Here is a 50,421-nt window from a genome sequence, read left to right on the forward strand (position 1 = left end):
GGTCGGGCGCGCAGGTGGAATAGGTCGAACCGATCAGGCTGCCCTTGGCGCCATCGAGGTCGATGCGGTCGGCGCCGCCGTTGCCGCGGCGCTGGGTCAGCTGGTACTGGACGTCCTCGATGCGGTGCTTGTCGGCGGTCTGGTCGCCCTCGGCTCGCGCGGCGGTGACCCGCATGCCCGAGTCCTGGTAGCGGACGTGGCCAATCGCGCTGTACTTGCCGGTTTCCTCGTTGTAGCTGAGCTTGTCGGTACCGAGGAACTGGTCGCCGCGATTGAGCTTGACGTTGTCCTGGACGACGATGTCCTGCTCGTTGGCCGAGCGCTCGAGCTGGCCACCGTCGATGTCGGTCGGTTCCTGGCCACGCGTGGCCATGTTTCCCATCGGCGCGGGCGCGTCATCGAAGGACGGCACCGCGTCCACGATCGGGCACAGGCCCCAATCCTCCTCGTCGCCGTCGCCGTCGGCGGCGTGCGCGGGCAGGGCCAGCGCGATGCACAGCGACAACGGAAGCAGGCGTAGGGATTGGCGCACTCGGGAACCGTCGCTTGGCGTGGGGAAACGGGTCGCTAGCTTGCCGTATCCACTGCAAGCGGGCAACGCGAGCGGCATCTTGCCCACAACCTTGTTCATTTCCGCGTCAAGACAGGTGGCAGGCGCCTGCGTCCCGGCGATTGTGGACGTAGGAGCGAGCTTGCTCGCGACCAGACGTTCCCGCCGCGGAAAGGCCTGATCGCGAGCAAGCTCGCTCCTACAGTTGGCCGTCGAGCAGCGCGCCCACGTGCGCCACGCTGCATTCGCGCAACGCCGACAGGTCGTAGCCGCCTTCGAGCATCGACACGATCCTGCCGTTGCCATGGCGGTCGGCGACGACCGCCAGTTCGCGGGTGATCCAGGCGTAGTCGTCGGTCTCCAGCTCCAGCTGCGCCAACGGGTCGCGCTTGTGTCCGTCGAAGCCGGCGGAAATGAAGAGCATCTGCGGACGGAACGAATCCAGGGCCGGCAGCAGCTGCTCCCGCCAGGCGCGGCGGAACGCGTCGCTGCCACCGGTCGGCGGCAACGGTGCGTTGACGATGTTGCCGACGCCGCGTTCGTTGGCGTAGCCGGTGTCGGGGTACAGCGGCATCTGGTGCGAACTCAGGTACATCACCCGCGGGTCGGTATCGAAGATCGCCTGGGTGCCGTTGCCGTGGTGCACGTCGAAATCGACCACGGCCACGCGCGCCAGCCCGTGCTTGTCGCAGGCATGCGCGGCGGCAACGGCGATGTTGTTGAACAGACAGAAGCCCATGGCCACCGTCGGCGTGGCGTGGTGACCGGGAGGTCGCACCGCGCAGAACGCGCGCCGCACTTCGCCGTGCATCACCGCGTCGACAGCGGCGATGCCCGCACCTGCCGCGCGCAGCGCGGCTTCGGCCGAGCCTGGCGCCAGCACCGTGTCCGGATCGAGCGCCATCGGACCATCGACCGCGGTGTCGAGCACCAGCGCCAGCAATGTGTCGTCGTGGACGCGCAGCAGTTGCCCGCGGCTTGCCCGCGGCGCTTCCTGCCAGTCCAGTCCGGGGAAGTTCTCGCGCAGCGCTTCGGTCACCGCGACCAGCCGCAGCGGCCGCTCGGCATGGCCCGGGCCGGGATCGTGGAATGTGCAGGCCGTGTGGCTGTAGACGCGCATGTCAGCCGCTCCGCCGCTGCGTGCTCAGGCCTTGCGGCGCTCGTGGTTCCACAGCACTTCGCCGTGGCCGCTGGCACGGGCCAGCACACGCGAAAGCACGAACAGCAGGTCGGACAGGCGGTTGAGATAGCGGATTGCTTCGGCCCGCACCGGTTCCAGCCGCGACAACGCCACGGTTTCGCGCTCGGCGCGGCGCACGACGGTGCGCGCGATGTGGCAACGCGCCGCGGCTTCGCCACCGCCGGGCAGGATGAAATCCTTCAGCGGCGGCAACGGCTCGTTGAAGGCATCGAGCTGCTGCTCGAGTCGGTCGATGTCGGCATCGAAGATGGCGGCGTGGCCAGGGATGCACAGCTCGCCGCCGAGGTCAAACATCTGGTGCTGCACTGTCGTCAGCAACGAACGGATGTCGTCGGGCACGTCCGCCGCCAGCACCAGGCCGATGCAGGAGTTGGCCTCGTCGACCGTGCCGTAGGCCGCCACGCGCGCCGAATCCTTGGCGACGCGGCTGCCGTCACCCAGGCCGGTCGTGCCGTCGTCGCCGGTGCGGGTGTAGATCTTGCTGAGGCGGTTGCCCACGGTTAGCGCGGACCGCCGCTCAGACCGTCTGCATCCGCAGCGCCGGCACGCGCTGGCGCAGCAGGGCGAAGCCACCGAACAGCAGCGCGGCGTAGAACAGCGTGCCCAGCACGGTCCACTGGAAGAACGGGATGCCGGCGACGAAGGCCGCGCCGAGGCCGGCAGCGGTCATCGGGTAGGTCGGGGTCACCTGGAATGCCCAGGAGGCGAAATTGGTGACGACGAAGAACAGCACCGAGCCGACCAGCGAGTAGCCGAGCACGCGCGAACCGCTGACACGGCCGCGCAGGTTCAGGCCCAGCGCCGTGGTGAGGGCCACGCACAGATAGACCACCCAGATGCCGGCGCTGCCGAACCAGGTCGAATACAGGCCGCCGTTGATAGCGGCCAGCGCGATGTCGGAGATGAACATGCCGGCCAGCGGCACGAAGAATGCCCAGCGCCTGGAGGCGAAATACGCACCGCCAAACAGGGCCATGGCTTCGACCGGCGAGAAGTTCGGCGGGTGCGGCAGCAGGCGGGTGAGCGCGGCGACCACGATCATGCCGGCGAGGACCAGCGGGCCGGGTGCGAACAATTTCTCGGATGCAGGACGATTCATCGTGGTCGATTCTTTGGAAGGTAACGGCCTTCAGGAACCGCTAGCATAACGCAATGCCTGTTTTGCCCCCCAATTCCCCGCCCCCAGAATCTTCCGCCGCGGCCGGTTTGTCCGGTCGAAGCCGGCCCGATCTTCACGATGTCCTCATCGTCGGCGGCGGCCTGGTCGGCGCCAGCCTGGCGATCGCGCTCGAGCGTATCGGCCTGGACGTCGGCCTGGTCGAAGCCGCCCCTGCCGGTGCGCTGCCGGCCGTGTTCGATGAGCGCAATCTGAGTTTTGCCGAAGCCACGGTCAATGCACTGACGGCCCTGGGCGTGCTGCAGAAGCTGCGCGCGCCCAGCGGTGCGATCGAGCGCATCCACATCAGCCGCCGCGGCGATTTCGGCCGCAGCCTGCTGGAGGCCCGGCGTTACGGTCGCAGCGAGTTTGGCCGGGTGGTGGTGGCGCGCGATTTCGGCGAGGCGCTGGAAGCGCGGCTGGCGGAACTGACGCGGCTGACCCACTATCGGCCGATGCGTTTCCTCGGCCTGGCGTCGACGGACGGTGCGGCCTGCGCAGTGCGCGTCGCAGACGGCAGCACTGCCAGCGGTGGCGGCGAGCGCGTGCTGCAGGCGCAGTTGCTGGTCGCCGCCGACGGCACCCGCAGCGGCGTGCGCGACGCGCTCGGCATCGGCGTTGACGAGCACGATTATTGCCAGACCCTGTTCGTCACCCGGGTGCGCGCGGCACGGCCACCCGACGGCACCGCCTACGAGCGGCTCGGCGATGAAGGCCCGACGGCGCTGTTGCCGCGTGGCGACCGCCATTACGGCCTGATCCATGCCGTTGCCAGCGAGCACGCAGCCGATGTCGCGGCACTCGACGAGGCCGGCTTCCTGGCGCGTGCGCAGGAGGCATTCGGCTGGCGCGCGGGACGCTTTCTCGGCTGTGGTCCACGCAGCTCGCATGCGGCGATCCGGGTGCTGGCGCAGCGCACCGTCGCCGCGCGCGCGGTGCTGATGGGCAATGCAGCCCAGACCATCCATCCGATCGGCGCGCAGGGATTCAATCTCGGGCTGCGCGATGCACTTACCCTGGCCGAGCTCATCGAGCACGCACGCCGCGCCGACCTTGGCGCCGATTGCGGTGCGCCCGCGCTGCTCGCGTCATATGTCGAACGCCGCCGCGAGGATCGCGAGCGCACCACCGGATTCTCCGACGGCCTGGCCCGGTTGAGCTCCAACAAGGCGCGACTGCTGCGGCCGCTGCGCAGCCTCGGGCTGTTCGCGGTGGACCGTTTGCCCTCGGCGCAGTCGTTCCTGGTGGGCGGTGCGATGGGCTATCGCGGCGACGTGCCCGAGCTCTGTAGAAGCGCGCTGTTCCGGGAGATGTCGCCATGAGCCGCCGTGGTGGTCTCGACGTGATCGTGGTCGGTGCCGGCGTCGTCGGCGCCGCCGCGGCGCTTGCCTTTGCCCGCGACGGCCTGCGAGTGGCCCTGGTCGAAGCGCGCGAACCGCCGGCGTGGCGGCCGGAGGCGACCGATTCGGATGCCATCGACCTGCGCGTGTATGCCTTCGCGCCGGACAATGCCGCGCTGCTCGATGACCTGGGCGCCTGGTCCGGCGTGCGCGATGCGCGCGCGCAGCCGTATCGCGCGATGCGCGTGTGGGATGCGGCAGGCGGTGGCGAGCTCGCCTTCGATGCCGATGCGTTCGGCCGGCGCGAGCTGGGCTGGATCGTCGAACATGCCTTGCTGGTCGATCGCCTGTGGAAGGCGTTGCCGGCCGCGGGCGTGCAGTTGCATTGCCCCGACGCGGTCACTGCGTTCGAACAGGACGAGCAGGGTGCAAGCGTGCAGTTGCACAGCGGGCTGTCGTTGCGCGCACGGCTGGTCGTGGCGGCCGACGGTGCCGAATCGAAGTTACGCGCCCTGGCCGGTATCGATGCGCCGCGCCATGACTACGGTCAGCGCGGCGTGGTCGCCTTCGTCCGCAGCGAGCTGCCGCACCAGGCGACCTGCTGGCAACGGTTCCTGCCGACCGGGCCACTGGCATTCCTGCCGTTCGCCAGCGACGAGTACACCAGCTCGATCGTGTGGACGCTGCCCGATGACGAGGCAGCGCGACTGCTGCAGGCCGAACCGGGCGCGTTCCTGGGCGAACTGGAGGCGGCATTCGCCGGGCGCCTGGGCGCACTGGTCAGCGTGTCGAGGCGGGCGGCGTTTCCCTTGCGCCTGCAGCTTGCGCAGAGTCAGGCCGCCGGGCGCCTGGCGGTGATCGGCGATGCGGCGCATGCCGTGCACCCGCTGGCCGGACAGGGCGTCAATCTCGGCCTGCGCGACGTGACGACGCTGCGCGCCGTCGTGGCGAACGCGCACCAACGCGGCATCGACCCGGGTTCGCCGCAGCGGCTGGCACGATGGGCGCGTCAACAGCGAAGTGCCAATGCGGTGTCGGCCTACGCGTTCGACGGCATCAACCGTCTGTTCTCGAACGATGCAATGGTGCCTACATTGGTGCGCGGGCCGCTGCTGGGCATGGTCGGGCGCCTGCCGCCGCTGACTCACGCATTCTGGCGTCACGCTGCCGGGCTCTAGCTCGCCTGCCACCCTCTCCTTTCCGACGCTTCAGCTGGGTCCGCACGCGCACTTTGCCATCTCGTGCCTAGCGGAACGCATCATTGCGGCGTCGCGAAAACCGTGATTTCCTCGCGGTCGTGATAGAGCTGGCGCGCGCGGATCGTCAGCGGCTTTTCCGCCTGGCGCTCGAACAGCTCCAGGCACAGGCGGGTTTCTTCCCAGCGTTTCTTCATCGGCAACTTCAGGTTGAAGATGGTGTGCCTGCACCAGCCCTCACGGATCCAGGTCGCCATGCGCTCGGCGACGCGGCGCGGCTGTTCGACCATGTCGCAGACCATCCAGTCCAGCGGTCCCTTCGGTTGCCACTGGAAGCCGTCGGCGCGCAGGTGCTCGACGCGACCACTGTCTAGCAGGTGCGGGCGCAGCGGTCCGTTGTCGATCGAGATCACGCGCAGGCCCTGGCGCATCATCACCCAGCTCCAGCCGCCGGGTGCCGCACCGAGATCGGCGGCGCGCATGTTGTCGCGGAACAGGGTCTCGCGCTCGTGCTCGTGGACCAGGGTGAGCAGGGCTTCTTCGAGTTTCAGCGCCGAACGGCTGGGCGCATCGGCGTGCATGCGCAGGCGCGGGATGCCCAGTGGCCACGGCGAGCCGTCGCGCGGGCTTGCCTGCGCGAGCATGGTGTGGTCGCCGGCGAGGAAGATCACGTGCAGGCGCGGCCGCCGCGGGTCGTCGATGCGGGTCAGCCAGCCGGCCTTGCGCAACGCCGGTCGCAGCGCATTGCCGAAGCTGCGCGCCAAGCCCGCCAGCGGCTTGGCCTCGTCGGAATCGGGATGCTCGACCCACACGTCGCCATAGGCCGACGGCCTGCCATCGGGGTAGGCCGCATGCAGTGCATTGACGATCGGCGTGATCCGGTCGCTCGGGTCGAGCCCCTGCAGATCGGCCAGCCGCAACAGCTTCTGCCGGGCGAAGATCAGATCGTCGTACGGCAACGCCCGCGACAGCGCCACCGCATCGGTGCCGAGGAACTCGACGTAGGCCTGGTTGCGCTGCGTGCGCGCATAGCCGGGCAGGTCGAGCAGCGCCGCGCGCTCGCTCAGCTCGGCGGCCAGCTCCGGTTCGAAGCCGGGGCGGCAGTAGCACAGGAGTGCGTCGGCGATGGGGGCGTCTGTGCTCACTCAGTAGCGCTCGCCGCCGGATTCGCCGTAGGCGCGCAGCACCGCGCGCGCGTCATCGCGGTGGATGTCGCGCACGACCTGTATTCCGCGACGCTCGAGTTCACCGGCCCAGTCGGCCGGCAGCGGGCCTTCGTCGAACTCGGTCAGCTCCTCGACGTCGTCGCTGCGCGCGCCGATCAGCAGGCGGTCGATGCCGGCCCACACGGTGGCGCCGTAGCACTGGCAGCACGGCTGCGAGGACGTGGCCAGCGTGATCGGGCCGATGCGCTGGCCGCTGGCATCCTCGTTGAGGCGTGCACGTTGCGTGCGTTGCTGCGCCAGCATGTAGGCCATGGTCTCGGCATGCGCCAGCGAACAGGTATGCGGCAGCACGCGGTTGACGCCGATGGAGACGATGCGGTCGTCGGGACCGAATACCGCCGCGCCGAACGGGCCGCCACTGCCGGCCTCGATGTTTCGACGCGACAGCTCGATGGCCAGAGCCACCTTGGCTTCATCGCCGGCGTAGGCACGGCTGGTGTCCACCGCCTCGTGCACCCACGCCGGCAGGGTCAGGTGCACCTGCGCGTACAGCATCAGCGCACCTGCTCCGGGCCTTGTTCGAGAGCAGAGGCGTGTTCCTTGCATTGCCCCTGAACGCACTGGCAGCTCTCGATCGCCTTGAAACCGCACACGCCCATGCGGCCACTCTTGGCGCATGCGTCTTGGACGCCCTGCGGATCGGTCGGACTGTTGACGTTGACGCAGGCCGGCATCGCGCCGCAGCAGTTGCCGACGTCCTTGATGGCGCAGTCATTGTCGCTGCGGCAGCTGCGGTCGATCCTGATGGCCGCCGGCACGGCGACCGACTGCGCGGGAGCGGGGCTTGCAGCAGGCGTGGGCGTTGACGGCGTGGCGGGCGTAGCAGCGGCCTGCGGCGCCGTCGCCCGTGCGGATTCAGCAGGCGGCGCGGCGCACGCGCACAGCACCAGAAGCAGGGCGATCAGTAGCGACGACGACAGGCGACGCATGGCCTTCTCCTCAGGATTTCGTGGTCCAGGTGTCACGCAAGGTGACGCTGCGGTTGAACACGGGTGCGTCGCTGCGGTGGTCGTGGCGGTCGGCGACGAAGTAGCCGATGCGCTCGAACTGGAACGACTGCTCCGGACTTGCCACAGCCGCTGCCGGCTCGACATAGCCGGTGACGGTGCGGCGCGAATCCGGGTTGAGGTGGTCGGTGTAGGTCTTGCCGGTGCCCTCGTCGTCGTCCGGATCGGCGACGTTGAAGAGGCGGTCGTACAGACGGATCTCAGCAGCAACCGCGTGGCGCGCGCTGACCCAGTGGATCGTGCCCTTGATCTTGCGGTCGGCGCCGGCCATGCCGGGACGCGATTCGGGATCGAGCACGCCGCGGATCTCGACGACGTTGTCGCCGTCCTTGATCACCTCGTCGCAACGGAAGATGCCGGCGCCCCGCAGTCGCACTTCGCCGCCCGTGGTCAGGCGCTTGAAGCCCTTCGGCGGCACTTCCTCGAAGTCCTCGCGCTCGATCCACAACTCGTTGGAGAACGGCATGGTGCGCACGCCGGCGCTCTCGTCCTTGGGATGGTTCGGGAACGTCAGCGATTCCTCGTGGCCGGCTGCCAGGTTGGTGATCACCAGCTTGAGCGGGTCGATCACCGCCATGCGCCGCGGCGCGCTGGCGTCGAGGTCGTCGCGCAGGGCGCCTTCGAGGATGGAGATGTCGAGCAGCGAGTTCTGCTTGCTGATGCCGACGCGGTCGACCATCAGGCGCAGCGCCGACGGCGTGTAGCCGCGGCGGCGGATGCCCTGCAGGGTCGGCATGCGCGGGTCGTCCCAACCGTCCACCAGCCCGGCCTGCACCAGCGCCATCAGCTTGCGCTTGCTCATCACCAGGTAGTTGAAGTTCAGGCGCGAGAATTCGATCTGGCGCGGCTTGCTGGCCTCGAACGGCAGGCCCTTGTCGAGCAGCGGCTGCACCAGCTCCTTAGAATTGGCCAGGTCGACCTTGTCCACGCACCAGTCGTAGAGCGGGCGGTGGTCTTCGAACTCCAGCGTGCACAGCGAATGGGTGATGCCCTCGACCGCGTCGCTGAGCGAGTGGGCGAAGTCGTACATCGGGTAGATCGGCCAGTCGGTGCCGGTGTTCTGGTGCTCGACGTGCTTGATGCGGTACAGCGCCGGGTCGCGCAGGTTCATGTTGCCGGCGGCCATGTCGATCTTCGCGCGCAGCGTGCGTGCGCCGTCGGGGAATTCGCCGGCGCGCATGCGGCGCAGCAGGTCGAGGTTCTCCTCGACGCTGCGGTCACGGTAGGGCGAGTTGCGGCCCGGTTCGGTCAGCGTGCCGCGGTAAGCGCGCACCTCGTCGGCAGACAGGTCGCAGACGAAGGCATCGCCCTGGCGCACCAGCTTCTCGGCGGCGCGGTAGATCACCTCGAAGTAGTCGGAGGCGTGGCGCAGGTCGTGCCACTGGAAACCGAGCCAGTGCACGTCTTCCTGGATGGCGCGGACGTATTCCGGGTCTTCCTTGACCGGGTTGGTGTCGTCCAGGCGCAGGTTGCACTCGCCGCCGAACTCGCGGGCAATGCCGAAGTCCAGGCAGATCGCCTTGGCATGGCCGATGTGCAGGTAGCCGTTGGGCTCGGGCGGGAAGCGGGTCTTGATCGCCTGGTGCTTGCCGCTGGCCACGTCCTCACGAACGATCTGCCGGATGAAGTCCTGCCTGGTGGATGCCAGGGCATCGTCGGCGGTCGGGGCGGCGGTGTGGGCGTTGGCGTGGGACGTAGCGGACATTCGGGATCGCACGGGCGGGGAAGACCGGGAAGTTTAGCCCGTCATCCCGGCGAACGCCGGGATCCAGGCCAGCAGCGCTTGAGCCCCCCATCCCACGGCTTCCCGTCTTCGTTCCATGCCCCCATTCAAAGGCGCGGGCGTATTCTCATCCACAGCCTCACCGTGGATCCCCCGCCATGAAAGTCGTCTACGAAGCCGCCAACCTGATCGACGCGCACCTGGTGCGTCATGCCCTGGAAGCCCAGGAGATCCCGGTGTTCCTCAAGGGCGAGGCGCTGCTGGGTGGAATGGGCGAATTGCCCCTGTTCGGCACGATCCAGGTGTGCGTGCCGGATGTGGTCTGGCCCGAGGCCAGCGAGATTGTGGCGGCGCTGCCGCTGAACCAGCCGCCGCCGGAAGAGGACGGAGAGGAAGCCTCCGATCTTCCGCCGGGCCTGCTGCCGGCCTGAAGGCCTTTAGCCCGTCATTCCCGCGCCTTTAGCACGTCATTCCCGCGAAGGCGGGAACCCAGCGTCGTTCGCTGTGACCGGTAGGCACCAGTCAACAGGAGCGCAAGTCGCTGGGTTCCCGCCTTCGCGGGAATGACGGGTTACGGGGGGGACCGGTTACGGGAATGACGGGTTACGGGATTGACGGGTTACGGGATTGACGGGTTACGGGATTGACGGGTTACGGGATGGCGGGTTACGGGATGACTGGCCATCGGAATGACGGCTTGAAGGATGGGCTATCTTGGTCCGCCCCCTGTCCGCGCCTTGCCATGTCCTCCTTCCAATCCCTGATCCGCGAAGTCGCCGACTTCCCCAAGCCGGGCGTGGTGTTCCGCGATGTCACCCCGCTGCTCGCCGATGCCGGCGGCTTCGCCCGCTGCATCGATGCGCTGGCCGAACCCTGGCAGGGCAGTCAGGTGCAGGCGGTGTGCGGGATCGAGTCGCGCGGCTTCATCTTCGGTGCGGCGCTGGCGCAGAAGCTGCACGCCGGCTTCGTGCCCCTGCGCAAGCCGGGCAAGCTGCCGCCGCCGCTGGTCGAGGTCGCCTACCAGCTCGAGTACGGCAGCGACCGGCTGCAGGCGCGCAACGACGCGCTGCGGCCGGGCGAACGGACCCTGATCGTCGACGACGTACTGGCCACCGGCGGCACGCTGGCGGCAGCCTGGGAACTCGTGCTCAAGCTGGGCGCGCAGCTGGTCGGTGCCAGTGTCCTGATTGAACTGGAGTCGTTGCAGGGCCGGGCACGCTGGCCGGCTGGCGTGCCGCTGCACGCGTTGCTGCGCTACTGAAACCCTGTGGGAGGGGCTTCAGCCCTGACAGCCTGGCCTCCTCGGGGCTGAAGCCCCTCTCGCAGCGGATTCACGGCCGCCACACGCGGCGAAAGTAGCCTGACTGCGGCCTGGCAGCCGGGACGCGCAGGATGGACGCATTCAATTACCTGTCGGTGATGGTGTCGCTGGTGCTCGGCCTGGGCATGACCCAGCTGTTTGCCGGCATCGGCAACATGGTCCAGATCCGCCGGCGGGTCTCTCCCTATTGGCTGCACAGCGTCTGGATCGGCTTGCTGATCGCCCTGCACATCCAGATGTGGTGGTCGTTCTGGGCGATGCGGGCGGAGCGGGACTGGACCTACGGCGAATTCGCCTTCGTCCTGCTGGGGCCGGCCACGCTATGCATCGCCAGTCACGCCTTCCTGCCCGAGCTGATCGACGGCACCATCGACGTCAGGAAGCACTATTACGACGCCCGCAAGGTCTTCTTCGGAATGCTGATCGTGGCTGCGGCGTGGGGCATCGTCATCGAACCGCTGATGGGGCTGCGACCACTGCTGATCCCGTTCCGGCTGGTGCAGGTGACGGGAATCGGGCTGATGGTGGCATGTGCGCTGTCGAGCAATCCGCGCGTGCACGTGGTATCGACACTGCTTATCACCACGATGCTTGCGGCCGGAACGGTGCTCACGCGCTATCGCCTGGGCCAGACCGGGCTGGAATAAGCGCCTGGCCTTTTGTAGGAGCGAGCTCGCTCGCGACCAGGCGTGTCAGCCCCGGCGACGTGGATCGCGAGCAAGCTCGCTCCTACAAAGGCAGCGGTTGCGCGGCTTGCACCTTCGGCGGCACCAGCAACGACGCCGGCAGCTTGCGGAACTCGCCGGCCAGCTGCATCAGGAAATCGCCCATCGCCGAGCTGCGACGCCAGACCATGGCGATCTGCCGGTGCGGCGCTTCGCCGCGGAAACTCAGCAGGTGGATGTCGGACGAGACCGGCACCGGAGGTTGCACGGCCAGCATCGGCAGCAGGGTGATGCCGACGCCGGCGGCGACCATCTGCCGCAGCGTTTCCAGGCTGGTGGCGCGGAAGCCGTCGCGTTCGCCGGCACCGGCCATGTGGCACACGTCCAGCGCCTGGTCGCGCAGGCAATGCCCTTCCTCGAGCAGGAGCAGGTGCTGGTTGTCGAGGTCGTTGATGTCGAGCGAATCCTGGTCGGCCATCGGGTGCTGCTGCGGCACGGCCAGCAGGAACGGTTCGTCGAACAGCACTTCCACGTGCAACTGGTCGTCGTGGATGGGCAATGCGAGCAGGCCGGCATCGAGGCGGCCGTCGCGCAGGCGCGCCAGGATCTGGTCGGTCTTTTCTTCGACCAGCAGCAGCTCCAGGCGCGGGAAGCGCTGGCGCAGCGGTGCCACCACGTGCGGGAGCAGATAAGGGCCCAGCGTCGGAAACAGCCCCAGGCGGACCGTGCCGGCCTCAGGGTCCTGGCTGCGCCGCGCGATCTCGGCCATCTGCTCGACATCGGCGATGACCTTGCGCGCACGCTCGGCGACTTCGCGCCCGACCGGGGTGAGCATCACCCGTCGCGGCGCGCGTTCGACCAGGGCGACACCGAGTTCGTCCTCGAGTTTCCTGATCTGGGTCGACAGCGTCGGCTGGCTGACGAAGCTGGCCGCGGCGGCGCGGCCGAAATGCTTGTGATCGGCGAGGGCTACCAGGTACTTGAGGTCGCGCAGGTTCAAGAGTGTTTCTCCAACACGGCTTGCGGAGCGACGGACGGCTTGGGTGTTGTGGCGGTGCCTTGTGATCTACAACGGTCCAGCGAAACCAGACCCTACTGACTCATCAACCAACCCGTCACCTCAACCAACTCGTCATCCCCGCGAAGGTGGGGACCCGGCGACTTTGTTTGCAGCAAGAGCGACGTCGCTGGGTTCCCGCCTTCGCGGGAATGACGGTTATCTCAAGCTCAGGCCGCTACTGCCGCAGCCGTGCTCTCCGCCGGCGCACTGGTGCGGATCAGATGGTCGAACGCGCTCAACGCGGCCTTCGAACCTTCACCCATCGCGATCACGATCTGCTTGTACGGCACGGTCGTGACGTCGCCGGCGGCAAACACGCCCGGAATCGACGTGCGGCCAAAGGCATCGACCTCGATCTCGCCACGCGGCGACAGCGCCACCGTGCCCTTGAGCCACTCGCTGTTGGGCAACAGGCCGATCTGCACGAACACGCCTTCCAGTTCGACCCGGTGCGAGTCGCCGCCGACGCGGTCCTTGTAGACCAGGCCGTTGACCTTCTGGCCATCACCGAGCACTTCGGTGGTCTGGCCGCTGGTGATCACGGTGACATTGGCCAGGCTGCGCAGCTTGCGCTGCAGGACATCGTCGGCACGCAGCTGGTTGTCGAACTCGATCAGGGTGACGTGGCTGACGATGCCGGCCAGGTCGATCGCGGCCTCGACGCCGGAGTTGCCGCCGCCGATCACCGCCACGCGCTTGCCCTTGAACAACGGGCCGTCGCAGTGCGGGCAATAGGCCACGCCCTTGTTGCGGTATTGCTCTTCGCCGGGCACGTTCATCTGCCGCCAGCGCGCGCCGGTGGCCAGCACCACGCTGCGCGACTTCAGCGACGCGCCGTTCTCGAGCTGCACTTCGATCAGGCCGCCCGGCTCGCTGGCCGGGACCAGCCTGCTCGCGCGCTGCAGGTTCATGATGTCGACGTCGTACTCGCGCACGTGCTGCTCCAGCGCGCTGGCCAGCTTCGGGCCCTCGGTGTAGGTGACGGAGATGAAGTTCTCGATCGCCATGGTGTCGAGCACCTGGCCGCCGAAACGCTCGCCGGCGATGCCGGTACGGATGCCTTTGCGGGCGGCGTAGATGGCTGCGGCCGCGCCGGCCGGGCCACCGCCGACGACGAGCACGTCGAACGGCGCCTTGGCACTGACCTTCTCGGCATCGCGCTGCGAAGCGCCGGTGTCGAGCTTGGCCAGGACCTGCTCGATGGTCATGCGGCCCTGGTCGAACGGCTGGCCGTTGAGGAACACGGTCGGCACCGACATCACCTGGCGCTGCTCGACCTCGTCCTGGTAGAGCGCGCCATCGATGGCGACGTGGCGGATGTTGGGGTTGATCACGCTCATCAGGTTCAGCGCCTGCACCGTGTCCGGGCAGCTCTGGCACGAGAGCGACATGAAGGTCTCGAACACGTACTCGCCTTCGAGATCGCGGACCTGCTCGAGCAGCTCCGGCGCAGCCTTCGACGGGTGGCCGCCGACCTGCAGCAGGGCCAGCACGAGGGAGGTGAACTCGTGGCCCATCGGAATGCCGGCGAAGCGCACGCCGACATCGGTGCCAAGGCGGTTGATCGCGAACGAGGGCCTGCGCGCATCGTCATCGCGGCGCGCATAGGAAATCCTGTCCGACAGCGAGGCGACGTCCTGCAGCAGGGCCTCGAGCTCGCGCGACTTGTCGCCGTCATCGAGCGAAGCGACCAGCTCGATCGGCTGCGTGACCTTTTCCAGGTACGCCTGCAACTGGGTCTTGAGATCGGCATCCAACATGGGGGACGGCTCCATCGTTTGTTCGGAGATGAACGCCGCGAGCGCCCGGGCAGGGAGGGAGGGAGAACTGCCCGAACGTCGCGACATCCAAAAAGGAAAACTGGCGGGCATCTGGCCGGCCGGGGTCCGCGGGGGCGGACCGGTGGGGCGGGCGCCTGGCCCTCACCCCAACCCCTCTCCCGCAAGCGGGAGAGGGGCTATTCGGAACGGCTTTAGATCTTGCCGACCAGGTCCAGCGACGGCTTCAGGGTCTTCTCGCCCTCGTGCCACTTGGCCGGGCAGACCTCGCCCGGGTGGGCGGCGACGTACTGGGCAGCCTTGACCTTGCGCAGCAGCTCGGAAGCGTCACGGCCAATGCCACCGGCGTTGATCTCGACGATCTGGACCTTGCCGTCCGGGTCGATCACGAAGGTGCCGCGGTCGGCCAGGCCGGCTTCTTCGATCATCACGCCGAAGTTGCGGGTGATGACGCCGGTCGGGTCGCCGATCAGCGGGTACTGGATCTTCTTGATCGTGTCGGAGGTGTCGTGCCAGGCCTTGTGGGTGAAGTGGGTGTCGGTCGACACGCCGTAGATCTCCACGCCCAGCTTCTGGAACTGCGCGTAGTTGTCGGCCAGGTCGCCCAGCTCGGTCGGGCAGACGAAGGTGAAGTCGGCCGGGTAGAAGAACACCACGGACCACTTGCCCTTCAGGGTGGCGTCGGTGACTTCGACGAACTCGCCGTTCTTGTAGGCAGTGGCCTTGAACGGAAGAACTTGGGTGTTGATCAGCGACATCAGGGGATTCCTTATGCGGGGTGGGTGGAAGCGATGGGCAAAGATTAGGGATCGCGCGTTAATCCATCAAGTTGATTGATGGAATTGATTTAATAGGCGTTGCCTATGGGAGCTCCGGCGGATAGGCGGCGCTTATCCATCCTGAGGTGCGGATGTTTCCGCCAGCGTCAAGGCGGACTGGCTCGCGCTGGCCGCTGCTGCACGCGACAATGCCGGCATGAGCAGACCTCCCCATTCAGGCGGCCCGGCAGGGCGTCCCAGCGTGGCCCGGCTGCTGGCCGATGCTGCCGGCCGGCTCCCGGGCGACGAGGCCCGGGGCGAGGCGGAGAGGTTGCTCGCCCATGCCTTGGGGGTGTCGCAGACCTGGTTGTACATCCACGGAGAGGAGGCGCCCGCGCCCGACCGCGTGGCCGAGTTCGAGCGCCTGCTGGCGCGACGGGAGGCCGGCGAGCCGGTCGCCTACCTGTTGGGCCGGCGCGGTTTCTGGCGATTCGACCTGCAGGTCACCCCGGCGACGCTGATCCCCCGCGCGGAAACCGAACGGCTGGTCGAGCTGGCGCTCGATCGCCTGCCGCCCGGTCGGCCGCTGCGGATCGCCGACCTGGGCACCGGCACCGGCGCGATCGCGCTGGCGCTGGCACACGAGCGTCCGCAGGCGCAGGTGGTGGCGGTCGATGTCAGCGAACAGGCGCTGTCGGTAGCGCGCGAGAACGCGCGCATGCTCGGCCTGGCGCGTATCGAGTTCCGCCATGGCGACTGGCTGGCGCCACTGGCAGGTGAGCGTTTCGAACTGATCGCCAGCAATCCGCCCTATATCGCCGACGACGATGTCCACCTGCAGCAGGGCGACCTGCGATTCGAGCCGCGCTCCGCGCTGGCGTCGGGGCGCGACGGTCTGGATGCGATACGTCGCATCGTTGCCGATTCGCCGGCCTGCCTGCAGCCGGGCGGTTGGTTGCTGATCGAGCACGGTTGGGAGCAGGGCGGAGCGGTGCGCAAGCTGATGGCCACTGCGGGCTTCGAACAGGTCGAGACCGCGACCGACTGGGAACAGCGCGATCGCGTGACCCTGGGGCAATGGCCCCTGTAGGAGCGAGCTTGCTCGCGAACGAACGCTGCCGCAATGGAAACGCCTTCGCGAGCAAGCTCGCTCCTACAGCCTAGAATTGCCCACTTCGAATTTTTCCCTCACGCGAGGCCCCGATGCGCACGCTCTATCCCGAGATCGAACCCTTCGACAGCGGCACCCTGCAGGTCGACGGCCGCCATGCGCTCTACTTCGAGCAGTGCGGCAACCCGGACGGCAAGCCGGTGGTGCTGCTGCACGGCGGTCCCGGCGCGGGCTGCAGCCCGAAGATGCGGCGCTTCCACGACCCGGCCAAGTACCGCATCGTGCTGTTCGACCAGCGCGGCAGCGGCCGTTCGACGCCGCACGCCGACCTGGTCGACAACACCACCTGGGACCTCGTTGCCGACATCGAGAAGCTGCGCGGCAAGCTGGGCATCGACAAGTGGCAGGTGTTCGGCGGCTCGTGGGGTTCGACGCTGGCACTGGCCTATGCGCAGACCCATCCCGAGCGCGTGACCGAGCTGGTACTGCGCGGCATCTTCATGCTGCGTCGCTGGGAGCTGGAGTGGTTCTACCAGGAAGGCGCCTCGCGACTGTTCCCGGATGCATGGGAGCACTACCTGGCGGCGATCCCGGTGGTCGAGCGCCACGACCTGATCAGCGCTTTCCATCGCCGACTGACCTCGTCCGACGAGGCCACGCGCCTGGCTGCGGCCAAGGCGTGGAGCGTGTGGGAAGGGGCGACCAGCTTCCTGCATGTCGATCCGGATTTCGCCGCCAGCCACGAGGATCCGCAGTTCGCGCTCGCGTTCGCGCGCATCGAGAACCATTACTTCGTCAACAGTGGCTTCTTCCAGGTCGATGACCAGCTACTGCGCGACGCGCACCGCATCGCCGACATTCCCGGCGTGGTGGTGCACGGGCGCTACGACGTGGTCTGCCCGGTCGCCAATGCGTGGGACCTGAAGAAGGCCTGGCCGAAGGGCGAGCTGGTTATCACGCCGGCGTCGGGGCACTCGGCGTTCGAGGCCGAGAATGTGGATGCGCTGGTGCGGGCAACGGACGGGTTCGCCTGAAGTCGTAACCATCGTTTCCTGCGGCGCAGGAGCCTCCTCGGCGGCGGTTGCAGACCGTCATCCCCGCGAAGGCGGGGACCCAGTGACTTCGCTCGCAGGGTGATGGAGTCAACGTCACTGGGTTCCCGCCTTCGCGGGAATGACGGTGCCAGAGGGCTTCGCGGGAATCACGGCGCAGGAGGCTACGCGGGAGTGACGGGTAGGTGGCAGCCTCTGCGGGAGAGGCCGCTGCATACGTATTCAAGGACAGTCCGCTCGCTGCTCGCGCAGAATCGCCCGGATGCCGCTGCCAGGCGGCCCCGGGGATACGAATGAGCGCCATTGCCGAATCCGAGCAGCAACACGTCACCGCACGCGTAGTCCTGATTTCCGCTGCCGCTGCTTTGGGTGGCTTCCTGTTCGGTTTCGACACCGCGGTCATCAACGGTGCCGTCGATGCCATCCGCGGCGGTTTCGGCCTGGGCGCGGCGCAGACCGGTTTCGCCGTGTCCTGCGCGCTGCTGGGGTCGGCGCTGGGCGCCTGGTATGCAGGCCCGTTGGCCGACCGCTTCGGTCGCGTGCGGACGATGCAGGTGGCTGCGTTCCTGCTGGCGATCAGTGCATTGGGTTCGGGCCTGGTGATCGGCGTGTGGGACCTGGTGTTCTGGCGCGTGGTCGGCGGCATCGGCGTCGGCGTGGCATCGGTGATTGCACCGACCTACATCGCCGAGGTTTCGCCGGCGGCGGTGCGCGGGCGACTGGGCTCGCTGCAACAACTGGCGATCGTGCTCGGCATCTTCATGGCGCTGCTCAGCGATGCGTGGCTTGCCGGCATCGCCGGTGGCGCAGCGGCCAGGTTGTGGTTCGGGCTGGATGCATGGCGCTGGATGTTCCTGGTCGCGGTGGTGCCGGCGCTGGTCTATGGCGCACTGGTGCTGGGCGTGCCCGAATCTCCGCGCCACCTGGTGGCCCGCGGCCGACCGCGCGAAGCGCGCGACGTGTTGCGGCAGGTGCTGGGCCTCAACAGTGAGGCCGCGCTCGACCAGAAGGTCGCCGACATCCAGCACAGCCTGCGCTCGGAATACCGTCCGACCCTGAAAGACCTGCGCGGCCCGCGCGCCGGCTTGCTGCCGGTGGTGTGGATAGGCATTGCGCTGTCGGTGTTCCAGCAGTTCGTCGGCATCAACGTGATCTTCTATTACTCGTCCACGCTGTGGCATTCGGTCGGCTTCAGCGAGGCCGACTCGTTCACGATCACGGTCGTCACCTCGGTGGTGAACGTGCTGGTGACGCTGATCGCCATCGCGCTGGTCGACCGGATCGGGCGCAAGCCGCTGCTGACGATCGGCTCGGCCGGCATGGCGGTGACGCTGGCGCTGATGGCGTGGTGTTTCTCGCAGGCGACCGGCAGTGGCGCCGCACTCAGCCTGCCCGAGCCGTGGGGCATGGTCGCGCTGGTCGCCGCCAACGCCTATGTGGTGTTCTTCGGCCTGAGCTGGGGGCCGATGGTGTGGGTGCTGCTGGGCGAGATGTTCCCCAACCGCATCCGCGCGATTGCGCTGGCGGTGGCTGCTTCGGCGCAGTGGATCGCCAACTTCGTGATCACCAGCAGCTTTCCGTCGCTGGCCGAGATCGGGCTGTCGTTCGCCTATGGGCTGTATGCGCTGTTCGCGCTGGGTTCGCTGGTGTTCGTGCTGACGTCGGTGCGCGAGACCAAGGGGATGGAGCTGGAGGAGATGCGGGACTGAGGCGTCCCCTCTCCCTGGCGCTTTGCGCCTGTCCCGCCTCCGCCCCCGGCCATCGCGCATAGCGCGATGGCGTTCGGCGATGCGCGAGCCAATGGCTCGCAAGCAGCATCACCTCACCCCACAAGGGGAGAGGGGGCCTTGCTTCGCTTGTAGCATCCGCGTTGTCCTCTCCCCTTGTGGGAGAGGGACAGGCCGCCGAAGGCGGCAAGGGAGAGGGGGCTACGCCGCCGCCGACCCGTCCGGGTTGTGCTCGATCATCCACAGCCCCGCCCACAGCTTCAGGTCCAGCTCGTAGCCCTCGCTCTGCTTCTGCATCAGCCATGCCGGCGCCTGCGCGCGCGGGACTTCATGCACGGTGATGTCTTCGTTGTCGACGCCGCCGCCGCTGCCGACCTTGCTCAAGTTGCGTGCGCGGACGAAGGCGATGCGCTCGTTGCTCATGCCGGCCGAGGTCGGGCCGACCAGCAGCACGTCGACGCGTTGCGCCGACCAGCCGGTCTCCTCGATCAGTTCGCGCCGCGCAGCCGCTTCCAGCGTGTCGGTGGCATGGTCGTCGCCGACCAGCCCCGCCGGCATCTCGATCGTGCGCGCGCCCAGCGGGATCCGGAACTGCTCGACGAACAGCACGTTGTCGTCCGGCGTCACCGCGATGACGATCACCGCCATGCCGTCGCCATGCGTGCGCTCGACGTACTCCCAGCGGCCGCGCCGCCGCATGCGCAGCCACGGACCTTCGTACAGGGTCTCCAGCGGTTCTTGGGCCTGATCGTTCATGACGTTCCTGTCGTGTTTGCCTGAATGCTATGCCGGGACCTGTGACGCCGCGAAGTCCAGACCGGCCGACTGGTACAGCCGTCGCCGGGTCATCGGACCGAAGCGCACCGCCTCGCACAGCGCGCCCAGCCCGGCACTGTCGCCATTGCCGCGCGCGAACTGCAGGCTGATGTCGCCCAGCGGCGCATCCAGCGCGATCGTGGTCAGCTGGCGGCACAGCAAGGCCTGTTCGCGGTGCTGGCGCAGTTTCGCCGCCGCACTGGCGGCGCCGCGCAGGCGCAGGTACGGCACTTCCTCCACGCGCGCCAGCAGGGCGTCGAGCGTGTCGAAGTGGGCCAGCAGCGCCGCCGCGGTCTTGGCGCCGATGCCCGGCACGCCGGGGATGTTGTCCACGGCATCGCCGGTCAGCGCCAGGTAGTCGGCGATCTGCCGCGCCTGTACGCCGTGGCGTTCGGGCACGCCGGCCGCGCCCCAGCGCTGGCCGCGGGCGAAGTCCCACTGTTCGTCGTGGTCGCCCAGCAACTGCGACAGGTCCTTGTCGGCGGAGACGATCACCGAGCGGAAGCCGTTGCCGCGCGCGACATGCACGGCGCTGCCGATCAGGTCGTCGGCCTCGTACTGGCCATGCGACAGCACGGCCAGGCCCAGCGAAACGCACAGCGCCTTGCAATGCACGAACTGGCGTTTGAGTTCTTCGGGTGCCGACTCGCGGTTGGCCTTGTAGGCCGGGTACAGCTCGTTGCGGAAACACGAGTCCAGCGCTTCGTCGAAAGCGATGGCGATGTGCTGCGGTCGCTCGCGGTCGATCAGCTCGAGCAGGAAGCGGGCGAAGCCGTGCACGGCATTGGTGGGCCAGCCGTCGGCGTCGTGGAACTCGTTGGGCATCGAGTGCCAGGCGCGGAACACATACATGCTGGCGTCGACAAGGTACAGCGTCGCTCCAGGTGCACGCGTCGCGACCGGGGCGGGCGCAATGGTGTCGGCGCCGCTCATGTCGGCGACCACGCGCTGAGCAGCTCGGCCGGGTCGGGGCGCTCGCGCTCGGGCGCGTCCAGCTTTGGCGTGCCGATATGGACGAAGCCGACCACGCGCTCATGCTCGGCCAGGCCCAGCCATTGCGCGACCTGCGCGTCGTAGGCCAGCCAGCCGGTCAGCCAGATCGCGCCATAGCCCAGCGCCTGGGCGGCCTGGAGCAGGGCGAAGCACACGCATGACGCCGAGGAGAAACGCTCGGACTCGGGAATCTTCTCGTCCGGCCCGAGCCGTCCGATCACCGCCACAACCAGGGGGGCGTGCGAGAATCGCAGCCTGTCCTTCTCGATGACCGCGTCGCTGGCGTCGGGATCGCGCTGGCGACTGCGTTGCGCCAGGCGCTCGCCGAAGGCGTGGCGGGCATCGCCGCTGAAGCTGATGAAGCGGAACGGCACCCGCTTGCCGTGGTCGGGCACGCGAACGGCCGAGCGCAACAGGCGCATGAGCGTGTCCGGATCGGGGCCGGGTTCGCCAAGCTGCTTGGGCGGGACCGAGCGGCGGGCGTCCAGGGTGGCCAGGGCCAGGTCGAAATCCTGGGACGGGTCAGAAGTGTTTCGCGACATCAGTCACAATTGCTCAAAGTGGGCCTGCAAGGCGAGGTCGTATCTTGCCACTATGCGCCTACCAACTGCCGGCGCACGGCAGGTTCGGTTCACGCAACTCTGGGGAACAAGCTAGTGTCCGGCTATCCGCACGGCGTCGCTCAAGCTACGCGTACCGATCCGATGCGCATGCTTGAGGAAATCAAGCGTCAGGCCCTGGAAGCGCTCGGCGGGCTGCCGGGCACGCTCTACGGCCCGATCGAGGATGCGCTCAAGCTCGCCTCGCTCAAGGCCGATGGCAAGAACAACTTCTATGAAGAACAGGCCGCGTTGTGGATGCTGCGCCAGCAGCAGGCGTCGCATGTCATGCGCTACCGCCAGCAGGTCGCGCAGGGCTTCGACGAATTCCGCGCGCTGCGCATCCGCAGCGGTGGCGAGGTCCAGCTGCGCCTGGTCGATGAGCAGCAGCTGGAATACGAGCTGGCCAGCGGCCGCCTGAACGAGGCACTGGTGGCGCGGTTCGCCCGCCCCCTGGACACCCTGCAAAGCCGCCTGCAGACCCTCTCCGAGGCGATGCGGGTGCCGGCCGGGGTCAACCCCATCGGCCCGGACCGCCTGGTCACGGCCTTTGCCCAGACCTTCCTTGAAGCGCAGGTCCCCGACACCCTGCGCGCCCGCCTGTTCCGTCATTACGAAACAGAGCTGGTGCGCGTGCTCGGCGAGCTGTACGCGCGCGTCAACACGCTGCTGGCGACCTCCGGCTACGGCAGCGCCGCACCTGCGGCGGCCGGTGCGCGTGCCGAAGCACCGCGCCGCGAAGGCTATGCGCCACCGCCCGGCTTCGGCGGACCCGGAGAGGGCTTCGGCGGGCCTGGCGCCGCCGCGCCGTTCGCGCATGCCTCCGCGGCGGGCAATTTCGGCCGCACCCTGTCGACCCCGATGTCCAACCAGGACATCGCGGCCATGGCCAGCGAACTGGCCGAACTGCGCAGCCAGCTGCATGCCTGGCGCGAAAGCCTGCCCAAGGACGACGCCGCCCTGGCGCTCGGCACGGCCTCGGCACGTGCCACCGGCCCGCGCCGCGAGATGCGGGTGGATGAAATCATCAGCGTCGCCTCGCTGCTGCAGGCCGAGCCGCCGGACGCGTTCGCACGTGCGCTGGCGGTGTCGGGCAGGCTCGGCGAGACGATCCGCGACCACATCCAGGACGGTGCCCGCCGCCTCGGACTCAATCCCGAGCAGGCCTGCTTCAGCTCCGAAGAAGAGGACGCGATCGACCTGGTCGCGCTGCTGTTCGATTCGCTGTTCCAGCACAACGCGCTGCAGGACCGCGCGCGCCGCCTCTACGCGCGGCTGGTGCTGCCCTACGTCAAGGTCGCGCTCACCGACAACGGTGTGTTCGTCAAGCGCGAGCATCCGGCGCGCCGCCTGCTCGACGCGATCACCGAGGCCTGCGAGGGCAACGACGCCGAGACCGCGCAGGATCGCGAACTGCTCGACCGCGCCACCGAGATCTCGCAGCGCATCGTCGCCGAGTACAACGAAGACCTCGCCGTGTTCGAGCTGGCGCATGCCGAACTCGATGCATTGCTGGCGCAGCAGCGTCGCCGCATCGAGCTGCAGGAACAGCGCGCCGCCAAGGCCACCTATGGCCGCGAGCGGCTGGGCGCGGCACGCGAGCAGGCCGAATCGGCGCTGAGCGAGCGCCTGGCCGAGCCCGAACTGACCCAGGCCGTGGCCGACTTCCTGGCCATGCCGTGGCGCCATCACGTCGTCCAGACGTTGTTGCGCGACGGCGCCGATCCGCGCCGACATGCCGAGGCAATTGCCCTGGGCGATGCGTTGTTGATGGCCGACCGCATGGCCGAGCAGAACCGCGGCCGCGAACTGGCCGACCAGTTGCTTGCGCTGCAACCGGCGATCGTCGAATGCCTGGCCAGCTCCGGCCTCGACGACAGCGCCGCGCAGCACGGCATGGCCGGTCTGGTGCGCGCACTGGCGACGCCGGACACGCCGCGCCTCCGCCGTCCGCCGCCCACGCTGACGATGCCCGAAGACGACGTCACCGAGAGCGAGCGCAAGCTGTGGCTGGTCGGTGGCACCGACACGATGACCCATGACCAGATCCTGGCCGAGCGCATGCGCAACCTGGAAGTGGGCGACTGGGTGCGTCTGACCGATGCGCAGGGTGAGTCGGTCGCGGCCAAGATTGCCTGGGTCAGTCCGCTGACTTCGCGTTTCCTGCTGGTCAATCGTCGCGGTATCCGCATGCTGGTGGTTTCGCCCGAGGAGCTGGCGTCGCTGGCCAGTGCCGGGCGCTTGACGATCGGTGCCGAGCGCACTGCCTTTGACGAGGCGATGCGACAGGTGCGTCGTCACCTGGATCGGGCGCCGGTCGCGCGCTGACCTGGCCGTCATCCCGGCGAACGCCGGGACCCAGGTCCACACCCCATCAGCCCCGTCACGTCATCCCGGCGAAAGCCGGGATCCATTTTGACTTTGCCTCTGCTCGTGGGGTCCAAGGACGCAACATCAAAAGCTTCCGCCACTAAAGCGGCGGGTCACTCGTCCTGTGCGGCGCCCCCCGGGTCTGGGACTGCTGCTGGCTGCGAAGCGCACCTCGAAGTCGCAGAGCCAAAGCCAATGCCAATGTCCTTGGATACCCGCCTTCGCGGGGATGACGGTGAGGTGTACCCGTCATTCCCGCGCAGGCGGGAACCCAGCGTCGTTGCTCGTTGCTCGTCGAAGACCATGCAGCCGATCGCCAGAGCGTTGTCCGCAGGGGCGGAGCACTCCCCGCCCCTGCGGACAACGCCGCTCCGAAGGCTGAGGCCGCGGCCAACGTCAACGTCAAAATGGATCCCGGCGTACGCCGGGATGACGGTGACAGGGCTGAAGGCGTGACGGCCTGGGTCCCGGCGTTCGCCGGGACGACGATGTGTAGGACGGTGGGCGCTCGCTGCGTCTGCGCCTATGCGTCGATTACGCCTGCGGCGCCGCGCGCTCCGGCCACACCGTGCGCGCCAGCAACTCGTCGTTCCAGTCGATCGCAAGGCGGCCTTCGCGCGAGGCTTCTTCGGTCACGAACAGGCTGACGAAGTTGAGCACGTTGCGTGCGTACATTTCGCTGGCATGCACCGCGCCGCTGCTGGCGAGGTTGAGCGGGCCGGCGACGGTCACGCCGTTGCTCTCGATCGTTTCGCTCGGACGGGTCAGCTCGCAGTTGCCGCCGGTCTCGGCGGCGAGGTCGACGATCACGCTGCCAGGCTTCATTCCGGCCACCATGGCCGCGGTGACGATCTTCGGTGCAGGACGGCCCGGGACCGCGGCCGTGCAGACGATCACGTCGATGCCCTTGAGGTGCTCGCCGAGGCGGCGCTGCTGTTCGGCGCGCTCCTCGTCGGTGAGGGCGCGTGCGTAGCCGCCTTCGCCGGCGGCGCTGACGCCCAGGTCCAGGAACTTGCCGCCCAGCGATTCGATCTGTTCGCGCGTCTCCGGGCGCACGTCGAACCCCTCGACCTGCGCGCCCAGTCGTTTGGCCGTCGCCACCGCCTGCAGGCCGGCGACGCCGGCGCCGACGATCAGCACCTTCGAGGGACGGATCGTGCCGGCGGCGGTGGTCAGCATCGGGAAGAAGCGCGGTGCCAGCTGCGCGGAGATCAGCACCGCCTTGTAACCGGCCATGCCGGCCTGCGAACTGAGCACGTCCATGGCCTGCGCGCGCGTGGTGCGCGGCAGCCGCTCGAGCGGGAAGGCGAGCAGTCCGCGCGCTGCGATCGCTTCGCCGCGGGCGGCATCGCCCTGCGGCGCAAGCAGTCCGACCAGGGCCGTGCCCTGGCGCAATGCGTTGAGTGACTGCGCAGCAGGCGGCTGCACGCACAGCACGACATCGGCGTCGTTCCATGCCGAAGCGGCGTCGTCGGCCAGTTCGGCGCCCGCGTCGGCGTAGGCCTGGTCGTCGAAACTGGCCGCGCGGCCGGCGCCGCGCTGCACGCGCACGCGCGCGCCGCGGGCAACGAGTTTCTTGCAGGTTTCCGGGGTCAGTGCGACACGGCGTTCGCCGTTTGCGGTTTCGCTTGCAACGCCAATGGTGATGCCCGCCATGCTCTGCTCCAGAACCTGATCGCTGCATCCTAGAGCACGAGCGCGCCAATTGGCGACTGTGGGAGGGGCTTCAGCCCCGACCTGCGCTGATCAGGGTCGCTTGCTCAGCGCTGCGGCGGTCCGTCCTGCTCGGGCGGGGCGGGATTGGCCTGCACCCAGGCGCGACGCTGCTCGGGCGTCATCGCCCGGAACTGCGCCTTGAGCGCGGCGCGCTGTGTCTCGTCCATGCCGCGCATCTTGGCGTAGAGGGCCCGCATCTGCTCGCGCTGTTCCGGGCTCATGTGTTCCCAGCGCTTCATGCCGTGGCGGGCCTGCTTGCGCTGCTCGGGTGTCATCCGTTGCCAGCGCTGCGCGCGGTCGAGCATGCGCTGGCGCTCCTCGGGCTGGTTGTTCCAGCGCTCGCGCACGGGGGCGATCAGCTGTTCGCGCTGGGCCGGGGTGAGCTGCTCCCAGGTGGGCAGCGGCTTGGCCGGTGCGGTGGCCGCGTCCTTCGGCGGGCTCTCGGCGAACACGGGCGCGGCGAACACCGGCGAGGCGGCGACCAGCAGCGCCAGCACCGCGGCCACGCGCGTCAGTCGGGAAGGAGGCGAAACGGTACGCATGTCGTTACTCCGCATGTCACGGGTCCAGAGCGGGCATGGCGTCGTCGTTCGAGGCCAGCCAGAGATAAAGGTCGGGGTTCTCGTCGAGCGTGGCCAGGGCCGTGTCGGCGTCGTAAGCAGTGGCGGTGGTCGCAGCGGCCACCGCGGACGCAGGCGAAGTGACGGCAGGTGCCTGCGGCGACGGCCGCAGCAGCAGTCCGATCGCCAGCACGGACACCGCGGCGAAGCCCGTTGCCAGTATCCAGCCCGGGCCGCGGCGATGCTCGCGTGCCGCCGCGGGTGTGGTCGCTGCCTGGCGGGCGACACGCAAACGCGCGCGCGTCGCTGGCGACACCTGGTCCACAGCCTGCGCGTGCAGTCGGCGCATGGCCTGGTCGAAGGCGTGATTGTCTTGTTCGTGATGGCTCATCGCCAGTCCTCCAGTTGTCGCTGCAACGACTCGCGCGCACGCGACAGGTGTGTCTTGACCGCGCCTTCGCTGCAACCCATCGCCCGCGCGGTCGTGGCGACGTCGAGTTCTTCCAGGATGCGCAGGCTGAAGGCCTCGCGCTGCCGGCGCGGCAGCTTCGCCATCGCCTCGGACAACTTTGCATAGGCCTCGCGGCCGTCGAACGTGCGCGACGGATCGGGGCCGTCGTCGGCCCAGTCCAGGGTGCTGTCGTCCCTTTCGGGAGTCGGCATCAGCCAGCGCAGGCGGAACGTGCGACGTCGTTGCACGTCCACGATCCGGCTGCGCAGGATGCTCCAGAACAGCGGCGTCCATTCCTCGGCGGGCCGGTCGCGGTAGGACAACATCTTCATCATCGCGTCCTGCACGGCATCGAGGGCGTCGTCGCGCTGGCGCAGGCCCAGTTCGGCGAAGCGAAACGCTCGCGTGCCTACCCCGGCGAGGAATTCCTCCAGCGATGCCGGCAAGCGCGCGACCGCCTCCTCGCTGGAGGCGGCGCGCACATGTGCCTGCGCCGGGGTGGCGGCCAGCACGTCGTCGTCGGGTTCGCGGCTCACGCGTCGCAGCATACGGGGCCCGGCTTAATGCCAACGATCCCAGCGTGCGTCGAAGCGGTCGCCACGACGGTCCCAGCGCGCATCGACGAGGTCGCCGCGGCGGTCCAGCCGGTTGGCGATGCGGTCGCCCTTGCGGTCGAGCCGGGTGGCACGACGCTCGTGGCCGATCGCGTCCTGCCAGGCGGCACGGCGGTCCAGGCGCTGGTCGATGCGGTGGCCGCGGGCGTCCAGGCGGGCATCGATGCGGTCGCCCTTGCGGTCCATGCGCCGTTCGACCCGATCACCACGGTCGCCGGCGAATGCCGCGGCAGTGACGACCAGCATGACAATTGCGAGTCCAGCCGACAGCGTGTGTTTCAGTGCTGCATGCCTCATAGCGGTCCCTCCCGATCTGGCGGACCGTCTTGGCCCGTCCTTCGGGGGAGACAACGCCTGCCGGCGGCTCCGGTTGACAGCCGCCGGTGGACGGCGCTGGCGCCGCGTTCATCCACGGTTATGATGCGGGAGACATCGGGATGGGGTAGGGATGATGGGCGACGGTTTGGTAGCGCTGTACATCTTCATGCTGGCGGCCATCGCCGGCCACGTGATCATCTCGCGGGTGCCGGTGATCCTGCACACGCCGTTGATGTCCGGGTCCAACTTCATCCACGGCATCGTCCTGATCGGCGCCATGGTCGTGCTCGGCCATGCCGATACAACGCTGGAAAAGGTCATTGGCTTTATCGCCGTGCTGCTGGGCGCCGGCAATGCCGCCGGTGGCTACGTCGTCACCGAGCGCATGCTGGAAATGTTCAAGGCCAGCCGCAAGCCCGGCTCCGCCCAGAGCGGAGGCAAGGCATGAGCGGCGCCATGCAGACCACGTTCGCCTGGATCGCCGCCGCCAGTTATTTCGTCGCCGCCACATTGTTCCTGCTGGGCCTGCAGCGCATGGCCTCGCCGGTCTCTGCGCGCAGCGGCATCCGCTGGGCCGGCCTGGGCATGGTCATCGCCACGGTGGCGACGTTCCTGCTGCCGGGCCTGCACAACCTGGCGCTGATCGTGCTGGCGCTCGGCATCGGCACGAGCCTGGCGTGGGTATCGGGCAAGAAGGTCGCCATCACCGACATGCCGCAGATGGTCGCGCTCTACAACGGCATGGGCGGCGGTTCGGCGGCGGCGATCGGTGCGGTCGAGTTGTTGCGGTTCTCCGGCGAAGGCCGGGCACCGTCGATGACGTCGCTGGTGCTGGCCGTGCTCGGCGCGGCGATTGGTGCCGTGTCGTTGTCGGGTTCGGTGATTGCCTGGGCCAAGCTCGATGGTCGGCTCGATAAGCGGGTGGTGTTCCCGGGGCAGCAGTTGTTCAACCTGGCCGTGTTCGTGGCGATGATCGTCATGGGCGGCATCGCCATTCATACGCTGAGCACCTCGGCAATCATCGCCTTCTTCGTGCTGGCGCTGTCGCTGGGCGTGCTGATGACGCTGCCGATCGGTGGCGCCGACATGCCGGTGGTGATCTCGCTGTACAACGCGCTGACCGGTCTGGCGGTGGCGTTTGAAGGTTACGTACTCGGCAACGAGGCGCTGATCATCGCCGGCACCATGGTCGGTGCGGCCGGTACGCTGTTGACGCAGTTGATGGCCAAGGCGATGAACCGGCCGATCCACGGGGTGCTGTTCTCCAACTTCGGTGGCGGCGGGCAGGCGCAAGAGATCAGCGGGTCGCAGAAGCCGATCGAGGCCGGCGATGTCGCGGCGATGATGGCCTATGCCGAGCGCGTGGTGATCGTGCCCGGTTACGGCATGGCGGTGGCGCAGGCGCAGCACAAGATCTGGGAGCTCAGCCAGAAGTTGATGGAGCGCGGGGTCAAGGTGAAGTTCGCGATCCATCCGGTGGCCGGGCGGATGCCGGGCCACATGAACGTGCTGCTGGCCGAGGCCGGCGTGCCGTACGATCTGATCGCCGACATGGACGATATCAATCCGGAGTTCGCCAATACGGATGTGTCGTTGGTGATCGGTGCGAACGACGTGGTCAATCCTGTGGCCAAGACCGATCCGGCCTCGCCGATCTACGGCATGCCGATCCTGGACGTGACCAACTCGAAGAACACGATCGTCATCAAGCGCGGCAAGGGGACGGGGTTCGCCGGCATCGAGAATGCGCTGTTCTATCAGGACAACACGCGCATGCTCTATGGCGATGGTGCGGAGATGGCCAGTGCGCTGGTCAGCGAGTTGAAAGCACTGGACGGCGGCGGGCACTAAGCCCTTCTCCCGCTTGCGGGGTGCGAGTTGGGTGAGGGCAAACGGGCCGCTGATGCGGTCCGTTTTCTTTTGCATGCAGCTTTCGTCTGCGGCACGGCGTCGTCCGCCGGGTCGGGGATTGCTCCGCCCCTTAGTCGGACATCCTGTCCGAATGCGGGGCGCGGGACATCCATGTCCCGCTGCTGCGCAATCCCCGACCCGGCGGACGACGCTTCGGTGCTTTGTTGCACGGTCTTCGGTGGCCCTCACCCCAACCCCTCTCCCGTAAACGGGAGAGGGGCTAAAGAAGCCCGTCATCCCCGCGAAGGCGGGGACCCAGCGACGTTGCATTGCTCGTCATTCCCGCGAAGGCGAGAACTCATGGACGTTGCTCCTCCGTGGTGCGTCGAGGGCACGACATCACCCCGTATCTCCTCAACACCAAAAAAGCCCCCTCCCGTGCAGGGAGAGGGTTGGGGGGAGGGAAGGCCCTTTGCCGGGCGGATCACTCCTGGAAGCAGATCTCGCCGTTGATGAAGGTGTCGATCATGCCTTGGCCATCCTTCAGGCCACTGACGAAGAAATAGCCGGCGGCTCCTGCGAATTCGCCGGTACCGGCGACGATCTTCTGGTACGCCGTGACCACACCCGCTGCCGGGCCTGACGTGGTGACGCCGGTCTCGCGCATGGTCAGCGTGCCTTTCTCGAGGCGGTACTCGAACGGGCCGCTATAGGAAATGAAACCGGGCGACGTTGCCGGGCCGGCGGCACCGCTGTCGCCGTTGAAGTGGGTGACGCCGCGCAGGCCGTGATTGCCGTCGACTTCGCCAAGGAAGCACGTGGCCAGGCCGGGATTGCAGCCTTGCGTGGACGACACTTCGACGAGGTCGGCGTGGATCTTCTTGCACTTGTTGCCGTGCGCGTAAGCCGGTGCGGTGGCCAGGGTGAGCAGGACTAGCAGGCCGGTAGCGATGGGGTTCATTGCAGTCTCCGTTGCGTAGGGTCGGGGCCGGGGCGCGTCCGGTCTCCGCTGACGCCAGCCTCAGTGCGCGCCGGGCGTAAAGCGATGCGGGATCAGCCGGGGCGTTCGAGCATCGTCGCCATGGGCGGCGATCCCCATGCGCCCAGCCAGGCGCGCCGCGCGAACCAGGCGCAGGGCCAGCCGACCAGGACGATGTGGGCGACGACACTGGATGCGATCCATAGCGGCAGCGGCGCGCCACTGCGCGGCGCAGCGGATAGGGGCACGACCACGAAACTCATCAGCGCGAACAGGGCCAGTCCGTACAGCGCGCCGTAACGCCATGGGCGTTGCAGCAGCGCGGTGGCATCGCGCGCGGCCATCGCGTAGACGCTCGCCATTGCGATGGCCATCAGGTAGTGCAGGCACAGGCCAAGCATCGCGCTCGCGCTGCCGCCGCTGAAGCTGTCCTTGCCGAGTACGCCGGCGGCCACGCTCTGCAGGACCCGCTGCGGAGCAACGCCGCGCAGCGCCCAGAAGCCGGTGGCGAAAAGGATGTCGAGCGTACCGATGCACAGGCCGCCCAGCAGCATCCAGGTCAGCGCACGCCGCACAGATGGTTCGATGGTGTTGCTCAGGCCGCGCATGGCGTCGCCTCGGCGGCAGTGTCGTGAGTCGAGGGGGCATGTGCATGGTTGCGGCGCGCCTGCGTCGCCGTCATGCCGAAGGTGTGCTTGAACGCGCGACAGAAAGCGCTCTGGCTCTCGAACCCGAGCGCCTGCGTGATCTCGCCGACCGGCATCGCCGTTTCGAGTACCAGTCGCCAGGCGCGCGCGCTGCGCAGCCGTGCCAGGTACTCCGATGGCGTTTCGCCGAATACTTCGCGGTGGATGCGGATCAGGTGGCCGGACGAGTAGTGGGCGCGATCGGCCAGCCAGGCCAGGTCGATCGCCGCTTCCGATTCGTCATCGGCCTCGACATGACAGCGCACCAGGTGGCGCACGTGCAGCAGGCGCAGCAGGGTCTGGCGCCGGTGGGACTTGTTGCGACCGCGACAGCGTGGCAGGCGCGCGGCGATGGCCTGTTGCTGATCGCCCAGCAGCGTCGCCAGTGCTTCGTCGGCGGGGGACTGTCCGTCGCGCAGCCCGCATGCGAGGTGCAGCAGTTGCCGGCGCAGCAGACGCGGTGCGGTGTGCTGCCAGGGAAGCTGTTCGTGCAGCGCCTTGGCGTTGCCGAAGTGACGCACCCAGGCGGCGGGATGGCCGGTCAGGCACAGCCACAGCGAATCGTGCATGGCCTGCGCCGAAAGTGGTCCCCCGCACCACAGCTGGGCCTGCCCATTGCGAAGCTGCCACTGGCAATCGCTGCCCTGCAATTGCAGGCCACCTCGCAACGGCAGCAGCAGCGAGATCCAGTCACGCGGCAAGCGCAGGGCGTCGTCGCTGGCTGCGGTCAGTTGGAGCCATTGCTCGTCGCCCGCGATCGGCAACGGCGCCGAAGCGGAAAGTGCGTGATAGCGCAGGGCCATGACGGTCTCGCTGGTGCGGCGCGCTCGGTCGCGCGCCAATGGCACCACGCTATCGATCTGGAACAGCAGTTTGGAGAGCCACTCGGCGCCGGATCAACGGAGCCAATTTGCAGGGCCAGTGAACTGGCGAGGCGGCGCCGATGCCTTACAGCCCTATCACTGCGCTGAGCAGCACCAGGAAGCCGGTAACGGCCACGCCGGCATGCACGAACACGACCGCCTTGGGGGCGACCCTGCCGCGCAGGTGGATCGAGGCGAGATAGAAACCACCGAGCGCTGCCAGGCCCAGTATCGCCAACGCCGCGGTCGCCAGTGCCGGCGCGCCGCCTTGCCCGACGCCCATGATCACCAGCACCAGTCCGGTGGCACCCAGCAACGCGTGCATGACGGAGATCACCCAGGGTGCCAGTCGACCACGCAGCACATGAGCCGCCAGGAACAGGCCGCCCATGGCGGCGATCGCAAACACGATCAGGGCTGCTTTCAACATGGTCGGATCCTCTTCAGTCGGTGGAGGGGTGATCGGGCGCTCGCGCGCCCTCGAGCCTGGCCAGTACCGTTGCGGTCATCCGTTCGCAGCGCGATCCCAGGAAGGGGAACGCGTCCGACAGGGTGGCCGCCAGGGTGTCGTTCAATGCGGCGCGCAACAGACGCCGGGCGCGATGCAGGCGCGTCTTCACGGTTTCGGTGCGCAGCGCAAGGCTGCTCGCGGTCTCTTCGACCGAGCAGCCTTCGATGTCGCGCAGGATGAAGACGACGCGGAACGGTTCGGGCAGATCGTCCACAGCATGCTCGAGCAGGCGACGTACCTGGTCGCGCGACGCAGCCGCAGCGGGATCCTCGCTGCCGAACCTGGAAGGAAATGGCACGACACGGGCTCCGGCGTTGTGCATGGTGTCGATCTGGTCGAGCTCCACGGTGTTGCGGCGTTGCCGCAGACGGCTGTGCGCGCCGTTGAGGACGATCCGGGTCAACCACGTGGTCAGGGAGGACTCGCCGCGAAACGTCGCGATGTGCTCGAAGGCGTGCAGGTACGCTTCCTGGACGACGTCCTCGGCTTCGGCATCGTTGCCCACCACGCTGCGGGCCATGCGGAACACGCGCTGGTTGCAGCGCTGCATGATCTGCCGGAAAGCGTCACGGTCGCCGCGCCGGACCAGCGCCGCCAGCTCGATGTCCGCCAGCGAACCATGGTCGATGGATTTCAGGGGACCGGCGGGTGCCATGGATGCTTCTCCTGATCGCGGGACGCTTTCAACTGCGCAGACGCGGCAGTGGGCGAAAAGTTCCCGGACACCCGCCGATGAGATGCCCAGGGAGCGCGCAGGTCAAGGCGCTTCGTCCAGCAGCGCTTGCCGCCTTGACTGGGGCGTCTGGCCGAACCAGCGTCGGCATGCCCGGTTGAACGAGCTCTGTTCGCCGAATCCGAGCAGGCCGGCAATCTGGGTCATCGGCATGGCCGGTTCGGCCAGGTAGCTCTGGGCGCGGTCGCGACGTACCGCGTCGAGCAATGCCGCGAAGGACAGTCCTTCGTCCGCGAGTTGCCGTTGCAGGGTGCGCGAGTGCATGGCCAATTGCTCGGCCACGCTGACCAGCGAGCAACGCCCGGTCGGAAGCAGGCGATCGATCGATGAAGTGGCATGTTCGCGCACGTTGCGCGGTTGCCGGTCGATCTCGCGGCTGACGAAGTCGACGAGGAACGCCCGCATCATCCGGTTGTGGCGATCGATGGGGCGGGCGATCTGGGCACGGGTCAGGACCAGGGCGTTGATCTCCTGGCCGAACAGCACCCGGGTCCCGAAGTACTTGCGGTAGTGCGCGAGCGGCAGGACGGGGTCGTGGCGGCACAGCACCGACTGGGCGTGGAAGGCACGATCATCCAGCAGCATCCCCACGACGTGATGCATCAGTCCGAGCGCGCGCTCGACCGCCTGCCGGCTCGGCCCCACCGGCCTGCCAAGCTCGAAGTGGTAGGTCAGCCGCGGCGCATCCGGCGCGGTCGTGCGGTCGAGTTCGAAGACGGTGCCGGCACTGTAGAAGCCGATGAAGCGGGCGAAATCGTCCAGCGCCGCGCCGACGTCGGGAGCGTTGCGCGCGATCAGCGCCACCGGGCCGACGATGTTCCAGTCCTGCTGCCGCGACAGGCGAAGGCCGAAATCCGGGCAGTCCAGTTCCCACGCCGTGCGTTCGAGCAGGTGCACCAGCGACAGCATCGGCACCATCGCGTAATGCACGTCGAGCAGGTCGGGCGCAATATTGAAGCGGCGCAGCAGCGCCTCGGGGTCACCGCCGAGTTCGCGAACGAGTTCGCGGTAGTGGGTCAGCGCGGTGATGCGGATCAGCGGTCCGGCCAAGGCGGGGAACCGACAGCAGTTGCGACAGCGAGGCAGATACGCATCCGCCGATGATTGTCGCGTGATGGCAAGCCGATGGCGTGTGAGGACAAGTCGGCGCTGCCCCGGGCCTGCGCTAATCAGCGCTGGCGAGCCCGTGGCTCGAAGATGCAGTCAGTCCGCGTGGCGGCCCTGGGGGGCGCTGCCGCGGCAGTTCCATGGCAGAAGGCGACCAGAAACCCGAAGCAGATCGCAGTCACGGTGCAGCCCCGGGGCGATCCCGTCGTGGGGCCGTGGTCGGTGCGGCACACGCGCGCGGCGATGGCGCCAGGAGCTTCACGCTCGAGCAGTGGCGCCAGGTCTCCCGCGAGCGCTACAACTGGGATCTGCAGCTGCAATCCGATCCACCGGGGGCGCATCGATTCGTCGGCGAATACAGCGCCTGGGGCGACGGCGACACGCGCTTTCTGCACAGCCGCGCGATGGCTGCACGCGTGCGGCCGTTCAACTCGGCGCAAGGGCGCATCCGCCTGGTTTTCCTGTTGTCCGGACAGGCGCGGATCCGCGCCCATGCCGGGCAAGGGCAGGCCGAGGTGGGCCAGGGCGATCTGTTCGTGCTCGACACCAGCGTGGTCAAGGACGCCGAATGGACGGCGCATTCCGACCTGTGCCTGCAGCTGCCAGGGCATGACGCACTGCCACTGCCGGAAGGTGGAGCCTGCCGATCCGGACGGGCGGTGATCCCGATCGACGATCCGGTCCTGTCGAACGTGCTCAAGGCGCAGCTGCGACTGTTGGCCGCACGCGGCGGTGAGCTGCCAGAACACGCGCGCACGCGGATGCTGTCGACCATGGTCGACCTGACGGTCATGGCACTGCGCGCACCGGCCGTCCTCGCCGGCCAATCCGGGAGCGGCCAGGACATCCTGCTGGCAAAGGCACAGCTGTACCTGCAGACGCATTTCCGCCGCCACGACCTGTCGGTCGATGAGGTCGCCGCGGCGGTGGGTTGCTCGCGCACATCGCTTTACCGTCTGTTCTCCGCGCATTCGCTGACAGTGCTTGGCTACCTGCGCGAGACCCGGCTGCAGCGTTGTCGTGCCGCGCTGGCCGCATCGCCGGCGCAGGCGAACATCGGCCAGATCGCCTTCCAGCACGGCTTCGTCGACCTGCACGCCTTCACGCGTCTGTTCAAGCGCCGATTCGGGATGACCCCGGGACAGGCGAGGGCGTTGGAAGGTCACTGACGTTTGTCCGTCCATGCCGGCGGAACGCATGGCCAAGGGAAAAAACCCCATGGAAGGTCCGCCGCCGTGAGCGGACTCTTCAGGTGCCCGGGCCACTGGCCCGCCACCTGAAAGTGCTGGAACTCGCGCGGCGCCGTGCAGGCACGACGCCGCGCCTGGTACGTCTTATGGAACGAGAGAGACCAGGGCCGGGGATCCGATGGAGCGGCCCGACCGTGCACCGTGCACTTGCCTCGCCGATGGGAGTCGGCGATGGCCGTTCCGGCACGTCGTCGCCGGTCTCCCTGGAGGAATGGCGCGCCGTTGCGCGCGAGCGCTACAACTGGGAGCTGCAAACAGTTGCCAGCAAGCTGGCTCCGCATCAGTTCGTCTGTGAATACAGCACCATGGGCGAAGGCGATGTCCGCTTCCTCCACAGCCGGGCGATGGCGGCCGTCGTCCGGCCGTTCGATGCGACGCAAGCCCGGTTACGCCTGGTGTTCCTGCTGTCCGGCCGGGCGCGCATCACTGCACACGGGGGCGACACCACGCTGGAGGTAGGGCAAGGCGATCTGTTCGCCCTCGACACCGGCGCGGTGAAGCAGATCGAATGGAGTGCCCATAGCGACCTGTGCCTTCAGTTGCCCCAGCACTGCAGGCTGTCGCTTCCGGGCCTGGCCATCCAGGCGCGAACCCGCGCCGTGATGCCGATCCATGACGCGGTGATCGCCAAGCCGCTCAAGGCGATGCTGCGGCTGCTCGCCGCACGTGGCGGCGATCTTGACGCGGCTGCCCGCGAACGCGCCCTGCTGTCGCTGGTGGACATGACCATGCTGGGGCTGTTGACGCCAAGTGGCGCCGTCCACCCGCCTCGCGACGGCCGCGACCTCCTCCTGGCCAAAGCCCAGCGCTATCTGCAGCAGCATTTTCGTCGCACGGACCTGTCGGTGGACGAAGTGGCCGCGGCAGTGGCTTGTTCGCGGACCACGCTGTATCGGCTGTTCGCCGCGCGATCGCTCACCGTCATGGGTTACCTGCGAGAGATTCGCCTGCTTCACTGCCGCGACGCCCTGGCAACGGCTTCCGCGCAAGCCAACATCGCCCAGATTGCATACCGGCATGGATTCATCGACCTGCACGCCTTCACGCGTCTGTTCAAGCGGCGCTTCGGAATGCCCCCGGGGCAGGCCAGGGCATCGCAATCGGGTTGATCGCCTGTTCAGCCGTGCACTTGGTACGCGCTGCCAAACGTTGGGACCGGCGGTCAAATCCACGCCAATTTCCGCTGCATAGGCTGAAAGCATGCGTTCTGGGGGACCCGCGACGCATGCCCAACACACCATGCAACCGAACCGGCGCGGCCAAGTCCCGTCGATGGAGATCTCCATGAAGCTGCTTTCCGCTGCCAGCCGCCCGCGTCCTGCGCGCCTGGCGCACGCCATCGTCCTTGCGCTGGGCCTGGTGCCCGCCATTGCAGGCGCGCAATCGTTCTGCGTCGACGCCTCGGGCAATCCGGTCGGCTCGGCGACCGACCCCGCATCGGTAGCTTGCGGCGTGAACGCGCTTGCCTCCGGCACACGCTCGACCGCCATCGGCACCGACGCCCAGGCCAGCGGCGACGAAGCCACCGCGGTCGGAACGCAGGCCAGCGCCAGTGGCGCGTCCGACACCGCGCTGGGCACGCTGAGCTACGCCTCGGGCAATGCGAGCACGGCCAGCGGTGCCTATGCGATGGCCGATGCCGACAACGCTGCGGCGTTCGGTGCCTATAGTTGGGCCGACGGAGTGAACAGCACGGCCTTGGGCACCGGCACGTTCGCGCTGGGCGACAACAGCACCGCCGCCGGATTCAACGCCGCTGCCGCCGGCAACAACGCCAGCGCCTATGGCTACGGCGCCACTGCCGAAGGCACCGACAGCGCCGCGATCGGTACCGGCAGCAGTGCTGCCAGTGCGTCCAGCAGCGCCTTCGGTGCTGGCAGCAACGCCGTTGGCGCGTCCAGCAGCGCGTTTGGTTCGGGCAGTACCGCTCAGGGTGCGTCCAGCAGCGCCTTCGGCACCGGCAGCAATGCCACCGCCCTGGGTTCACTCGCGCTCGGTGGCGGCAACAGCAGCGCCGATTACGCAGCGGCCGTAGGCACGGGCTCAACGGCATCCGGGCTGAACGCGATCGCGCTGGGCAGGGAGGCCGAGGCGGTCATGGAGAACGCGACCGCCATTGGGCCCGGTGCCCAGGCCTATTCCACCTACGGCATCGCGATCGGCACATCGGCGCGCACCGATGGCTACCTGGCACTTCATGCCAATACCAACATAGTCAAGAGTTTCACCAAGGTCGACTCCTACGCACCGGTGGCGATCGGCTATTGGTCGACGGCCACCGGCAATGCCTCGATCGCCCTTGGTGCCAACTCCTACGCATACAGTGACAACTCCATCGCGATCGGTAGCTGGGCCGGCTACCACAGCAACGGCCACCTGGTGCCAGGGGTTGGCGACAAGTCCATCGCCATCGGTTACAACACGCTCGGACCGGGCAGCAACAACGTGGTAATGGGGGCCAATGCCTCCACTGGCTACCTGCCTTTCTGGCAGGCGCCGGCGACCATCAAGGACGAGTACCTGTTCACCGCCAACGGCACCGCCGTCGGCGCTTCGGCCATCTCGTCGGAGAAGGCTTCTGCTTACGGCAATGCCTCCTACGCCGGTGGCCTGCAGAGCGTCGCGCTCGGTACCAAGGCCTCGGTGGTGGACCTGGCGCCGGTGCTCAAGCCGGGCAGCGGTGGCGACTCGACCCAGCCCGGCTACCGTCCGGACTCGTTCGATTTCAGCACGCTCAAGGCCGGCAACTCGGTCGCGCTGGGCTTCAATGCGCAGGTGCTCTACGCCGCCAACGCGATGGCGCTGGGGCCGAACGCGCGCATCGCCGGCACCACGACCGGCAGCGGAAGCGACAACTCGATCGCGCTGGGCAGCAACAGCCAGGTCGCCGCAGCCACGCCCAATGCCCTGGCCTTGGGTGCGGCAGCCAATGCCACGTTTGCCAACTCGGTCGCGCTCGGCGCCGGTTCCCGCACCACCGTCGGCGCACTGAGCAATTACGTCGACGGCAGCGGTCGCCTGGGCGGACAGAACTCGGTCGGTGAAGTATCGGTTGGCAGTGCCAGCGGCGCGCGCCAGGTCACCAATGTCGCCGCCGGCAAGAACGGCACCGACGCGGTCAACGTCAACCAGCTCAATGCCGCCACGACGGAACTGGGACAGGGCCTGGCCAATGTGGGCACGCGTGTCGATGGCCTCGCCCAGGGACTGGTCGATGCCGGCTCGCGCATCGATGGTGTGCAGGACCGTGTCGACCAGATCGCCCAGGGCGTGAGCGATGCGGGAGTTCGCGTCGATGCGGTTGAACAGGGCCTGGCCGACACCAACGGGCGGGTCGACGGTGTCGAGCAGGGGTTGTCCAATACCAATGCCCGCATCGACGACGTCGACGGCCGCCTTGGGAGCGTCGAGAACGACATCGACAGCCTGCGCGGTGCGACCGGGCAGATCGACATGATCTCGGTCGACGGCAACGGCGACGGCAGCGACAAGGCCTCCGCCGCCGCCGGCAGCAAGGCCGTGGCGATGGGCTCGGCAGCCAGCGCCAACGGCGCCAATGGCATTGCGATCGGCAACAGTGCGTTCGCCGCAGGCCCGAACGACACAGCGCTCGGCGGCAACGCCCGCGTCGAGGCCGACGGCAGCACTGCAATCGGCGCCAACGCGACGATCGCGGCAGCGGCGACCAATGCCGTGGCAGTTGGCGAAAGCGCGTCGGTGCAGGCTGCCAGCGGGACGGCACTGGGCCAGGGTGCGACTGTGGATGCGGCAGCGACCGGTGCGGTAGCCATCGGCCAGGGTTCGCTCGCCGATCGCGCCAACACGGTCTCGGTCGGAACCGCCGGCGGCGAACGCCAGGTCGTGAACGTTGCAGCCGGCACCGCCGACACCGACGCCGCCAACGTCGCGCAGGTACGCAGCCAGGCCACGCAGACGCTCAGCCAGGCCAATGCCTACACCGATTCGCGTTTCCAGGCACTGGATGACTGGCAGGACACGGTCAACAGCCGCTTCATCAAGCAGGATGAGCGCATCCAGCGCGTGGGCGCGATGAGCGCGGCCATGGCGCAGATGTCGGCGAACACCTCGGGCCTGTCCGGCGCCAATCGCGTGGGCGTGGGCGTGGGCACCTACGGCAGCGAAGCGGCGATTTCCGTCGGCTACCAGCGTGCGTTCAACAACAACCGCGCCAGCGTTTCCGCCGGTGCCGCCTTCACCAGCGACGACTCCAGCGTCGGCGCGGGCGCTGGCTTCAGCTGGTAACCACCACAGCTGGCAACTACCGCGGCCGCCGCGATGCGGCGCCCGTCTCGTGTCCGACTTCCAACACTTCCGGAACCTCACCATGCAGCGCAAGACTCTCTCGGTGGCGCTTGCCGCCATCCTCGTAGCCGGTGCGACCGGTACCGCTCTCTCAGCCGCCGCCGGCAAGCCTGCGGTCGTGCGCACCGACACCGGTGCGATGGCTGGCAACAGTGCCGGTTACGACCGTTTCATCGTCAAATACCGCGACGGTAGCGCGCCCCAGGCCGATGCCGCGCAACTCACGCGTGCCCTCGACGCCGTGGCGTCCCGTGCCGTCGCCGCGCGTGCCGGCATTGCCGCCGCGCGTGCACGACACCTTCGCCGCCTCGCCGGCAGCGGCGCTCATCTGGTGCGGATGTCGCGCCGACTCGATCGCGTCGAGGCCGAGACTTTGATGCGTTCGATTGCCGCCGATCCGGCGGTCGAGTACGTCGTGCCCGACCGGCTGCGTCAGGCCACCGCGGCGCCGAACGATCCGAACTTCGCCACGCACCAGTGGCACTTCAATCACCCGGTCGGCGGCGCCGGTGTGCAGGCGGCCTGGGACGCCAACGCCACTGGCGCGGGCGTGGTGGTCGCCGTGCTGGACACCGGCGTCACCGAGCATCCCGACCTGGCCGGTAACCTGCTGCCCGGTTACGACTTCATCTTCGATCACGAAGTGTCGGGCCGCGACAGCGACGGCCGCGTTGCCGGCGGCGCCGACACCGGCGACTGGATCGCCGCCAACCAGTGCTACAACGGCAGCCCGAAGCGCGACAGCTCGTGGCATGGCAGCCATGTCAGCGGCACGATTGCCGAAGTCACCGGCAACGGCATCGGCATGGCCGGCGTCGCCCGCGACGCCAAGATCGTGCCGGTGCGCGTGCTCGGCCACTGCGGCGGCTACGACTCCGACATCAACGACGCGATAGTGTGGGCCTCCGGCGGCCACGTCGACGACGTGCCGGACAATCCGTATCCGGCCGAAGTGATCAACATGAGCCTGGGCGGCAGCGGCACCTGCGATGCACCGACGCAGGCGGCGATCGACAGCGCGGTCTCGCGCGGAACCACGATCGTGGTCGCCGCCGGCAACGACAACGGCGACGTGTCCTCGCACACGCCTGCCAACTGCCAGAACGTCATCACCGTCGGCTCATCGGGCATCAGTGGTCGTCGCGCCAGCTATTCCAACTACGGCGCGCGCGTCGATATCGCCGCCCCGGGTGGTGGCATCAACGACGGCGCCACCCAGATCGAAGGCTACATCTGGTCGACGGTGAACATGGGGACGACCGTCCCCACCGTCGCCGGCTACGGCGGCATGGTCGGCACGTCGATGGCGGCGCCGCACGTCGCCGGTGTCGCGGCGATCGTGCAGAGTGCGCTGGCCACGCCGAAGACGCCGGCCGAGCTTGCGGCGCTGCTCAAGCAGACCGCCAGGCCGTTCCCGGTCACGCCGGACCGCCCGCTGGGTGCGGGCATCGTCGATGCCGGTGCCGCGGTGGTGGTGGCCAGGACCGGCGGCCAGCCGCTGTCCAACGGCATCGCCAAGACCGGCCTGCGCGGCAACGCCAACGACGGCTATGTGTACGTGTTCCCTGCGGCCGCGGGAACGGCCCGCCTCAACGTCACCACCTACGGCGGCACCGGCCAGGTCAAGCTGCTGGTGAAGAACGGCAGCGAGCCGACCACGACTACCTACGACGCAATCTCGCAGCGCCCGGGCAACAACCAGACCATCACCATCAACGCTCCCGCCGCCGGCGCGTACTTCGTGAAGGTGCTGGGCGTGAGCAGCTTCACGGGCGTTTCGGTGAAGGCATCGACGATGTGAGTGTCGCCGGCTGCGGCCAGTTCCTCGCGACTGGCCGCAGCGTTCGGTCCTGGCAAACGCGAAGGCCGTTGCGTTCGAATCGCCGTGACGGTGACGTGAACGTGCGACGTGCCAGGCCATGATGCGTTGACGATCCCGCGCCACTGGGGTTTGCTCTGCCGCAGTATCCGCGTTGCAGCTGCCCCAAAGGGTGCAAGGCAGCGGACCGGTCAGACGGCCTGGAGCCACGATGTCGCGCATTTCCGCCCTGCTTGCCTGCGTCCTGTGCCTGTCGGGCATGCTCGTCATTCCCGCTGCCGGCGCGCAGACCGCACCTGCGCTGGTCGAGGCCAAGGACAAGGGACCCACGGCGATCCCGGTCGCCGACATTCCCAACCGCGCCGACGATGACGAGCGTTTCGCCCAGGACGTGATCCTGAGGGCGTCGACGTCGGACCTGACCCGGGAGTTGTCTCCGCGCCTGGCGGCGATCGAGCGCTCGGTGAACGAGAAGGCCAAGCTCTTCGTCTCCAAGGACATGCGCACCCTTCCGGTGATGCGCCTGGAAAGCCTGGACCGGCACTGGAAGTTCGATGCCCGCCAATACGCGCGCTGGCAGTCCGACCTGCGCCAGGCCAGCGCGCCCTCAGGCGAGGATGCCGCCGAACTCGCACGCCGCCGCGCCGACTGGGATGCAACCAAGGTCGCCGCGCAGGCCGGCAGCCTCGCCACCGCGCTCGACAACCGCATCGAATCGGTGGTCGCCAAACTCAAGCAGGCCGAGCAGGCGCTGTCGGCGCCACTGGAAAAGCAGATCGCGCTGGGCCGCCGCGGCAACTCGGTGGAGGCGCGGATCCAGGCCGGCCAGAAGGCCGTCAACCAGGCCATCGATTTCATCGACAGCCGCCTGATACGCCTGGATGCACCGCCGCTGTGGGCGGCGCAAAGCACGCAGGGCGACGGCGAATCGGCACTGGATTCGATCCGCACCGGCCTGGAGATCGAAAGCCGTTTCGTCAGCCAGTACAGCGCGGCCGACCTGGGCAACCAGCGCGCATTGCACTGGTTGCAGATCCTGTTGCTGCCGGTGCTGGTGTGGCTGAGTTTCCGCACGCGCAAGCAGGCGCCAACCGGTCTGGAAAGCGAAGCCTCCAACCGCGTCCTGCGCCGGCCGATATCGTCATGGCTCCTGCTGTCGATGATGGGCGTGCTGGTGTTCGAACCCGATGCGCCGCTGCTGGCGCACCAGTTCGCGATGCTGGTGGCGCTGGTGCCGGTGCTGCGTTTGCTGCCGCCCGACAGCAAGCGTCTGCTCGGAGTCTGGCCTTTCGTCGCCACCGGCCTGTACCTGCTCGAGCGCCTGGGCTTCGTATTCCTCGCCAGCGAGCTGATGTACCGCTGGTACTACCTTGGCCTGACACTGCTGGCGATGGCACTGATGCTGTGGCTGCTGTGGCGCTCGCGCAAACCGCTATCCGCGGACGATCCGGCGGCGCGGATCAGCCGGATCATCCACGCGATCGCCTGGGGCGCCACGCTGCTGCTTGCGGCTTCGGCCGTGTCGAACTTCGTCGGCAACGTCTCGCTGGCGGAGATGCTGACCGCCGGCGTGGTCGACAGCGGCTACCTCGGCCTGGTGCTGTATGCCGGCATCAACGTGTTCAACACGCTGCTGCAACTGATGATCGCGCGCCGCAGCGCCTCGCGCTTCCGTCTCGCCAGGGAGCACGCCGCGCCGATCCTGCAGGGCTTCAACAAGCTGCTGAGGATCGCCGCGGTGCTGGGCTGGATTGCCTTCGCGATGAGCCGCTTCCGCATCTTCCGGCCGGTGTACGCGGTGGTCGAGTCGGTGCTGACGTACGCGGTCAAGTTCGGCGAGATATCCATCAGTCTCGGCCACATCCTGGTGTTCGCGATCTCGGTGTTCATCGCCTTCTGGACCGCCCGCATCGTCCGTTTCGTTCTGCAGGAACAGGTCCTGTCGAAGATGTCGCTGCCGCGCGGCGTCGGCAACTCGGTGGCTTCGCTGAGCTACTACGCGCTGCTGCTGATCGGCCTGGTGGTGGCGCTGGCCGCTGCCGGCTTCAAGGTCGGGCAACTGGCGTTCCTGTTCGGCGCGCTCGGCGTCGGCATCGGCTTCGGCCTGCAGAACGTGGTCAACAACTTCGTCTCCGGCCTGATCCTGATGTTCGAGCGGCCGATCCAGCCCGGCGACGTGGTCGAGATCACCGGCACCACCGGTCGCGTGCGCGAAATCGGCATGCGCGCCACCACCATCAAGACCTTCGACGGCGCCGACGTGGTGGTGCCCAACGGCACACTGCTGTCGGAGAAACTGACCAACTGGACCCTGCTCGACATGAGCCGGCGCATCGACATCGACCTTGGGGTGGGCTACGACTCGGAGCCTTCGCAGGTCATCGCGCTGCTGATGAAGGTCACCACCGAAACGCCGCACGTGGCCAGGTCGCCGGTGCCGGTGGTGCTGTTTACCGGGCTGGGCGCGAGTTCGCTCAACTTCGCCATTCGCGCCTGGACCTACGACTTCGACAACTGGACCGGCATCCGCAGCGAGCTGATGACGCGGGTGCATGCGGCACTGCGCGACGCCGGCATCGAGATGCCGTTCCCGCAATCGGACGTGCACCTGCGCAGCGTGTCGAAGGAGGTGGGTGCGCTCATGTCACCGACGGCGGGCCGGCCGGGCCCGGTGGTCGGCGGGGGCGCAGCAGAGGGCGAACCGCCACCGCAATAGCGGTGGCTGGATCACATGGCTCTTGGATCAGCCGGCGCTGTGCCACCTGCGCGCGAACAACGCACAGGGAACGCCGACCAGCAGCATGTGCGCGAGCAGGCAGGCGATCGACCAGTCCAGCAGGAAGCGCCGCGGCGGCGCCGCCGAGAACATCGGCACGGCGATGACGTGGATCAGCACGTAGCACAGCGCGCCGTAGATCGCCCCGTTGCGCAGCGGATGCTCGAGCAGCCAGGGACGGCCGCGGCTGGCGACGTGGTAGATCGCCACGATCGCGGTCATCAGGTAGAAGTGCAGCGCCGCACCGAACAAGGCCGTCGCCGCGCCGCCGGCGAAGGCGGCATCGCGGCCGATCACCCACGCGGCGACCGATTGCGGAATGCGGATCGGGGAGGTGCCCAGCGGCGCCCACCAGATCATCGCGAACAGCAGGTCGAAGGCACCGACGGTCAGGCCGCCGATCAGGATCCAGGCCCAGGCGGCGGCGGGGCGCTCCCACGCGGCAGCGGTGGTGGCGGAGGCAGGGTCACGGGCGGGTGCTTTCATGGCGGAGGTCCATTCGCACGGGATTGGCCCTATGGAGCCGTGGCAAAGTGGCACTGGCAAGGTCCAATTCATCGGGCTTGAATGGGGCCAATCCGCCATGCCCCTCCAGGAGGCCGGCCATGCACCTGCAACTCGACGGACGCGGTCCGCTGCACGCGCAATTGACCCGCGCCCTCAAGAGCGCCGTCTTTGCCGGCCGGGTCAGCCAGGGTGCGCGTTTGCCGGCCACGCGGCAGCTGGCGCGTGAACTGGGCGTCTCGCGCAACACCGTGCTGGCCGCCTACGACCAGCTGCGCGCCGAGGGTTTCGTCGATGGACGCGTCGGATCCGGCAGTTACGTGACGCCGCCGGTGCAGTCGGCCAGGCCGATCCACGGCGTCGACGCGCCACTGCCGGCGCAGTCGCAGTTTGCCCGTCGTGCCCGTGTCATCCACGACCACCTGCGCATCCCGGGCCGCAGCATTCCCGGCATCCGCTATGCCTTCCAGTACGGCATGCCGCTGACCAATCCGGCATTGACCAGTGCCTGGGCGCGCGAGCTGGCGCACGCCGCGGCTTATACCTCGCCGACCTATCCGCCCTCGCAGGGACTGCTGGCACTGCGCGAGGCGGTCTGCGACTACCTGGGCCGGCGTCGCGGTGTGCAGGCCCAGCCCGAGGACGTGGTGATCGTCCACGGCACGCAGCAGGCCGTCGCACTTACCGCACGTGTGCTGCTCGATCCGGGCGACGAGGCCGTGCTCGAAGAGCCGCATTACTCGGCGATGCGCGAAGCGCTGCAGATCCACGGCGCCAACGTGCGCACCGTCGGCGTCGATGCACAGGGCCTGGTCTGCGACGACCTGCCGCTGCCGGCGCCGAAGCTGGTCTGCGTGACGCCGTCGCACCAGTTCCCCAGCGGTGCGGTGCTGTCGCTGCAGCGCCGCCTGGCGCTGATCGACTACGCGCGGCGCAACGACAGCTGGATCCTGGAGGACGATTACGACGGCGAGTTCCGCTACGACGCGCGGCCATTGGCGGCGTTGCGCTCGCTCGACGACAGCGCGCGGGTGATCTACGTCGGCACGTTCTCGAAGGTGATGTTCCCGTCCTTGCGCCTGGGCTATGCGGTGGTGCCGCCGGGCCTGCGCGGCGACTTCGTCAACGCCAAGTGGCAGGACGATTTCGGTTCGTGCGGCATCGAGCAGGCGGCGCTGGCGCGCTTCATGGGCGACGGGGGGTTCGAGCGGCACCTGCGCCGCACTTGGAAAACGCTGAAGGAGCGCCGCGCGGCACTGCTCAACGGGCTCAAGCGCTGCAGCCACGGACGGTTGCAGATCAACGACTCGCGTGCCGGCATGCACCTGGTGGTCTGGCTGAAGGGGCGCAATGCCGAGCAGGGCGATGCCTTCATCGCGCGCGCCCGCAGCCTGGGGCTGGGGCTGTATCCGATTCGTCCTTATTACCTCGACCCGCCCGACCGCGCCGGTCTGCTGCTGGGCTACGGTGCGTTGTCGGTGGCGGAGATCAACGAGGCGGTGGCGCTGTTCGAGACCTGCCTGGACGAGTCCACGTAGAGGATCTCAACGCGACACCATCTCAGCGCGACAGCAAGGCCGCGACGATCAGGCCGACGGTGATCCAGGCCAGGTCGGCCACGCCGTTGGCCAGTTGTACCAGGATCCAGGCGTGGTGGAGTCCCAGGCGCAAAGCCGACTCCCACGGCGGCAGGCCGAGCATGGCGCCGAGCTGGGTGGCGGTGATGAACCAGTTGGCGGCAATCACTATCGCGGCGGTGGCGAGCACCCCCGCCAGCAGCCGTCCAAAACCGGGGCGCCAGCCGCCCAAGCGCAGCATCAAGGCGATGTCCAGCGCGCCGAGCACGGCCATCCAGCCGTTCTGGCGGCCGGTGTACAGGCTCAGCAGGACCCACACCGCGGCAAACCCGCAGGCACCCAGCAGCAGAAGCAACCACGAAAACCACGAGGCGCGGCGGGCAGGCGGGGCGGGTGGGGTCATCGACTACTCGGGGGACGGTCAATGCAACAGCATAGCCGGGCCGCCAGGGGCGGTGCGCGTGCTCGGGGGCGTACACCGGTAGAATTGCCGGCCTTGTGCCACGCTCCGGCACCCCAATCTTTCCGGCATGTATTCCCGCAGCAGCGAACCCGTCCGTTTCGAGCGCGATTGCGCCGTTGTCATGGTCCCCCAGGGGGAACAGTTGACGTTGCCCGCGGGCAGCATCGGCTACATCACCCAGGGCCTTGGCGGCAGCTACACCGTGTTCGTCGAAGGCAATCTGTTCCGCGTCGCGGGACGGGACGCCGACGCCATCGGCAAGGAGCCGCCAGAGCCGTTGGAACTGCCCGAGGGCGCCGACGACGAGGCGGTCGAGCAGTTGGTGTGGCGCCAGTTGCGCACCTGCTTCGATCCGGAGATTCCGATCAACGTGGTCGATCTGGGGCTGGTCTACGAGGCCAGCATCCAGGCGCATCCGGAGCAGCCGGGCAAGCGTCGTGTCGAGGTGCGCATGACGCTCACCGCGCCGGCCTGCGGCATGGGCGACATCCTGGTGGCCGACGTGCGCGACAAGCTGGAGATGATCCCGACCGTGGCCGAGGCCGACGTCGACCTGGTCTTCGACCCGCCGTGGAACCGCAGCATGATGTCGGAAGCGGCGCGTCTCGAAACCGGGATGTTCTGATCGCATAGGCATTGGTGCAGGTGCAGGTGCAGGTGCAGGTGCAGGCTCAGGCGGCGGACGACGCTTCGGCATTTTGTTGCCCGGTCTTCGGCGGCCCTCACCCCAACCCCTCTCCCGCAAGCGGGAGAGGGGCTAAAGAAAACCGTCATCCCCGCGAAGGCGGGGACCCAGCGACGTTCTTCTCGCGCCTTGACGCCCCCTCCCAACCCCACCGTCATCCCCGCGAAGGCGGGGATCCATGGACGTTGGCTTTTCACCTCAGGCGCAGATCCCGATGCGGGCTCCCGATTCAGCTGAACAGGGGCGCTCAACGCTGAACGCGACGGGCTGCTTATTTCTCCAACTTTGCCGACCCTGTTCACTCGATAGGCGGTAGGGGGGGCGAGGTATTGCTGCGTTGAGCTGGTTTGAGAGCGGAGGGGGCTGCTCTCGACCTCGTTGCAGCCGTCTGGCGGGCGGGGTGCAAGGCCCGACAGCGCGTATTCCTCGCCGTACCCGCCAGACGGGGCTCCATGCCCCGGCACCGGAGATCGCGAAGCGCGCGTGCTGCGCGGGTGGCCGCAGTCCGCTGCGGTCGTGGTTGCAGGCATCAAACGGTCGCCACCTCGACGTGGCGAACCGCCGAACGTGCCCGGCCCCGGCGTGGTGATCCGCAGCGAGCTGCTCGCGGCGACGTGACCCGCATCGAAAGGCCGGACCCGACCATTACGAAGTTCATGACTTTGGGGGTTCCATCCGATGTCCGATCGTCAATCGCGTCGCATCCGCATGCACGCACTCTCCGTAGCAACCGTCCTGGCCATCTCCACCGGCTTCGCCGCACCCGCCCTGGCCCAGCAGGCCCGCGTCAACCTCTCCGGTCTGCAGGCCGACACCGGCAACGACCGCTTCATCGTCAAGTACAAGGACGGCAGTGCCGCCCAGACCAACGCCGCGACCATGCGCAGTGCGCTTGGCAACGCCGGCAATGCCGTGGGTCTGACCCACGTCCGCCGCATCGCCACCGGCGCCGAAGTAGTGCGCGCCGCGCGTAGGCTCGACCGCGTCGAGGCCGAGGCGCTGATGCGCCAGATCGCCGCCGACCCGAGCGTGGAGTACGTCGAAGTCGACAAGCTCAACAAGCCGCTGCTGACTCCCAACGACACGCGCTACAGCGAGCAGTGGGGCTATTCGGGGACCTACGGCATCAAGGCCAACCAGGCCTGGGACGTCACCAATGGCAGCGGCGCGGTGGTTGCGGTGCTCGACACCGGCATCACCAACCACAGCGATCTCAACGCCAACATCCTGCCCGGCTACGACTTCATCATCGACACGTCGGTATCGAACGACGGCAACGGTCGCGACAGCGATGCCAGCGATCCGGGCGACTGGGTCAGTGCCAACCAGTGCGGTGGCTCCCATGCCGCGCAGGGTTCCAGCTGGCACGGCACGCATGTCGCGGGCACGATCGCCGCGGTGACCAACAACGCCAAGGGCGTCGCCGGCGTCGCCTATGGCGCCAAGATCGTACCGGTGCGCGTGCTCGGCACCTGCGGCGGTTACGACTCCGACATCGCAGATGCGATCACCTGGGCTTCGGGCGGCACCGTCAGCGGCGTCCCGGCCAATGCCAATCCGGCCGAAGTCATCAACCTCAGCCTCGGTGGCAGTGGTGCCTGCGGCACCACCACCCAGACTGCCATCAACGGCGCGGTCGGTCGCGGCACCACGCTGGTCATCGCCGCCGGCAACGACAACACCAACGTCTCCAACGCTTCGCCGGCGAACTGCAACAACGTCATCGCGGTGGCTTCGATCACCAGCACCGGCGCACGTTCGAGCTTCTCCAACTACGGTTCGCTGATCGATATCGCCGCGCCGGGCTCGAACATCCTGTCCACGCTCAACAGTGGTGCCACCACGCCGGGCGCCGAAACCTACGCGTCCTACAACGGCACTTCGATGGCGACCCCGCACGTCGCCGGCGTAGTGGCGCTGATCCAGTCGGTGGCGACCACGCCGAAGACGCCGGCGCAGGTCGAAGCGCTGATCAAGGGCAACGTCACCGCGTTCCCGTCGACGCCGTCGCAGCCGATCGGCCCGGGCATCCTCAACGCCAAGGCCGTGGTCGACGCCACCAACGGCACCACGCCGCCGCCGACCACGACGCCGCTGACCAACGGTGTCGCCGTGACCGGTGTCAGCGGTGCCGCCGGCAGCGACAAGCTGTACTCGCTCGACGTGCCGGCCGGGGCCACGGGCCTGAAGTTCGTCACCAGCGGTGGCAGCGGCGATGCCGATCTGTACGTGAAGTTCGGCAGTGCGCCGACCACGACCTCGTACACCTGCAAGTCCGAAGGCAGCAGCAATGCCGAAACCTGCAACATCGCCACGGCGCAGACGGGCAAGTACTACGTGCTGGTTCGCGGCTATTCGGCGTACTCGGGCCTGTCGCTGACCGGCAGCTACAACACCGGCGGTGGCGGCACGCAGACCTACAGCAACACCGCCGACTACACGATCAGCGACAACGCCACCGTCGACAGTCCGATCACGGTGTCGGGCCGGACCGGCAACGCGCCGAGCAACGCCTCGGTGACGGTCGCCATCGTGCACACCTACCAGGGTGACCTGAAGGTGGACCTGGTTGCGCCGGATGGTTCGCTCTACAACATCCACAACCGCACCGGCGGCAGTGCCGACAACGTCAACAAGACGGTCACGCTGAATCTCTCCAGCGAGCCGCTCAATGGCACGTGGAAGCTGCGCGTCAACGACAACGCCGGTGGTGACGTGGGTTACATCAACAGCTGGAGCGTGACGTTCTGATTTGATCTGCCGTCAGTTGCGCACACGCGTAAGCGCCCCGGTTTTCGCCGGGGCGCTTTTTTTGGGTGACGGTTAGAGTTGCCTGTCGTCCCGAACGCAGTGAGGGGCCTGCTGTTGCGTATAGGGCTTGCGTCTGCGGAGCGGCGTCGTCCGCCGGTCCGGGGATTGCTCCGCCCCTTAGTCGGACATCCTGTCCGAATGCGGGGCGTGGGCCATCCATGGCCCACTGCTGCGC

At 68.1% G+C, this 50,421-nt stretch carries 45 protein-coding genes and 2 pseudogenes (1 of these 47 only partly in view); 20 read left to right on the plus strand and 27 right to left on the minus strand.

What is annotated here, in order from left to right; translation table 11 throughout:
- The 4 genes from lptD to AC3A3X_RS03075 all read right to left on the minus strand — a co-directional run.
- Positions 1-532: the start of an LPS assembly protein LptD gene (gene lptD / locus AC3A3X_RS03060; RefSeq protein ID WP_487581573.1), read on the minus strand. Its footprint begins 1,940 nt before the window's first position; 532 of the gene's 2,472 nt are visible here — the first part of the coding sequence; its start codon is at positions 530-532; its stop codon lies beyond the left edge, outside the window.
- Positions 533-749: 217 nt separating this feature from the next.
- Positions 750-1,670 carry a histone deacetylase family protein gene (locus tag AC3A3X_RS03065; RefSeq protein ID WP_487581574.1) on the minus strand — a complete coding sequence of 307 codons (921 nt, stop codon included), beginning with the start codon at positions 1,668-1,670 and terminating at the stop codon, positions 750-752.
- 24 nt (positions 1,671-1,694) lie between these two features.
- On the minus strand, positions 1,695-2,249 hold the full coding sequence (locus AC3A3X_RS03070; RefSeq protein WP_487581575.1) for a cob(I)yrinic acid a,c-diamide adenosyltransferase: 555 nt from the start codon (positions 2,247-2,249) through the stop codon (positions 1,695-1,697).
- A gap of 19 nt (positions 2,250-2,268) precedes the next feature.
- Positions 2,269-2,850: a DUF6580 family putative transport protein gene (locus tag AC3A3X_RS03075; RefSeq protein ID WP_200606602.1), complete on the minus strand. Its 582-nt coding sequence runs from the start codon at positions 2,848-2,850 to the stop codon at positions 2,269-2,271.
- Between the two features lie 107 nt (positions 2,851-2,957).
- Here AC3A3X_RS03075 and ubiH point away from each other — a divergent pair, with 107 nt between their 5' ends.
- Together ubiH and AC3A3X_RS03085 are read left to right on the plus strand one after the other, a co-directional pair.
- Positions 2,958-4,229, plus strand: coding sequence for a 2-octaprenyl-6-methoxyphenyl hydroxylase (gene ubiH / locus AC3A3X_RS03080; RefSeq protein ID WP_487581576.1), 1,272 nt, complete (start codon positions 2,958-2,960; stop codon positions 4,227-4,229).
- Positions 4,226-5,425 (plus strand): FAD-dependent oxidoreductase, encoded by a 1,200-nt coding sequence (locus AC3A3X_RS03085; RefSeq protein WP_487581577.1) that lies wholly within the window; start codon positions 4,226-4,228, stop codon positions 5,423-5,425. Before ubiH ends, AC3A3X_RS03085 begins: the two co-directional genes overlap by 4 nt.
- Before the next feature lie 80 nt (positions 5,426-5,505).
- Here the strand turns inward: AC3A3X_RS03085 and rlmM are convergent, their stop codons facing one another.
- From rlmM to AC3A3X_RS03105, 4 genes are read right to left on the minus strand one after another with little or no spacing between them, the layout of a single operon-like run.
- Positions 5,506-6,570: a 23S rRNA (cytidine(2498)-2'-O)-methyltransferase RlmM gene (gene rlmM, locus AC3A3X_RS03090; protein WP_487581630.1), complete on the minus strand. Its 1,065-nt coding sequence runs from the start codon at positions 6,568-6,570 to the stop codon at positions 5,506-5,508.
- A gap of 18 nt (positions 6,571-6,588) precedes the next feature.
- Entirely contained in the window at positions 6,589-7,164 is a 576-nt protein-coding gene (locus tag AC3A3X_RS03095; protein WP_487581578.1) for a nucleoside deaminase, read from the minus strand.
- Complete coding sequence (locus AC3A3X_RS03100; RefSeq protein WP_487581579.1) at positions 7,164-7,598, minus strand: hypothetical protein; 435 nt, start codon at positions 7,596-7,598, stop codon at positions 7,164-7,166. Before AC3A3X_RS03100 ends, AC3A3X_RS03095 begins: the two co-directional genes overlap by 1 nt.
- 10 nt (positions 7,599-7,608) lie before the next feature.
- Positions 7,609-9,381 carry a glutamine--tRNA ligase/YqeY domain fusion protein gene (locus AC3A3X_RS03105; RefSeq protein ID WP_487581580.1) on the minus strand — a complete coding sequence of 591 codons (1,773 nt, stop codon included), beginning with the start codon at positions 9,379-9,381 and terminating at the stop codon, positions 7,609-7,611.
- Positions 9,382-9,557: 176 nt separating this feature from the next.
- Between AC3A3X_RS03105 and AC3A3X_RS03110 the strand changes: the two genes are divergently transcribed.
- The 3 genes from AC3A3X_RS03110 (at position 9,558) to AC3A3X_RS03120 (ending at position 11,367) form a co-directional block, all read left to right on the plus strand.
- On the plus strand, positions 9,558-9,830 hold the full coding sequence (locus tag AC3A3X_RS03110; protein WP_487581581.1) for a putative signal transducing protein: 273 nt from the start codon (positions 9,558-9,560) through the stop codon (positions 9,828-9,830).
- Positions 9,831-10,141: 311 nt separating this feature from the next.
- Positions 10,142-10,660 (plus strand): adenine phosphoribosyltransferase, encoded by a 519-nt coding sequence (locus AC3A3X_RS03115; protein WP_487581582.1) that lies wholly within the window; start codon positions 10,142-10,144, stop codon positions 10,658-10,660.
- 131 nt (positions 10,661-10,791) lie between these two features.
- Positions 10,792-11,367 carry a hypothetical protein gene (locus AC3A3X_RS03120; protein ID WP_487581583.1) on the plus strand — a complete coding sequence of 192 codons (576 nt, stop codon included), beginning with the start codon at positions 10,792-10,794 and terminating at the stop codon, positions 11,365-11,367.
- An 82-nt stretch (positions 11,368-11,449) separates the two neighbouring features.
- Here AC3A3X_RS03120 and AC3A3X_RS03125 read toward each other — a convergent pair whose 3' ends face one another.
- The 3 genes from AC3A3X_RS03125 to ahpC all read right to left on the minus strand — a co-directional run bounded on the left by AC3A3X_RS03125 (position 11,450) and on the right by ahpC (position 14,981).
- Complete coding sequence (locus AC3A3X_RS03125) at positions 11,450-12,385, minus strand: LysR substrate-binding domain-containing protein (protein WP_487581584.1); 936 nt, start codon at positions 12,383-12,385, stop codon at positions 11,450-11,452.
- Between the two features lie 227 nt (positions 12,386-12,612).
- Positions 12,613-14,205: an alkyl hydroperoxide reductase subunit F gene (gene ahpF, locus AC3A3X_RS03130; protein ID WP_487581585.1), complete on the minus strand. Its 1,593-nt coding sequence runs from the start codon at positions 14,203-14,205 to the stop codon at positions 12,613-12,615.
- Positions 14,206-14,417: 212 nt separating this feature from the next.
- A complete protein-coding gene (gene ahpC, locus AC3A3X_RS03135) occupies positions 14,418-14,981 on the minus strand; it encodes an alkyl hydroperoxide reductase subunit C (protein WP_487581586.1) in 564 nt (187 codons plus the stop codon).
- A gap of 217 nt (positions 14,982-15,198) precedes the next feature.
- On the opposite strand from ahpC, the gene prmC reads away from it, so the two are divergent.
- The 3 genes from prmC (at position 15,199) to AC3A3X_RS03150 (ending at position 18,853) form a co-directional block, all read left to right on the plus strand.
- On the plus strand, positions 15,199-16,071 hold the full coding sequence (gene prmC / locus AC3A3X_RS03140; RefSeq protein WP_487581587.1) for a peptide chain release factor N(5)-glutamine methyltransferase: 873 nt from the start codon (positions 15,199-15,201) through the stop codon (positions 16,069-16,071).
- A gap of 113 nt (positions 16,072-16,184) precedes the next feature.
- The gene (gene pip, locus AC3A3X_RS03145; RefSeq protein ID WP_487581588.1) at positions 16,185-17,126 is read left to right on the plus strand and encodes a prolyl aminopeptidase; all 942 of its coding nucleotides are present in this window, start codon (positions 16,185-16,187) and stop codon (positions 17,124-17,126) included.
- A gap of 311 nt (positions 17,127-17,437) precedes the next feature.
- Positions 17,438-18,853: a sugar porter family MFS transporter gene (locus tag AC3A3X_RS03150; RefSeq protein WP_487581589.1), complete on the plus strand. Its 1,416-nt coding sequence runs from the start codon at positions 17,438-17,440 to the stop codon at positions 18,851-18,853.
- Positions 18,854-19,072: 219 nt separating this feature from the next.
- Here AC3A3X_RS03150 and AC3A3X_RS03155 read toward each other — a convergent pair whose 3' ends face one another.
- The 3 genes from AC3A3X_RS03155 to AC3A3X_RS03165 are packed head-to-tail and all read right to left on the minus strand — an operon-like array spanning position 19,073 to position 21,222.
- Positions 19,073-19,627, minus strand: coding sequence for an NUDIX hydrolase (locus AC3A3X_RS03155; RefSeq protein WP_487581590.1), 555 nt, complete (start codon positions 19,625-19,627; stop codon positions 19,073-19,075).
- Positions 19,628-19,654: 27 nt separating this feature from the next.
- Positions 19,655-20,620, minus strand: a complete 966-nt coding sequence (locus tag AC3A3X_RS03160; protein ID WP_487581591.1) for a 5'-3' exonuclease — start codon at positions 20,618-20,620, stop codon at positions 19,655-19,657.
- The gene (locus AC3A3X_RS03165; protein ID WP_487581592.1) at positions 20,617-21,222 is read right to left on the minus strand and encodes a nitroreductase family protein; all 606 of its coding nucleotides are present in this window, start codon (positions 21,220-21,222) and stop codon (positions 20,617-20,619) included. Before AC3A3X_RS03165 ends, AC3A3X_RS03160 begins: the two co-directional genes overlap by 4 nt.
- Before the next feature lie 168 nt (positions 21,223-21,390).
- Here AC3A3X_RS03165 and AC3A3X_RS03170 point away from each other — a divergent pair, with 168 nt between their 5' ends.
- The gene (locus AC3A3X_RS03170; RefSeq protein WP_487581593.1) at positions 21,391-23,607 is read left to right on the plus strand and encodes a DUF1631 family protein; all 2,217 of its coding nucleotides are present in this window, start codon (positions 21,391-21,393) and stop codon (positions 23,605-23,607) included.
- A 576-nt stretch (positions 23,608-24,183) separates the two neighbouring features.
- Here the strand turns inward: AC3A3X_RS03170 and AC3A3X_RS03175 are convergent.
- The 5 genes from AC3A3X_RS03175 to AC3A3X_RS03195 form a co-directional block, all read right to left on the minus strand.
- Positions 24,184-25,305, minus strand: coding sequence for an NAD(P) transhydrogenase subunit alpha (locus AC3A3X_RS03175; protein WP_487581594.1), 1,122 nt, complete (start codon positions 25,303-25,305; stop codon positions 24,184-24,186).
- Between the two features lie 104 nt (positions 25,306-25,409).
- Positions 25,410-25,907 (minus strand): DUF3106 domain-containing protein, encoded by a 498-nt coding sequence (locus tag AC3A3X_RS03180; RefSeq protein ID WP_487581595.1) that lies wholly within the window; start codon positions 25,905-25,907, stop codon positions 25,410-25,412.
- A 16-nt stretch (positions 25,908-25,923) separates the two neighbouring features.
- Positions 25,924-26,316: a hypothetical protein gene (locus tag AC3A3X_RS03185; protein ID WP_487581596.1), complete on the minus strand. Its 393-nt coding sequence runs from the start codon at positions 26,314-26,316 to the stop codon at positions 25,924-25,926.
- On the minus strand, positions 26,313-26,888 hold the full coding sequence (locus AC3A3X_RS03190; protein WP_487581631.1) for an RNA polymerase sigma factor: 576 nt from the start codon (positions 26,886-26,888) through the stop codon (positions 26,313-26,315). The genes AC3A3X_RS03185 and AC3A3X_RS03190 overlap by 4 nt, the downstream gene beginning before the upstream one ends.
- 48 nt (positions 26,889-26,936) lie before the next feature.
- Entirely contained in the window at positions 26,937-27,236 is a 300-nt protein-coding gene (locus tag AC3A3X_RS03195) for a hypothetical protein (RefSeq protein ID WP_487581597.1), read from the minus strand.
- 205 nt (positions 27,237-27,441) lie between these two features.
- On the opposite strand from AC3A3X_RS03195, the gene AC3A3X_RS03200 reads away from it, so the two are divergent.
- The gene (locus tag AC3A3X_RS03200; RefSeq protein ID WP_487581598.1) at positions 27,442-27,756 is read left to right on the plus strand and encodes an NAD(P) transhydrogenase subunit alpha part 2; all 315 of its coding nucleotides are present in this window, start codon (positions 27,442-27,444) and stop codon (positions 27,754-27,756) included.
- Positions 27,753-29,159: an NAD(P)(+) transhydrogenase (Re/Si-specific) subunit beta gene (locus AC3A3X_RS03205; protein ID WP_487581599.1), complete on the plus strand. Its 1,407-nt coding sequence runs from the start codon at positions 27,753-27,755 to the stop codon at positions 29,157-29,159. The genes AC3A3X_RS03200 and AC3A3X_RS03205 overlap by 4 nt, the downstream gene beginning before the upstream one ends.
- Before the next feature lie 484 nt (positions 29,160-29,643).
- Here AC3A3X_RS03205 and AC3A3X_RS03210 read toward each other — a convergent pair whose 3' ends face one another.
- The 6 genes from AC3A3X_RS03210 to AC3A3X_RS03235 form a co-directional block, all read right to left on the minus strand.
- Complete coding sequence (locus tag AC3A3X_RS03210) at positions 29,644-30,120, minus strand: hypothetical protein (protein ID WP_487581600.1); 477 nt, start codon at positions 30,118-30,120, stop codon at positions 29,644-29,646.
- 92 nt (positions 30,121-30,212) lie between these two features.
- Positions 30,213-30,746, minus strand: coding sequence for a hypothetical protein (locus AC3A3X_RS03215; protein WP_487581601.1), 534 nt, complete (start codon positions 30,744-30,746; stop codon positions 30,213-30,215).
- Positions 30,734-31,666, minus strand: coding sequence for a helix-turn-helix transcriptional regulator (locus AC3A3X_RS03220; RefSeq protein WP_487581602.1), 933 nt, complete (start codon positions 31,664-31,666; stop codon positions 30,734-30,736). The genes AC3A3X_RS03215 and AC3A3X_RS03220 overlap by 13 nt, the downstream gene beginning before the upstream one ends.
- Before the next feature lie 106 nt (positions 31,667-31,772).
- On the minus strand, positions 31,773-32,117 hold the full coding sequence (locus AC3A3X_RS03225) for a hypothetical protein (protein WP_487581603.1): 345 nt from the start codon (positions 32,115-32,117) through the stop codon (positions 31,773-31,775).
- 13 nt (positions 32,118-32,130) lie between these two features.
- Complete coding sequence (locus AC3A3X_RS03230; RefSeq protein ID WP_487581604.1) at positions 32,131-32,853, minus strand: RNA polymerase sigma factor; 723 nt, start codon at positions 32,851-32,853, stop codon at positions 32,131-32,133.
- Positions 32,854-32,955: 102 nt separating this feature from the next.
- The gene (locus tag AC3A3X_RS03235) at positions 32,956-33,981 is read right to left on the minus strand and encodes an AraC family transcriptional regulator (RefSeq protein ID WP_487581605.1); all 1,026 of its coding nucleotides are present in this window, start codon (positions 33,979-33,981) and stop codon (positions 32,956-32,958) included.
- Positions 33,982-34,253: 272 nt separating this feature from the next.
- On the opposite strand from AC3A3X_RS03235, the gene AC3A3X_RS03240 reads away from it, so the two are divergent.
- The 5 genes from AC3A3X_RS03240 to AC3A3X_RS03260 all read left to right on the plus strand — a co-directional run bounded on the left by AC3A3X_RS03240 (position 34,254) and on the right by AC3A3X_RS03260 (position 44,146).
- Complete coding sequence (locus AC3A3X_RS03240) at positions 34,254-35,207, plus strand: helix-turn-helix transcriptional regulator (RefSeq protein WP_487581606.1); 954 nt, start codon at positions 34,254-34,256, stop codon at positions 35,205-35,207.
- A gap of 239 nt (positions 35,208-35,446) precedes the next feature.
- The gene (locus AC3A3X_RS03245; RefSeq protein ID WP_487581607.1) at positions 35,447-36,397 is read left to right on the plus strand and encodes a helix-turn-helix domain-containing protein; all 951 of its coding nucleotides are present in this window, start codon (positions 35,447-35,449) and stop codon (positions 36,395-36,397) included.
- A 175-nt stretch (positions 36,398-36,572) separates the two neighbouring features.
- Positions 36,573-39,551, plus strand: coding sequence for a YadA-like family protein (locus AC3A3X_RS03250; protein ID WP_487581608.1), 2,979 nt, complete (start codon positions 36,573-36,575; stop codon positions 39,549-39,551).
- Positions 39,552-39,633: 82 nt separating this feature from the next.
- Positions 39,634-41,412 (plus strand): S8 family peptidase, encoded by a 1,779-nt coding sequence (locus AC3A3X_RS03255; protein ID WP_487581609.1) that lies wholly within the window; start codon positions 39,634-39,636, stop codon positions 41,410-41,412.
- Positions 41,413-41,641: 229 nt separating this feature from the next.
- Positions 41,642-44,146: a mechanosensitive ion channel family protein gene (locus tag AC3A3X_RS03260; RefSeq protein WP_487581610.1), complete on the plus strand. Its 2,505-nt coding sequence runs from the start codon at positions 41,642-41,644 to the stop codon at positions 44,144-44,146.
- Positions 44,147-44,173: 27 nt separating this feature from the next.
- Here the strand turns inward: AC3A3X_RS03260 and AC3A3X_RS03265 are convergent, their stop codons facing one another.
- A complete protein-coding gene (locus tag AC3A3X_RS03265) occupies positions 44,174-44,692 on the minus strand; it encodes a hypothetical protein (RefSeq protein WP_487581611.1) in 519 nt (172 codons plus the stop codon).
- 119 nt (positions 44,693-44,811) lie between these two features.
- On the opposite strand from AC3A3X_RS03265, the gene pdxR reads away from it, so the two are divergent.
- Positions 44,812-46,248, plus strand: coding sequence for a MocR-like pyridoxine biosynthesis transcription factor PdxR (gene pdxR, locus AC3A3X_RS03270; protein ID WP_487581612.1), 1,437 nt, complete (start codon positions 44,812-44,814; stop codon positions 46,246-46,248).
- Between the two features lie 22 nt (positions 46,249-46,270).
- On the opposite strand, the gene AC3A3X_RS03275 is transcribed toward pdxR, so the two are convergent.
- Positions 46,271-46,690 carry a hypothetical protein gene (locus tag AC3A3X_RS03275; protein WP_487581613.1) on the minus strand — a complete coding sequence of 140 codons (420 nt, stop codon included), beginning with the start codon at positions 46,688-46,690 and terminating at the stop codon, positions 46,271-46,273.
- A gap of 127 nt (positions 46,691-46,817) precedes the next feature.
- Here AC3A3X_RS03275 and sufT point away from each other — a divergent pair, with 127 nt between their 5' ends.
- From sufT to AC3A3X_RS03290, 3 genes and pseudogenes are all read left to right on the plus strand, one after another.
- A complete protein-coding gene (sufT, locus tag AC3A3X_RS03280; RefSeq protein ID WP_487581614.1) occupies positions 46,818-47,375 on the plus strand; it encodes a putative Fe-S cluster assembly protein SufT in 558 nt (185 codons plus the stop codon).
- A gap of 738 nt (positions 47,376-48,113) precedes the next feature.
- Positions 48,114-49,826 (plus strand): annotated as a pseudogene (locus tag AC3A3X_RS03285) (S8 family peptidase); the annotation flags it as partial.
- A 129-nt stretch (positions 49,827-49,955) separates the two neighbouring features.
- A pseudogene (locus AC3A3X_RS03290) lies at positions 49,956-50,186 on the plus strand (proprotein convertase P-domain-containing protein); the annotation flags it as partial.
- Positions 50,187-50,421 lie beyond the last annotated feature (235 nt).

The sequence above is a fragment of the Lysobacter sp. Soil_N_23 genome (genome assembly GCF_057656135.1).

What these genes read in the sequence shown, in the direction of transcription:
- AC3A3X_RS03065 (WP_487581574.1), bottom strand. Translation starts at nt 1,670, where the DNA reads ATGCGCGTCTACAGCCACACGGCCTGCACATTCCACGATCCCGGCCCG.
- AC3A3X_RS03075 (WP_200606602.1), bottom strand. Translation starts at nt 2,850, where the DNA reads ATGAATCGTCCTGCATCCGAGAAATTGTTCGCACCCGGCCCGCTGGTC.
- AC3A3X_RS03085 (WP_487581577.1), top strand. Translation starts at nt 4,226, where the DNA reads ATGAGCCGCCGTGGTGGTCTCGACGTGATCGTGGTCGGTGCCGGCGTC.
- AC3A3X_RS03095 (WP_487581578.1), bottom strand. Translation starts at nt 7,164, where the DNA reads ATGCTGTACGCGCAGGTGCACCTGACCCTGCCGGCGTGGGTGCACGAG.
- AC3A3X_RS03100 (WP_487581579.1), bottom strand. Translation starts at nt 7,598, where the DNA reads ATGCGTCGCCTGTCGTCGTCGCTACTGATCGCCCTGCTTCTGGTGCTG.
- AC3A3X_RS03105 (WP_487581580.1), bottom strand. Translation starts at nt 9,381, where the DNA reads ATGTCCGCTACGTCCCACGCCAACGCCCACACCGCCGCCCCGACCGCC.
- AC3A3X_RS03110 (WP_487581581.1), top strand. Translation starts at nt 9,558, where the DNA reads ATGAAAGTCGTCTACGAAGCCGCCAACCTGATCGACGCGCACCTGGTG.
- AC3A3X_RS03115 (WP_487581582.1), top strand. Translation starts at nt 10,142, where the DNA reads ATGTCCTCCTTCCAATCCCTGATCCGCGAAGTCGCCGACTTCCCCAAG.
- AC3A3X_RS03120 (WP_487581583.1), top strand. Translation starts at nt 10,792, where the DNA reads ATGGACGCATTCAATTACCTGTCGGTGATGGTGTCGCTGGTGCTCGGC.
- ahpF (WP_487581585.1), bottom strand. Translation starts at nt 14,205, where the DNA reads ATGTTGGATGCCGATCTCAAGACCCAGTTGCAGGCGTACCTGGAAAAG.
- ahpC (WP_487581586.1), bottom strand. Translation starts at nt 14,981, where the DNA reads ATGTCGCTGATCAACACCCAAGTTCTTCCGTTCAAGGCCACTGCCTAC.
- prmC (WP_487581587.1), top strand. Translation starts at nt 15,199, where the DNA reads ATGAGCAGACCTCCCCATTCAGGCGGCCCGGCAGGGCGTCCCAGCGTG.
- pip (WP_487581588.1), top strand. Translation starts at nt 16,185, where the DNA reads ATGCGCACGCTCTATCCCGAGATCGAACCCTTCGACAGCGGCACCCTG.
- AC3A3X_RS03150 (WP_487581589.1), top strand. Translation starts at nt 17,438, where the DNA reads ATGAGCGCCATTGCCGAATCCGAGCAGCAACACGTCACCGCACGCGTA.
- AC3A3X_RS03155 (WP_487581590.1), bottom strand. Translation starts at nt 19,627, where the DNA reads ATGAACGATCAGGCCCAAGAACCGCTGGAGACCCTGTACGAAGGTCCG.
- AC3A3X_RS03160 (WP_487581591.1), bottom strand. Translation starts at nt 20,620, where the DNA reads ATGAGCGGCGCCGACACCATTGCGCCCGCCCCGGTCGCGACGCGTGCA.
- AC3A3X_RS03165 (WP_487581592.1), bottom strand. Translation starts at nt 21,222, where the DNA reads ATGTCGCGAAACACTTCTGACCCGTCCCAGGATTTCGACCTGGCCCTG.
- AC3A3X_RS03170 (WP_487581593.1), top strand. Translation starts at nt 21,391, where the DNA reads ATGCTTGAGGAAATCAAGCGTCAGGCCCTGGAAGCGCTCGGCGGGCTG.
- AC3A3X_RS03175 (WP_487581594.1), bottom strand. Translation starts at nt 25,305, where the DNA reads ATGGCGGGCATCACCATTGGCGTTGCAAGCGAAACCGCAAACGGCGAA.
- AC3A3X_RS03180 (WP_487581595.1), bottom strand. Translation starts at nt 25,907, where the DNA reads ATGCGTACCGTTTCGCCTCCTTCCCGACTGACGCGCGTGGCCGCGGTG.
- AC3A3X_RS03185 (WP_487581596.1), bottom strand. Translation starts at nt 26,316, where the DNA reads ATGAGCCATCACGAACAAGACAATCACGCCTTCGACCAGGCCATGCGC.
- AC3A3X_RS03195 (WP_487581597.1), bottom strand. Translation starts at nt 27,236, where the DNA reads ATGCTGGTCGTCACTGCCGCGGCATTCGCCGGCGACCGTGGTGATCGG.
- AC3A3X_RS03200 (WP_487581598.1), top strand. Translation starts at nt 27,442, where the DNA reads ATGGGCGACGGTTTGGTAGCGCTGTACATCTTCATGCTGGCGGCCATC.
- AC3A3X_RS03205 (WP_487581599.1), top strand. Translation starts at nt 27,753, where the DNA reads ATGAGCGGCGCCATGCAGACCACGTTCGCCTGGATCGCCGCCGCCAGT.
- AC3A3X_RS03210 (WP_487581600.1), bottom strand. Translation starts at nt 30,120, where the DNA reads ATGAACCCCATCGCTACCGGCCTGCTAGTCCTGCTCACCCTGGCCACC.
- AC3A3X_RS03215 (WP_487581601.1), bottom strand. Translation starts at nt 30,746, where the DNA reads ATGCGCGGCCTGAGCAACACCATCGAACCATCTGTGCGGCGTGCGCTG.
- AC3A3X_RS03225 (WP_487581603.1), bottom strand. Translation starts at nt 32,117, where the DNA reads ATGTTGAAAGCAGCCCTGATCGTGTTTGCGATCGCCGCCATGGGCGGC.
- AC3A3X_RS03230 (WP_487581604.1), bottom strand. Translation starts at nt 32,853, where the DNA reads ATGGCACCCGCCGGTCCCCTGAAATCCATCGACCATGGTTCGCTGGCG.
- AC3A3X_RS03245 (WP_487581607.1), top strand. Translation starts at nt 35,447, where the DNA reads ATGGGAGTCGGCGATGGCCGTTCCGGCACGTCGTCGCCGGTCTCCCTG.
- AC3A3X_RS03250 (WP_487581608.1), top strand. Translation starts at nt 36,573, where the DNA reads ATGAAGCTGCTTTCCGCTGCCAGCCGCCCGCGTCCTGCGCGCCTGGCG.
- AC3A3X_RS03255 (WP_487581609.1), top strand. Translation starts at nt 39,634, where the DNA reads ATGCAGCGCAAGACTCTCTCGGTGGCGCTTGCCGCCATCCTCGTAGCC.
- AC3A3X_RS03260 (WP_487581610.1), top strand. Translation starts at nt 41,642, where the DNA reads ATGTCGCGCATTTCCGCCCTGCTTGCCTGCGTCCTGTGCCTGTCGGGC.
- AC3A3X_RS03265 (WP_487581611.1), bottom strand. Translation starts at nt 44,692, where the DNA reads ATGAAAGCACCCGCCCGTGACCCTGCCTCCGCCACCACCGCTGCCGCG.
- pdxR (WP_487581612.1), top strand. Translation starts at nt 44,812, where the DNA reads ATGCACCTGCAACTCGACGGACGCGGTCCGCTGCACGCGCAATTGACC.
- AC3A3X_RS03275 (WP_487581613.1), bottom strand. Translation starts at nt 46,690, where the DNA reads ATGACCCCACCCGCCCCGCCTGCCCGCCGCGCCTCGTGGTTTTCGTGG.
- sufT (WP_487581614.1), top strand. Translation starts at nt 46,818, where the DNA reads ATGTATTCCCGCAGCAGCGAACCCGTCCGTTTCGAGCGCGATTGCGCC.